General features: G+C 70.3%; 58 protein-coding genes and 4 tRNA genes (1 of these 62 running past the window's edge). 19 read left to right on the plus strand and 43 right to left on the minus strand.

The annotated features are described in order from the left end of the window. The 4 genes in view from mshD to CF8_RS16280 are tightly spaced (each overlapping or abutting the next) and all read right to left on the minus strand, a layout consistent with a single transcriptional unit that may run on beyond the window. Positions 1-424 carry the 5' portion of a mycothiol synthase gene (mshD, locus tag CF8_RS16265; RefSeq protein ID WP_010834197.1) on the minus strand. It extends 374 nt beyond the left edge of the window, so 424 of the gene's 798 nt are visible here — the first part of the coding sequence; its start codon is at positions 422-424; the stop codon falls past the left edge of the window. Continuing rightward, the gene (ygfZ, locus tag CF8_RS16270; protein WP_010834198.1) at positions 421-1,365 is read right to left on the minus strand and encodes a CAF17-like 4Fe-4S cluster assembly/insertion protein YgfZ; all 945 of its coding nucleotides are present in this window, start codon (positions 1,363-1,365) and stop codon (positions 421-423) included. The genes mshD and ygfZ overlap by 4 nt, the downstream gene beginning before the upstream one ends. Further along, positions 1,362-1,790, minus strand: coding sequence for a Fur family transcriptional regulator (locus tag CF8_RS16275; RefSeq protein WP_010834199.1), 429 nt, complete (start codon positions 1,788-1,790; stop codon positions 1,362-1,364). The genes ygfZ and CF8_RS16275 overlap by 4 nt, the downstream gene beginning before the upstream one ends. Beyond that, entirely contained in the window at positions 1,787-2,281 is a 495-nt protein-coding gene (locus tag CF8_RS16280) for an FABP family protein (RefSeq protein ID WP_010834200.1), read from the minus strand. The genes CF8_RS16275 and CF8_RS16280 overlap by 4 nt, the downstream gene beginning before the upstream one ends. A 24-nt stretch (positions 2,282-2,305) precedes the next feature. Between CF8_RS16280 and CF8_RS16285 the strand changes: the two genes are divergently transcribed. Then, positions 2,306-2,668, plus strand: a complete 363-nt coding sequence (locus tag CF8_RS16285; RefSeq protein ID WP_010834201.1) for a DsrE family protein — start codon at positions 2,306-2,308, stop codon at positions 2,666-2,668. Positions 2,669-2,680: 12 nt separating this feature from the next. Here CF8_RS16285 and CF8_RS16290 read toward each other — a convergent pair whose 3' ends face one another. Next, positions 2,681-3,697, minus strand: coding sequence for an alpha/beta hydrolase (locus CF8_RS16290; protein WP_036493405.1), 1,017 nt, complete (start codon positions 3,695-3,697; stop codon positions 2,681-2,683). 77 nt (positions 3,698-3,774) lie between these two features. Between CF8_RS16290 and CF8_RS16295 the strand changes: the two genes are divergently transcribed. The 4 genes from CF8_RS16295 (at position 3,775) to CF8_RS16310 (ending at position 8,939) form a co-directional block, all read left to right on the plus strand. Then, a complete protein-coding gene (locus CF8_RS16295) occupies positions 3,775-5,964 on the plus strand; it encodes an RNA degradosome polyphosphate kinase (protein WP_010834203.1) in 2,190 nt (729 codons plus the stop codon). Between the two features lie 99 nt (positions 5,965-6,063). Beyond that, a complete protein-coding gene (locus CF8_RS16300) occupies positions 6,064-6,681 on the plus strand; it encodes a DUF47 domain-containing protein (protein ID WP_036491277.1) in 618 nt (205 codons plus the stop codon). 6 nt (positions 6,682-6,687) lie between these two features. Next, positions 6,688-7,683: an inorganic phosphate transporter gene (locus CF8_RS16305; protein WP_010834205.1), complete on the plus strand. Its 996-nt coding sequence runs from the start codon at positions 6,688-6,690 to the stop codon at positions 7,681-7,683. Between the two features lie 167 nt (positions 7,684-7,850). Continuing rightward, positions 7,851-8,939 carry a hypothetical protein gene (locus CF8_RS16310; protein WP_051204245.1) on the plus strand — a complete coding sequence of 363 codons (1,089 nt, stop codon included), beginning with the start codon at positions 7,851-7,853 and terminating at the stop codon, positions 8,937-8,939. 214 nt (positions 8,940-9,153) lie between these two features. Here CF8_RS16310 and pstB read toward each other — a convergent pair whose 3' ends face one another. From pstB to CF8_RS16335, 5 genes are all read right to left on the minus strand, one after another. Continuing rightward, complete coding sequence (pstB, locus tag CF8_RS16315) at positions 9,154-9,924, minus strand: phosphate ABC transporter ATP-binding protein PstB (RefSeq protein WP_010834207.1); 771 nt, start codon at positions 9,922-9,924, stop codon at positions 9,154-9,156. Between the two features lie 140 nt (positions 9,925-10,064). After that, complete coding sequence (gene pstA, locus CF8_RS16320) at positions 10,065-10,973, minus strand: phosphate ABC transporter permease PstA (RefSeq protein WP_010834208.1); 909 nt, start codon at positions 10,971-10,973, stop codon at positions 10,065-10,067. Continuing rightward, positions 10,973-11,911, minus strand: a complete 939-nt coding sequence (gene pstC / locus CF8_RS16325; RefSeq protein WP_010834209.1) for a phosphate ABC transporter permease subunit PstC — start codon at positions 11,909-11,911, stop codon at positions 10,973-10,975. Before pstC ends, pstA begins: the two co-directional genes overlap by 1 nt. A gap of 22 nt (positions 11,912-11,933) precedes the next feature. Continuing rightward, positions 11,934-12,899 carry a PstS family phosphate ABC transporter substrate-binding protein gene (locus CF8_RS16330; protein WP_010834210.1) on the minus strand — a complete coding sequence of 322 codons (966 nt, stop codon included), beginning with the start codon at positions 12,897-12,899 and terminating at the stop codon, positions 11,934-11,936. A gap of 202 nt (positions 12,900-13,101) precedes the next feature. Beyond that, positions 13,102-13,959: an NUDIX hydrolase gene (locus tag CF8_RS16335; RefSeq protein WP_036491279.1), complete on the minus strand. Its 858-nt coding sequence runs from the start codon at positions 13,957-13,959 to the stop codon at positions 13,102-13,104. A 44-nt stretch (positions 13,960-14,003) separates the two neighbouring features. Between CF8_RS16335 and CF8_RS16340 the strand changes: the two genes are divergently transcribed. Continuing rightward, on the plus strand, positions 14,004-15,077 hold the full coding sequence (locus tag CF8_RS16340; RefSeq protein WP_156887256.1) for a hypothetical protein: 1,074 nt from the start codon (positions 14,004-14,006) through the stop codon (positions 15,075-15,077). Between the two features lie 4 nt (positions 15,078-15,081). Here CF8_RS16340 and CF8_RS16345 read toward each other — a convergent pair whose 3' ends face one another. The 3 genes from CF8_RS16345 to CF8_RS16355 form a co-directional block, all read right to left on the minus strand. After that, the gene (locus CF8_RS16345) at positions 15,082-15,273 is read right to left on the minus strand and encodes a hypothetical protein (protein ID WP_036491280.1); all 192 of its coding nucleotides are present in this window, start codon (positions 15,271-15,273) and stop codon (positions 15,082-15,084) included. A gap of 192 nt (positions 15,274-15,465) precedes the next feature. Further along, positions 15,466-15,669, minus strand: a complete 204-nt coding sequence (gene cspE / locus CF8_RS16350) for a transcription antiterminator/RNA stability regulator CspE (RefSeq protein ID WP_036491281.1) — start codon at positions 15,667-15,669, stop codon at positions 15,466-15,468. A gap of 318 nt (positions 15,670-15,987) precedes the next feature. After that, positions 15,988-16,060, minus strand: a tRNA-Lys gene (locus CF8_RS16355). A 59-nt stretch (positions 16,061-16,119) separates the two neighbouring features. On the opposite strand from CF8_RS16355, the gene CF8_RS16360 reads away from it, so the two are divergent. Next, positions 16,120-16,767, plus strand: a complete 648-nt coding sequence (locus tag CF8_RS16360; RefSeq protein ID WP_010834213.1) for a PaaI family thioesterase — start codon at positions 16,120-16,122, stop codon at positions 16,765-16,767. Positions 16,768-16,770: 3 nt separating this feature from the next. Here CF8_RS16360 and CF8_RS16365 read toward each other — a convergent pair whose 3' ends face one another. Then, positions 16,771-18,234, minus strand: coding sequence for an NAD(P)/FAD-dependent oxidoreductase (locus CF8_RS16365; RefSeq protein WP_036491282.1), 1,464 nt, complete (start codon positions 18,232-18,234; stop codon positions 16,771-16,773). A gap of 267 nt (positions 18,235-18,501) precedes the next feature. Between CF8_RS16365 and CF8_RS22615 the strand changes: the two genes are divergently transcribed. From CF8_RS22615 to CF8_RS16380, 3 genes are read left to right on the plus strand one after another with little or no spacing between them, the layout of a single operon-like run. Continuing rightward, positions 18,502-19,410, plus strand: coding sequence for an ATP-binding protein (locus CF8_RS22615; protein ID WP_198016868.1), 909 nt, complete (start codon positions 18,502-18,504; stop codon positions 19,408-19,410). After that, complete coding sequence (locus CF8_RS16375) at positions 19,407-19,829, plus strand: fluoride efflux transporter FluC (protein WP_010834216.1); 423 nt, start codon at positions 19,407-19,409, stop codon at positions 19,827-19,829. Before CF8_RS22615 ends, CF8_RS16375 begins: the two co-directional genes overlap by 4 nt. Continuing rightward, positions 19,826-20,158, plus strand: coding sequence for a fluoride efflux transporter FluC (locus CF8_RS16380; RefSeq protein WP_036493414.1), 333 nt, complete (start codon positions 19,826-19,828; stop codon positions 20,156-20,158). Before CF8_RS16375 ends, CF8_RS16380 begins: the two co-directional genes overlap by 4 nt. Positions 20,159-20,168: 10 nt before the next feature. Here the strand turns inward: CF8_RS16380 and CF8_RS16385 are convergent, their stop codons facing one another. From CF8_RS16385 to CF8_RS16395, 3 genes are all read right to left on the minus strand, one after another. Further along, on the minus strand, positions 20,169-20,522 hold the full coding sequence (locus CF8_RS16385; RefSeq protein ID WP_010834218.1) for a metallopeptidase family protein: 354 nt from the start codon (positions 20,520-20,522) through the stop codon (positions 20,169-20,171). Positions 20,523-20,584: 62 nt separating this feature from the next. After that, positions 20,585-20,661, minus strand: a tRNA-Asp gene (locus tag CF8_RS16390). A gap of 103 nt (positions 20,662-20,764) precedes the next feature. After that, positions 20,765-20,837: transfer RNA gene (locus tag CF8_RS16395), tRNA-Glu, on the minus strand. 126 nt (positions 20,838-20,963) lie between these two features. On the opposite strand from CF8_RS16395, the gene CF8_RS16400 reads away from it, so the two are divergent. From CF8_RS16400 to CF8_RS16425, 6 genes are all read left to right on the plus strand, one after another. Next, a complete protein-coding gene (locus CF8_RS16400; RefSeq protein ID WP_010834219.1) occupies positions 20,964-21,356 on the plus strand; it encodes a response regulator in 393 nt (130 codons plus the stop codon). Between the two features lie 370 nt (positions 21,357-21,726). Then, positions 21,727-22,701, plus strand: a complete 975-nt coding sequence (locus CF8_RS16405) for a cytochrome P450 (RefSeq protein ID WP_010834220.1) — start codon at positions 21,727-21,729, stop codon at positions 22,699-22,701. 4 nt (positions 22,702-22,705) lie between these two features. Next, positions 22,706-24,037 (plus strand): sensor histidine kinase, encoded by a 1,332-nt coding sequence (locus tag CF8_RS21135; RefSeq protein WP_010834221.1) that lies wholly within the window; start codon positions 22,706-22,708, stop codon positions 24,035-24,037. 69 nt (positions 24,038-24,106) lie between these two features. Further along, positions 24,107-24,180, plus strand: a tRNA-Phe gene (locus CF8_RS16415). A gap of 76 nt (positions 24,181-24,256) precedes the next feature. After that, a complete protein-coding gene (locus tag CF8_RS16420) occupies positions 24,257-25,573 on the plus strand; it encodes a hypothetical protein (protein ID WP_010834222.1) in 1,317 nt (438 codons plus the stop codon). A 91-nt stretch (positions 25,574-25,664) separates the two neighbouring features. Beyond that, complete coding sequence (locus tag CF8_RS16425; RefSeq protein ID WP_036491284.1) at positions 25,665-26,738, plus strand: Glu/Leu/Phe/Val family dehydrogenase; 1,074 nt, start codon at positions 25,665-25,667, stop codon at positions 26,736-26,738. Between the two features lie 88 nt (positions 26,739-26,826). On the opposite strand, the gene CF8_RS16430 is transcribed toward CF8_RS16425, so the two are convergent. The 10 genes from CF8_RS16430 to CF8_RS16475 form a co-directional block, all read right to left on the minus strand. Continuing rightward, positions 26,827-27,012 carry a DUF3073 domain-containing protein gene (locus tag CF8_RS16430; protein ID WP_036491285.1) on the minus strand — a complete coding sequence of 62 codons (186 nt, stop codon included), beginning with the start codon at positions 27,010-27,012 and terminating at the stop codon, positions 26,827-26,829. A 145-nt stretch (positions 27,013-27,157) separates the two neighbouring features. Further along, complete coding sequence (purM, locus tag CF8_RS16435) at positions 27,158-28,219, minus strand: phosphoribosylformylglycinamidine cyclo-ligase (protein ID WP_010834224.1); 1,062 nt, start codon at positions 28,217-28,219, stop codon at positions 27,158-27,160. Between the two features lie 28 nt (positions 28,220-28,247). Next, complete coding sequence (gene purF, locus CF8_RS16440) at positions 28,248-29,777, minus strand: amidophosphoribosyltransferase (protein ID WP_010834225.1); 1,530 nt, start codon at positions 29,775-29,777, stop codon at positions 28,248-28,250. A 72-nt stretch (positions 29,778-29,849) separates the two neighbouring features. Then, positions 29,850-30,344, minus strand: a complete 495-nt coding sequence (locus CF8_RS16445; RefSeq protein WP_010834226.1) for a (2Fe-2S)-binding protein — start codon at positions 30,342-30,344, stop codon at positions 29,850-29,852. Between the two features lie 12 nt (positions 30,345-30,356). Next, entirely contained in the window at positions 30,357-32,678 is a 2,322-nt protein-coding gene (locus CF8_RS16450) for a molybdopterin cofactor-binding domain-containing protein (protein ID WP_010834227.1), read from the minus strand. Between the two features lie 133 nt (positions 32,679-32,811). Beyond that, entirely contained in the window at positions 32,812-33,870 is a 1,059-nt protein-coding gene (locus tag CF8_RS16455; protein WP_010834228.1) for a PucR family transcriptional regulator, read from the minus strand. Between the two features lie 163 nt (positions 33,871-34,033). After that, a complete protein-coding gene (locus CF8_RS16460; RefSeq protein ID WP_036491286.1) occupies positions 34,034-35,371 on the minus strand; it encodes a dipeptidase in 1,338 nt (445 codons plus the stop codon). Positions 35,372-35,405: 34 nt separating this feature from the next. Beyond that, positions 35,406-36,206, minus strand: a complete 801-nt coding sequence (locus CF8_RS16465) for a GNAT family N-acetyltransferase (RefSeq protein ID WP_010834230.1) — start codon at positions 36,204-36,206, stop codon at positions 35,406-35,408. Beyond that, positions 36,207-36,566 carry a sterol carrier family protein gene (locus tag CF8_RS16470; RefSeq protein ID WP_010834231.1) on the minus strand — a complete coding sequence of 120 codons (360 nt, stop codon included), beginning with the start codon at positions 36,564-36,566 and terminating at the stop codon, positions 36,207-36,209. It lies immediately after the preceding gene. 37 nt (positions 36,567-36,603) lie between these two features. Beyond that, positions 36,604-37,338 carry an alpha/beta hydrolase gene (locus CF8_RS16475; RefSeq protein ID WP_010834232.1) on the minus strand — a complete coding sequence of 245 codons (735 nt, stop codon included), beginning with the start codon at positions 37,336-37,338 and terminating at the stop codon, positions 36,604-36,606. A 218-nt stretch (positions 37,339-37,556) separates the two neighbouring features. Here CF8_RS16475 and CF8_RS23500 point away from each other — a divergent pair, with 218 nt between their 5' ends. Further along, on the plus strand, positions 37,557-39,137 hold the full coding sequence (locus tag CF8_RS23500) for a M28 family peptidase (protein WP_036491287.1): 1,581 nt from the start codon (positions 37,557-37,559) through the stop codon (positions 39,135-39,137). 226 nt (positions 39,138-39,363) lie between these two features. On the opposite strand, the gene purL is transcribed toward CF8_RS23500, so the two are convergent. After that, positions 39,364-41,646: a phosphoribosylformylglycinamidine synthase subunit PurL gene (purL, locus tag CF8_RS16485; protein WP_010834234.1), complete on the minus strand. Its 2,283-nt coding sequence runs from the start codon at positions 41,644-41,646 to the stop codon at positions 39,364-39,366. Between the two features lie 161 nt (positions 41,647-41,807). Here purL and CF8_RS16490 point away from each other — a divergent pair, with 161 nt between their 5' ends. Continuing rightward, positions 41,808-43,214, plus strand: a complete 1,407-nt coding sequence (locus CF8_RS16490; RefSeq protein ID WP_010834235.1) for a glycoside hydrolase domain-containing protein — start codon at positions 41,808-41,810, stop codon at positions 43,212-43,214. Positions 43,215-43,273: 59 nt separating this feature from the next. On the opposite strand, the gene CF8_RS16495 is transcribed toward CF8_RS16490, so the two are convergent. From CF8_RS16495 to CF8_RS16520, 6 genes are all read right to left on the minus strand, one after another. Continuing rightward, the gene (locus CF8_RS16495; protein ID WP_010834236.1) at positions 43,274-43,723 is read right to left on the minus strand and encodes a DUF3817 domain-containing protein; all 450 of its coding nucleotides are present in this window, start codon (positions 43,721-43,723) and stop codon (positions 43,274-43,276) included. Continuing rightward, a complete protein-coding gene (gene purQ / locus CF8_RS16500) occupies positions 43,720-44,388 on the minus strand; it encodes a phosphoribosylformylglycinamidine synthase subunit PurQ (protein ID WP_010834237.1) in 669 nt (222 codons plus the stop codon). Before purQ ends, CF8_RS16495 begins: the two co-directional genes overlap by 4 nt. Next, entirely contained in the window at positions 44,385-44,627 is a 243-nt protein-coding gene (purS, locus tag CF8_RS16505) for a phosphoribosylformylglycinamidine synthase subunit PurS (protein ID WP_036491288.1), read from the minus strand. The genes purQ and purS overlap by 4 nt, the downstream gene beginning before the upstream one ends. 83 nt (positions 44,628-44,710) lie before the next feature. Further along, a complete protein-coding gene (locus CF8_RS16510) occupies positions 44,711-44,896 on the minus strand; it encodes a hypothetical protein (protein ID WP_036491289.1) in 186 nt (61 codons plus the stop codon). Beyond that, positions 44,893-46,449 (minus strand): long-chain-fatty-acid--CoA ligase, encoded by a 1,557-nt coding sequence (locus CF8_RS16515; protein WP_010834239.1) that lies wholly within the window; start codon positions 46,447-46,449, stop codon positions 44,893-44,895. Before CF8_RS16515 ends, CF8_RS16510 begins: the two co-directional genes overlap by 4 nt. A 33-nt stretch (positions 46,450-46,482) precedes the next feature. Next, entirely contained in the window at positions 46,483-47,109 is a 627-nt protein-coding gene (locus tag CF8_RS16520) for a TetR/AcrR family transcriptional regulator (RefSeq protein ID WP_010834240.1), read from the minus strand. Positions 47,110-47,208: 99 nt separating this feature from the next. Between CF8_RS16520 and CF8_RS16525 the strand changes: the two genes are divergently transcribed. Then, positions 47,209-47,838 (plus strand): hypothetical protein, encoded by a 630-nt coding sequence (locus tag CF8_RS16525; RefSeq protein WP_010834241.1) that lies wholly within the window; start codon positions 47,209-47,211, stop codon positions 47,836-47,838. A 27-nt stretch (positions 47,839-47,865) separates the two neighbouring features. Here the strand turns inward: CF8_RS16525 and CF8_RS16530 are convergent, their stop codons facing one another. From CF8_RS16530 to CF8_RS23270, 9 genes are all read right to left on the minus strand, one after another. Further along, positions 47,866-48,303 carry an SRPBCC family protein gene (locus tag CF8_RS16530; RefSeq protein WP_084622910.1) on the minus strand — a complete coding sequence of 146 codons (438 nt, stop codon included), beginning with the start codon at positions 48,301-48,303 and terminating at the stop codon, positions 47,866-47,868. Continuing rightward, positions 48,300-49,196, minus strand: a complete 897-nt coding sequence (locus tag CF8_RS16535; protein WP_010834243.1) for a phosphoribosylaminoimidazolesuccinocarboxamide synthase — start codon at positions 49,194-49,196, stop codon at positions 48,300-48,302. Before CF8_RS16535 ends, CF8_RS16530 begins: the two co-directional genes overlap by 4 nt. Before the next feature lie 10 nt (positions 49,197-49,206). Further along, on the minus strand, positions 49,207-49,755 hold the full coding sequence (locus CF8_RS16540) for an antibiotic biosynthesis monooxygenase (protein WP_051204553.1): 549 nt from the start codon (positions 49,753-49,755) through the stop codon (positions 49,207-49,209). 97 nt (positions 49,756-49,852) lie between these two features. Beyond that, the gene (locus CF8_RS16545) at positions 49,853-50,884 is read right to left on the minus strand and encodes a hypothetical protein (protein WP_010834245.1); all 1,032 of its coding nucleotides are present in this window, start codon (positions 50,882-50,884) and stop codon (positions 49,853-49,855) included. Next, positions 50,881-51,450 carry an RNA polymerase sigma factor gene (locus CF8_RS16550; protein WP_010834246.1) on the minus strand — a complete coding sequence of 190 codons (570 nt, stop codon included), beginning with the start codon at positions 51,448-51,450 and terminating at the stop codon, positions 50,881-50,883. The genes CF8_RS16545 and CF8_RS16550 overlap by 4 nt, the downstream gene beginning before the upstream one ends. A 139-nt stretch (positions 51,451-51,589) precedes the next feature. Then, entirely contained in the window at positions 51,590-51,859 is a 270-nt protein-coding gene (locus CF8_RS16555) for an acylphosphatase (protein WP_036491290.1), read from the minus strand. Between the two features lie 82 nt (positions 51,860-51,941). Further along, entirely contained in the window at positions 51,942-53,360 is a 1,419-nt protein-coding gene (gene purB, locus CF8_RS16560; RefSeq protein ID WP_010834248.1) for an adenylosuccinate lyase, read from the minus strand. Continuing rightward, a complete protein-coding gene (gene purD, locus CF8_RS16565; RefSeq protein WP_010834249.1) occupies positions 53,357-54,649 on the minus strand; it encodes a phosphoribosylamine--glycine ligase in 1,293 nt (430 codons plus the stop codon). Before purD ends, purB begins: the two co-directional genes overlap by 4 nt. 43 nt (positions 54,650-54,692) lie before the next feature. After that, positions 54,693-55,036, minus strand: a 344-nt coding sequence (locus CF8_RS23270; RefSeq protein ID WP_036491291.1) for an adenylosuccinate synthetase, incomplete at its 5' end; no start/stop codon positions are given.

The following is a 55,036-nucleotide window of genomic DNA, read 5'->3' on the forward strand; positions in this document are numbered from 1 at the left end:
CCTCGGCATTGACGCGGAGGAGCTCCGCGGTGTCGCCGGGGGTCCACGCGCGGATCTCGACGTCGGACGGCGGCGGCAACGGCTCACCCATCGGGCGGCGCATCACCCACAGGTCGCGCGCCCGCTCGAAGCCGAAGCGGCTGGCGAGGGTGGCAGCGGCCGGATGACCGCCGTGCGACCACGCCTGGGCCGGACCCTGGATGCCCTCGAGCCAGGAGGTGGCCAGCCCCCGCCTGCGTGCGGTCGGGTGGACCACGAGGTGGAGGTCCTCGCCGTGCGTCAGCGCGAAGCCCTCATCGGTGACGACTCCGAGCCAGTCGGCGTCGCCGGACCGCAGCGAGAGCCAGGTCCCCTCATCGAGCGGCTCGGCGCCGTCCACGTCCGTGGCGGCGGCGGCAATGCTGCGGACGAGCTCGAGGTTCACCGGCGGGGCCGGACGTGCAGGCCCACCTCGGGATCCACGATGACCTCTTGCGCAGCGGGCATCGCGTCCACGGTCAGGTCGGTGTCCACGGCGACGTTGCGCTTGATCAGCGCCAGCGCGATCGGACCGAGCTCGTGGTGACGGGCGGAGGTGCCGACGAAGCCGACGACCTTCTCCCCCAGCGTCACGTCCGAGCCCCGGACGGGCAGCCGGTTCTCCGAGCCGTCGAGGTGCAGCAGCGTGAGCCGCCGCGGCGGACGGCCGAGCGTGTGCACCCGGGCCACCGTCTCCTGGCCGCGGTAGCAACCCTTGTCGAGGTGGACGGCCGGACCGATCCAGCCGAGCTCGTTGGGGATCGAGCGGTGGTCGGTGTCGAGGCCGAGCCGCGGCTCGCCGCGCGCGATCCGCAGCGCCTCGAAGGCCCACAGCCCGGCAGCGGGACCAGCGGCCTCCGCGTAGGACTCGAGGCGCTCGCGCGGGACGAAGTCGTACGTCGCTGCGCGCTCGCTCGTCGCCGGTCGCCAGGCAACGGCGGTCTGCGGGGTGTCGAGGGTGACCTCGACGCGCATCATGAACCGCATCCGCTCCAGGAAGTCGACGAGCGCCTGGCCGGCGCCCGGCTCGGTGTGGGCCACGAAGGCCTCGCCGTCGTCGACGCCGGCGAAGGCGTGCTCGACGTGGCCGTTCGGGCTGAGGATCAGCGACTGGGTCCACACGCCCGTGGCGAGGCCCTCGAAGTACTGGGTGGTCAGGCTGTGCAGCCAGGTCAGCCGGTCGGGGCCGGCGACCTTGACGACGTCACGGTGGGAGAGGTCGACGAAGCCCTGGCCTGTCTCGAGGACGCGCTGCTCGCCGTTGAACGAGCCGTAGTGCGCGGCGACCGGGGCGTCGATACCGTCGCCACCGACCGCACCGGGGAGGTGGAGCAGGGGGCTGGTCATGAGGACTCCAGTTCACAGTTGACACACGTACCGAAGATCGCGAGGTGGCCCAGATCGACCGCGAAGCCGTGCTCGGCGTGCAGCGTCTCCACCAGGGCGGTGGCCACATCTGGTTCAACCGAGCGGACCTGCTGACAATTCCGGCAGACGAGGTGGAAGTGCTCCGGCTCGCGTGCGGAGTGGTAGGTCGGAGCGCGGTCGCTCAGGTGCGTGTGCCGCACGAGCCCGAGCTCCTCGAGGACCTCGAGGGTGCGATAGACGGTCGAGGCGTTGACGGCGCTGGCCTGGGTGCGCACCTTCGCCAGCACCTCGTCGACGGTCGCGTGACCGAGGTCCTCGACGGCCCTGAGGATGAGCTGGCGCTGCGGTGTCAGGCGGTAGCCGCTGCCCCGCAGTCGATCGGCGAGCTCGTCAGGCACGGTCACGCCCGCTTCAGTCGCGCCCAGGTGTGGGGCTGGAGCTCCTGGCCCATGGCTGCCATGTCGTAGGCGTACATCAGGTCGCCCTCGACGTTGCCGTAGATGCGCGTCCCCGAGCCGACCTCCTTGGCGGTCTCGGTGAAGCTCACCCCGGCGGTGTGCACCTCGAGCTTGCCGCCTTCCGCGGCGCCGTACCAGACCTCGGCGAAGCCGGTGTTGTGCGCCAGCAGCAGCTCGACCTTGCCGGGCTCGGGACAGCGCAGGAAGCCCGACTCCATGGCGGCGTCGCGGACGAACTCACCCTCGGCGTCGATGATCCACGCGCGGGCCATGTAGTGGAAGAACGGTCGGCCGTCGTGGGTGAAGATCAGCTCCTGGCCGAACTCGAAGCCCTCGATGGTCGGGTAGTCACCGTGGCCGTTGCCGCGCCACGTGCCGAGCAGCCACGCGACGGGGCCGCAGTTGGGGTGCAGGTTGTCGGGGATCTCGAACGGCATGAAGCCGAGTCTAGGGTGGGTGGCATGCCTCGCTCACTCGTCGTCAAGGTCACCTGCGGTTCCGAGGATGCCGAGCGCTGCAACCAGGCGTTCACCGTCGCCGCCGCAGCGGTCGCCAGTGGCGCCCAGGTCTCGCTGTGGCTGACCGGGGAAGCGTCGTGGTTCGGCGTCCCGGGCCGCGCCGAGGAGTTCAGCCTCGACCTGGCCACCCCGCTGGCCGACCTGCTGTCCGTCGTCGTCGCCGGAGGCAGGGTCACCGTCTGCACCCAGTGCGCCGCCCGTCGCGGCATCGTCGAGGGCGACCTGCGCGAGGGGCTCACGATCGCGGGCGCAGCCGTGTTCACGGAGGAGATCCTCGACGAGGGCGTGCAGGCGCTCGTCTACTGACCCTTCGTGCGGTCAGGCTGTCAACGCAGCTCGCAACGCGTCGGCGATCTCGTCGACTGCTGACCGCGCGGTCCGACCGACGCCCACCATGTTGAAGAAGCCGTGGATCATGCCCGGGAACCGGATGAGCCGCGCCTGCACACCGCCGGCCTGCAGCTTCTCGACGTAGGCCTCGCCCTCGTCGCGCAGCGGGTCGAAGCCGGCCGTGACGACCAGGGCCGGGGCGAGACCGGCCGGCAGGTCGGCGTACAGCGGACTCACCCGCGGGTCCGTCCACGTCTGCGCATCCGGGGAGTAGGTGTCGCGGGCGAGGGCGATGAACTCGTCGGTGAGGTAGAAGCCGCGGGCGAAGGTCTGCCGGCTCTTCGCAGCGCCGGTCGCGTCGGTCAGCGGGTAGACGAGCAGCTGGAAGGCGCACGGCCACCCCTGCCGCGCGGCCTCGATCGCGACCACGGTCGCCAGGTTGCCGCCGGCGCTGTCCCCGCCGACGGCGAGGCGATCGCGATCGGCGCCCCAGTCGCCCGCGCGCTCGACGATCTCGGCATAGGCCCGGAGGCACTCGTCGTACGCCGCTGGGAAGACCACCTCCGGAGAGAGGGTGTAGTCCAGGGCGAGCACCCGCACGCCGGCCCGCTCGGCGAGCACACGGCACACGGCGTCGTGCGAGTCGAGGTCGCCGTAGATCCAGCCGCCGCCGTGGAAGAACACCAGCATCGGCCCGACGTCCTGGGCGCCCGTGGGCTCGTAGAAGCGCGCTGGGAGACCCGCGACCGTCTCGTCCCGGACCTTCCCGACCGGCTGCTTGCCGCCGACGAGGACGGACTGCTTGAGCAGGGCCCGGCGTCCCTCGGGGATCGGCAGCGACTCGACCGCAGGCTCGCGCGCGACGCGCTGGAGCCGCAGCAGGAGCTGGGTCTCGGTGGCCAGGGGCTGCCCGTCCAGCACCACCGGCCGACCAGCGAGCCTGCGCTGGATCCGCTCGGGAAGCGCAAGCAACGACTTCGCGGTCAGGGCCTCGACTGTGTCCATGATCTTCACGCACGCAACCTAGACGGCCCGTGGCATCGAGACACCTGCCGTTCACGATGCGGTGCCAGACTGGACGCATGTCCGAAGCAACCGTCGCCAGCACCTCCCTGCCCAGCACCGTCGGGGCCTCCGTCGAGGACGGTCCCACCGCCGAGCCGTTCGGACACCCCAGCGACACCTTCGATGTCGAGCCGCCCTACGTCCCGGATGCCGCCGAGATCGCGGCCGTGGAGAAGTTCGACGACCGCTTCCTCGACCGTGAGCTGTCGTGGCTGCGCTTCAACCAGCGGGTCCTCGAGCTGGCCGAGGACCCGGCCCTGCCGCTGCTCGAGCGCACCCGGTTCCTGGCGATCTTCGCGAGCAACCTCGACGAGTTCTTCATGGTCCGCGTGGCCGGGCTCAAGCGCCGGATCGCGGCGGGCGTCGCCGTACGCGCCGCCAGCGGACTGCTCCCGCGCGACCAGCTGGAACAGCTGTGGGCCGGCAGCCGTGGGCTGATGGAGCGACACGCGCGGGTCTTCAGCGAGCAGGTGATCCCCGAGCTGCGCGACCAGGGCATCGAGATCGTCCGCTGGGCCGAGCTCGACCGCGACGAGCAGAAGATCTGCAAGAAGCTCTTCAAGGAGCGCATCTTCCCCGTCCTGACGCCGCTCGCCGTCGACCCGGCCCACCCGTTCCCCTACATCTCCGGGCTCTCGCTCAACCTCGCCGTCGTGGTGCGCCACCCCAAGACCGGCACCGAGCACTTCGCGCGGGTCAAGGTGCCCCAGACGTTCGGCCGCTTCGTGCCGGTCGGCAACCAGCGCTTCGTGCCGCTGGAGGACGTCATCGGCGAGCACCTCAAGAAGCTCTTCCCGGGCATGGAGGTGCTGAAGGCCCACACCTTCCGGGTGACCCGCAACGAGGACCTCGAGGTCGAGGAGGACGACGCCGAGAACCTCCTCAAGGCGCTCGAGAAGGAGCTGCTGCGGCGCAAGTTCGGCCCGCCGGTGCGACTCGAGGTGGAGAAGTCGATCGATCCCAAGGTGCTCGACCTGCTCGTCTCCGAGCTGGGCGTCACCCGCCAGGAGGTGTCGATGCTGCCCGGGCCGCTCGACCTGCGCGGACTGCACTCGATCGCCGACCTGCCGCGCGAGGACCTGAAGTACCCCACCTTCGTGCCCACCACCCACGCCCAGCTGGCCGAGGTCGAGTCGTCCAAGCCGGTCGACGTCTTCGAGTCCGTACGCCGCAACGACGTGCTGCTCCACCACCCCTACGACTCGTTCGCGACCTCGGTCCAGCGCTTCGTCGAGCAGGCCGCGGCCGACCCGCACGTGCTGGCCATCAAGCAGACGCTCTACCGCACTTCGGGCGACAGCCCGATCATCGACGCCCTGATCGACGCCGCCGAGGCCGGCAAGCAGGTGCTGGTCATCGTCGAGATCAAGGCCCGCTTCGACGAGCAGGCCAACATCCGCTGGGCCCGCAAGCTCGAGCACGCCGGCTGTCACGTGGTCTACGGCCTGGTGGGGCTCAAGACCCACTGCAAGCTCTCCATGGTGGTGCGCGACGAGCCCGACGGGATCCGCCGCTACACCCACATCGGCACCGGCAACTACAACCCCAAGACCGCGCGCCTCTACGAGGACCTCGGGCTCCTCACCGCCGACCCGCTCGTGGGTGAGGACGTCGCCCACCTGTTCAACAACCTCTCGGGCATCAGTCGCAACACGACGTACGACGGCCTGCTGGTCGCGCCCGACAGCGTGCGCGACGGCCTGATCACCCAGATCCACGCCGAGGTCGCCAACCACCAGGCCGGGCGCCCGGCCGGGATCCGGATCAAGGCCAACTCGATCGTCGACGAGGCGATCATCGACGCGCTCTACCTCGCCTCGCAGGCGGGTGTGCCGGTCGACCTGCTGGTGCGCGGGATCTGCGCCCTCCGGCCGGGGGTGCCGGGCCTGTCGGAGACGATCCACGTCCGCTCGGTCCTGGGGCGCTTCCTCGAGCACAGCCGCGTCTTCTGGTTCGTCAACGACGACGAGCCGCTGGCCTGGATCGGCTCGGCCGACATGATGCACCGCAACCTCGACCGCCGCGTCGAGGTCCTCGTCCGGTTGCCGCAGGGCCCCAACGTGCGCGCCGTCGGCGACCTGCTCGACCTCGCGTTCAGCACCGAGATCAGCGCCTGGGAGCTCGACAGCGCCGGCGAGTGGCACCAGAACGAGGGTGATGTGCATCTCCAGGAGAGGCTGATCGAGCTCCAGCGCAAGCGTCGGTAGCGGTTCGCCGTACCCCACACCTGCTCGCTGGGTTGCGGCTGGAGGTCGTCGACCCCCTAGCATGTGGATCGTTCACGCCCCCCTCATTCGGAGTTCTCCGTGCGTTTGAAGTTCCGCCCCGTTGACGCGTCCTTCTACGACCTGTTCAGTGAGTCCGCCGCGCACCTCGTGGTGGGCGCCGAACTTCTTGCCGAGATGCTCGGCGAAGGCGGTGACCGCGAAGGCATCGCACAGCGCATGCGCGAAGCCGAGCACGCCGCTGACGAGACGACCCACGCCATCGTCAAGCGCGTCAACAGCACCTTCGTGACGCCGTTCGACCGCGAGGACATCTATGCCCTCGCCTCGGCCCTCGACGACGTGATGGACGAGATGGACGAGGCCGTCGACCTCGTGCTGCTCTATGGCGTGACCACGCTGCCCACCGAGACCTCCGAGCAGGTCGAGGTGCTCCAGCGCTGTGCCGAGCTCACCGTCGCCGCGATGCCCAGCCTCGCGACCATGAGCGCGCTCGACGAGTACTGGATCGAGATCAACCGCCTCGAGAACGCCGGCGACCGCAGCTACCGCCGCATCCTGGCCAACCTCTTCAACGGCGACTACGAAGCCATGGAAGTCATCAAGCTCAAGGACATCGTGGAGTCTCTCGAGGGCGCCATCGACGCCTTCGAGAAGGTCGCGAACATCCTGGAGCAGATCGCCGTCAAGGAGTCCTGACCGCAGATGGAAATCGCGATCATCATCGCGGTCGTCGTCGTGGCCCTGGTGTTCGACTACACCAACGGGTTCCATGACGCGGCCAACGCGATCGCCACCTCGGTCTCCACCGGCGCACTGACCCCCAAGGTCGCGCTCGCCATGGCCGCGGTGATGAACTTCGTCGGCGCCTTCCTCGGCCAGAAGGTCGCCACCACCGTCTCCGACACCATCGATCCCGGGACGGGCACCCACGGCCTGGTGATCGTGATGGCCGGGCTCGTCGGCGCCATCGCGTGGAACCTCACGACCTGGTACTACGGCCTGCCGTCGTCCTCCTCGCACGCCCTCATCGGCGGCCTCGTGGGTGCCGCAGTGGCCGCGGGCGCGAGCGCCAACTGGGGCCTCGTGCTGGAGAAGGTCGTCATCCCGATGCTGCTCTCGCCCCTCGTGGCCTTCGGCCTCGGCTTCGCGGTGATGCTCGCCATCATGTGGGCCTTCCGCAACGCCCACCCGGCCCGGGCCAACCGAGGCTTCAAGATCGCCCAGACCATCTCCGCCGGCGCCATGGCACTCGGTCACGGCCTCCAGGACGCCCAGAAGACGATGGGGGTCATCTTCCTGGCCCTGCTGACCGGTGGCTACGTCGCCGAGTCGGACGGCCTCCCCCTCTGGGTGATCATCGCGGCGGCCACGGCCATCTCGCTCGGCACCTGGTCCGGCGGCTGGCGCATCATGCGCACCCTCGGCCGGCGGATCATCCACCTCGACCCGCCCCGCGGCTTCGCCGCCGAGTCGGTCGCTGCCTCCGTGCTCTACACGACGGCGTACGTCTTCGAGGCGCCCATCTCCACGACCCACACCATCACGTCGGCCGTCATGGGTGTCGGTGCCACCAAGCGCCTCTCCGCCGTCCGCTGGGGCGTCGCGAAGTCGATCCTGACCGCGTGGGTGCTCACCTTCCCGGCCGCCGCCCTCGCCGCTGCCGTGACGTACTGGATCGCTGCCCTCTTTCTCCCCTGATCCCCCTCTTCCGGGGCAGCCGCCTCTCTCGCTCCCGCCTGGTAGTTAAGTGAGAGCTTGTCGTCGATCGGCGAGATTCCTACCAACTCTCACTTAACTACGGAGCGGCTCCCGGCCCCTGTGGATGACGAGATGCGGGAGTACGCCGACGCCGACACGATGAGGTCATGTCGGAATTCATGCCGCTCGCGGCCGGCGCTCCGCCTGCCCGAGGCATCGGCCCCCGTGAGGGGATCGAGGCGGGGTTGGTCTGGCCGCTGCGCGTCGGCGACCACGAGGGTCCGACGCCATGGCAGGCGAGGGCCGGACAGTGGCGCAAGACCGGCTGGGGGCTCCACGTTCCCCCCGACACCCCTGTGACCGCTCGGCAGCGCGTCGTCGAGGCGGCAGCCCTCTGGCCGGACGGCGTGGTGACCGGGTGGGGTGCGTTGGCCTGGCGCGGGGCACGTTGGTTCGAGGGTACGGCGCCGAACGGATCTTCCTTGCCCGTGAACATCAACATCGGGATCGGCAAGGGACCCAGACGACAGGGCGAGCTGGCCACGGCCACCCAGGAGAGCGTGCCTCCGTGGGCGATCGAGCGGCAGAGCAGCATCCGCGTAGCCCTCAGCATCTGGGCGGTGGCGTTCGCCATGCGCTACGCCACCTCGGTCGTCGAGGCAGTGAAGGCGTTCGACATGGCGGCGTACGACGATCTCGTGACCATCGAGGAACTGCGCCGCTGCACTGAAGCCGTACTGGGCACCAAGACCGGCGTGCCCCAGCTTCGCGAGGCGCTGGAGCTGGTGTCGGAGAACAGCTGGTCACCGCAGGAGCCGCTCATGCGATGCGTCTGGTGCCTCGAGGGCCACAGACCGATGCCCCTCGCCAACCGGCCCGTGTTCGACCTGACCGGGCGGCATGTGGGAACACCGGACGTGATCGACATCGAGGCCGGAGTCTTCGGGCAGTACGAGGGGGCGAAGGTGCACCTGGTCGGCGCCCAGCGCAGCACCGACATCCGACAGGACGCCGTCTATCGAGACCTCGGACTGGAAGGCGTCACCATGGTCGCCGACGACTGTTCGGACACGAGGTCCTTCATCGGTCGCCTCCATGCGGCCTATGCCAGAGCCAGTCGTCGACCCTTCGAGGAGCGCCGGTGGCTGCTCGAACCTCCGGCCTGGTGGGTGCCGACAGTCACCGTCGAGCAGCGGCGGGCGCTCGAGGGGACGCAGCGAGATCGGCTGCTCGCCTATCGACGTCCAGCCGCCTGACGGTGCTGGCGGCGCGCGGGGACTTGGGTTGTTAAGTGCGGGTTTGTCGTGATCTCGACGGATCGATGCAAACTCTCACTTAACTAGGGGAGCCGGAGCCGGAGGCCGCGACCAAGAGCAGCGGGCGGGATGGACCGAGACAAACGGACCCACGGAACCCCCGAACCGGGGTCCGCTTGTCACGGGCCATCCACGCCGACGACGCCGGGGCGACTCAGCCGAAGCGACCGGAGATGTAGTCCTCGGTGCGCTGGTCGCCGGGGTTGGAGAAGATCTTGGACGTCAGGTCGAACTCCACCAGCAGCCCGGTGCGGTTGCCGGTGGTCTCGTCGGGACGCGCGGTGAAGAACGCCGTCCGGTCGGAGACGCGGGCCGCCTGCTGCATGTTGTGCGTGACGACGACGATCGTGTAGTCCTCGCGCAGCTCGACCATCAGGTCCTCGACGCGGGCGGTGGCGATCGGGTCGAGCGACGCGCACGGCTCGTCCATCAAGATCACGTCGGGACGGGTGGCGATCGTGCGGGCGATGCACAGGCGCTGCTGCTGGCCGCCGGAGAGACCGAAGGCGGACTGCTTGAGCTTGTCCTTCACCTCGTCCCACAGGGCTGCGTCGCGCAGTGACTTCTCGACCAGCTCGTCCATGTTGTCGACCTTCATGCCGGTCACCCGGGGGCCGTAGGCGATGTTGTCGTAGATCGACTTCGGGAACGGGTTGGGCTTCTGGAAGACCATGCCGATGTGGGTGCGTACGGCGATCGGGTCGACGCCCTTCGCGTAGATGTCGGTGTCGTGGTAGAGCACCTTGCCCTCGACGCGGGCACCGGCGACGAGGTCGTTCATGCGGTTCAGGCACCGGAGCACCGTCGACTTGCCGCACCCCGAGGGGCCGATCATCGCGGTGATCTCGTTGCGCCCGTAGGACAGGTTGACGTCGTGCACCGCGTGGAAGTCGCCGTAGAAGACGTTGAGGTCGCGCGCCTCCATCACCGGTGACTGAGGGACGACCGGCAACTGTCGGTCGCCGGCCGCGTGGACGTCAGCAAGGGATCCCATGTGGGCATTGTTCACGGGCGCGGCACCGGTTGTCGCGGTGGCAGGGGGGTTGGCCATGGAGGTTCTCTTCCTCACCAGGATCGCTGGAACTTGTTGCGGATGTAGATGGCAAGTGCATTGAGTCCGAGAATCATCACGAGCAGGACGATGATGGCGGCCGACGCGGCGTCCTTGTAGGCATCCTGCGAGCTGGAGCTCAGGCCGTAGATCTGGATCGGCAACGCCGTGATCGGGCTCATCAGGCCCTCGGGATCGAAGCGCAGCGAGCTCGCAAGACCGAGCATCACCAGCGGCGCGGCCTCCCCGATCGCCCGCGACAGGCCCAGGATGGTGCCGGTCGCGATGCCCGGTACGGCGGAGGGGAGCGTCTGGCGCCAGGTGGTCTGCCAGGTGGTGGCCCCGAGCGCGAGCGACCCATCACGGATGTCGCGCGGGACCGCACGAACAGCCTCGCGCGTGGTGATGATAATGACTGGGAGGATCAGCAGGGCCAACGCGATCGCTCCGCCGAGCACGATCCCCTTGCGCTGGATCCCCATGGTCGCCATGACGGCGACGGCCAGCAGGCCGTAGACGATGGCCGGGACGGCCGCGAGGTTCTGCAGGTTGACCTCGATGAGCCGGTTGTACCAACGTCGACCGTCGGCGAACTCCTCGAGGTAGACCGCGGCAGCGATGCCCAGCGGAACCGCCATCACGGCGGTGAACAGCATCAGCCACAAGCTGCCCAGGATGCCCGCACGGAAGCCCGTGCGCTCCGGGAACAGCGTGGAGTCGTAGCTCGTCAGCAGGTCGGCGTCGAAGCGGTGTGCGCCGGCGATGGCGGTGTCGAGGATCAGCACGACCAGCACCATCACCCCGAAGAAGAGGGAGAACCAGAGGGCGCCCAGGAACACCATCGAACCGAGATTGCGGTCGCGGCTCTTGCCGGTTGCGATCTGCACGGTGGTGTCCCGCGCCGTGGTGCTTGCGACGCTCATCAGTAGGCCTGCCTGTAGCGACGAACCAGCGCGATGCTGATGATGTTGATGACCAGGGTGATGACGAACAACGTCAGCCCTACGGCGAACAGCGTGTTGTAGGACGTCGAGCCGACCGGGTTCTCACCACCGGCAGTGCTCGCCATGAAGCCGGTCATGGTCTGCATCCCCTCGCGCGGGTCGAGGGACAGGTTCTTCTGCGACCCCGCGGCGATCGTGACGATCATGGTCTCGCCGATGGCACGGGACAGGCCCAGGACGATCGCGGCCGCGACACCGGACAGCGCCGCCGGCAGCACGACGCGCAGCGTCGTCTGCATCCGGTTGGCACCCATGGCCAGCGAAGCCTGGCGCAACGCCTGGGGCACCGCGCTGAGCGCGTCCTCGGCCAGCGAGGCGATCGTCGGGATGATCATCACGCCGAGCACGAGCCCCGCCGACAGGGCATTGAGGAAGCTGACCTTGAGGCCGAACAGATCCTGCAGCAGCGTCGGAGTCACGAACATGACGGCGAAGAAGCCGTAGACGACCGACGGCACCCCGGCGAGGAGCTCCACGGTCGGCTTGAGGTACTTGCGTGCCCGTGCCGAGGCGTACTCCGAGAGATACATCGCAGCGCCGAGCCCGAGGGGTACGGCGACGAGCAGCGCGATCACGGTGGTCATCAGCGTCGCCGAGATGAGCGGCAGCACCGCGAAGCGCGAGCCCTCGTCGAACGAGAAGAACTCCGAGAAGGCCACCTCTGCGAAGAAGTCGAGGACCGGCTGGATGAGGGCGGCGATGATCCCGAACGTGATCACGACCGAGAGCATCGCCGAGACGAAGAGGACCGCCTTGATGACGGTCTCGCCGGGACGTCTACGTCCCCTCAGGTTGGGGGCGCCGGGCAGGCCCGCCCCGAAGGGCGAGCCTGCACCGGTGCTGATGTTGCTGCTCATGCGAGGAAGGTACTCCCGGCGATCAGGAGGACAAGCCCTCGAGGGCCGACTGCGTCTCGCCGTACAGCTCCTCGCTGAGCGGGATGTACTTGGCGGCCGTGGCGATGGTCTCGAGGTTCTCGACGTAGAAGTCGACGTACGACGCGACGGCAGCGTTGTCGGTGTACGAGGCGTTGCTCACGTAGATGAACAGCGGGCGTGCCAGCGGGGTGTACTCGCCAGCCTGGGCGGTCTCGACCGACGGCTCGACACAGCCGTTGCCGTCGTCGATCGCGAGCGCCTTGAGCGAGTCGGCGTTCTCCTCGTAGTACGTGAAGCCGAAGTAACCGGTCGCACCCTCGGTGCCGGAGACGCCCTGGACCAGGACGTTGTCGTCCTCGGAGGCCTCGTAGTCGGAGCGCGTGGTCTCGGACTCGTCGCCGATCACGTCAGCAGCCATGTAGTCGTAGGTCCCCGAGTCGGTGCCGGGACCGAAGAGCGCGATCTCCTGGTCGGGGAAGCTCGGGTCGAGCTGCTTCCAGTTCGTGATCTTCGAGTCGGGCGCCCACAGCTCGACAAGCTGCTCAGTGGTGAGGCAGTCGACCGCCAGGTCGGGGTGCACGACGACCGTGAGGGCGTCGGTCGCGACCTGGAGCTCGGTGTACTCGACACCGTTCTCCTCGCAGACCGGCACCTCCTCGTCGTCCTTGATCGGACGGGAGGCGTCGGAGATGTCGGTCTCGCCGGCGCAGAACTTCTCGAAGCCACCGCCGGTGCCGGACGCGGCAACGGTCACGCGCACATCGGGGTTCTCCTCCGAGAGGAGCTCGGAGGCGGCCTTGCTCATCGGCTCGACGGTGGACGAACCGTCGACGGCCACGGAGCCGCTGGCACCCTCAGCGCCGGAGCCGGACGCGGAGCCGGCGTCGCCGCCACCGCAGGCGGCGAGCGAGAGGACGAGGGCAGCAACGCCGGGAACGAGCGCGCGGCGGAAGGAAGTGCGGTTCACTGCGGAACTCCTGATGTCTGTGGGTGAAGCTGACGAGCGTGAACGTAAGCAGCCGAAGTGACCGTCGACGTCGGCCTCGATGAACGGCGGGTGAACGACGCCGGGCCGCTCGGCCACGTGCGTCGGAGGTGGAGACGTACGTCACATGAACAGGGCCGGCCAGCCTTGACTCGGCGCAGCACGAAGGCGTGACGGCGGTTGGTCACACCCGCACCCTGTCAGCCGCGACCACAGCGCCCTTGCGGTGGTGCACGACGAGCATCTCGGCCGGCTCCAGCTTCTCCTCGTCCATGCCCAGGGCCTCGAACACCGCCGGCAGCACGGGACGGTGGGTGCACACGACCGCGCCGGCGTCGACCTCGAGCAGGTTGGCCACCAGCGAGGCGACGACTGGCACCGACAACCCCTCCTCGCTGAGCTCGTCGTAGGAGCGCAACGGCCAGCCGGTGGTGTGGACGTACGGCGTCACCGTGGCCACGCAGCGCACGCTGGACGACGAGTGGATCTCGGTCGCGTCGAACGCCGCGAGCACCGGCACGAGCCGCTGGGCCTCGCTCTCACCCGAGAGCAGCAGCGGGCGGCGCCGGTCGTCGCCCTTGAAGGCGGTGCGGGAACGGGCGTGACCGTGCCGGAGCACGACGATGGCCCGGGTCCTGCGTCGCAACGGCCTCGCCTGCGCGAGGGTCTCCCGGTCGTAGTCGTAGGTCAACCGCTCGGCCGCCTCGGCCCACGGCACCCACTCAACGGCGTCGATCTCGTCGTTGACGCGATAGCCGCTCACGTCGTCGTCGCCCTGCACCCGACCGACCCAGTAGTTCACCGACTTCATCCGCCCGCGGCCGGTGTCGTAGCGCTGGGTGTCGAGCGCGGGGCCGAGCCGGATGTCGAGCCCGGTCTCCTCGGCCACCTCGCGCACGGCGGCGGTGGTGACATGTTCGTCGGGATCGAGCTTGCCCTTGGGGAAGGACCAGTCGTCGTAGCGGGGGCGGTGCACGAGCAGGACATCACCGCCCTTGCGGGTGACGACCGCTCCGGCAGCACGCACGTCCGGGGCTGGCATGGGCGTTAGTCTCACACCACCAACCGCCTCATGAGGAGTCCCCCTTGCTTCGTCGTCTCCCCCGGGGTGTCGTGTTCGCGCTCGCGGTCGGTCTGGCCCTGCTCCTGGTCGCCGTCGTGGTGCTCGGAGTGCGCTGGTGGCGCGACGAGAACCGCCCGGAGCTCGCGCGTGCGGCGTCCCTCGCCCCCGCCTCGACCGAGCGGCTCTCCTGGACCGATTGGCAGGCCGTACGCCGCAGTGTCGGCGCCGACCTCGACGCCCGGCCGAGCACGGACGAGGTGACGGCGTTCCTCGACGAGGCCTTCGGCCGCGACCTGTCGACGTCGTCGGCCCTCGTCGAGTCGGCCGCGACCTTGAACCGGGAGTTCCGCTTCTCCCCCGCCACCCTCGACTGGGAGCTGCTCGCGCAGGGGCCTGACGGCGCCGTCGACATCCTCGGCTTCCCCGACGACACCGACTTCGAAGCGCTGGGCGACACCTTGGAGTCACTCGGTTTCGAGCGACCCGACGACGAGGACGGAGTGTGGGCGGGCGGCGCCGACCTGCTCCCGCGAATCGGTCCGGGGTTGACCCCCGAGCTGCAGTTCATCGCCCTGCTGCCCGACGAGGGCGTCGTCATCACGTCGGACACAGCGGGATACCTCGAGGCCGCGGTCGAGGCCGCGACCGGCGAGTCCGCGCACCTGACCTCGGTCGACGACGTGGTCGAGGCGGCCGGGTCGCCGCTGGTGGCCGCGATCTTCACCGGGGCCTACGCGTGCGAGAACCTCGCGATGGCGGCGGCGGACGACACCGACCAGGCCCAGGCGGAGGAGCTCGTGCGGCTCGCGGGTGGCGTGCACCCGATGACGGGCTTCGCGATGGCCACCCGGGCCAGTGGCGACATCTCGGTCAGCATGTCCTTCGAGTCCCAGGACTCCGCCCAGCAGGATGCCGAGTCGCGAGCAGACCTGGCGAGCGGTCCGGCACCGGGGCAGGGCGGCGAGTTCACCGACCGCTTCGAGTTGACGTCGGCGACCGCCGACGACCGGGTGGTGCAGCTCGTGCTCGACCCCGTCGAGGGTCAGTACGTGCTGTCGGACCTGACCAGCGGGCCCGTGCTGTTCGCGACCTGCTGAGCGGTCACTTCTCGCGCGGACGCGGCAGCGGGACCTCGGACGAGGGCGGCACCGGGGTCACACCGAGGAGACGATCGATCTCCTCCTGGGTGAGGTGGTCATCGGACTCGCTGGCGGCGATGATCAGCGTCGTGGTGAGCTCCACCTCGCCGAGCAGGTCGTCGTCCTCGAGGGTCACGTCGAACTGATCGTGCACAGCGCACCTCCGATCGACAGACGTTGAAGAGTCACCATGCCCAATGCCACGGCTTCCAAACCAATTAGAACCCACAAATCGTCTGACCAGGCCGAAGATGACCCGAACGGCAGCGAGGCCCCACCCAGATGGGTGGGGCCTCGCCGTACTTTGAAGTCCGGGACAGGTGCTGTCCAGCTTCGCAGGGTCAGATCAGACCGCGCGAACGTTCTCCGCCTGGGGACCCTTGGGACCCTGGGTGACGTCGAACTCGACCTTCTGGTTCTCATCCAGCGACTTGTAGCCGTTGGACTGGATGGCGCTGTAGTGCACGAAGACGTCGTCGCCGCCGTCCTCCTGCGCAATGAAGCCGAAACCCTTCTCGGCGTTGAACCACTTCACGGTGCCTTGAGCCATTGCTCTGTTACTCCTGTTATCGGGCGAAAGATCGTCACTTCGACGATCCCGCATCAAGTGCGGTGACACGTCGCTCCGACTCGCGGACTGGCAGGGCCCGAAGAAGAAACGCCGTTGGATCACAAACTCCGCTGGCGTCTACCTGCTGGAACTTGCACCTGTTGCATGACACACACTATCAACTCGGTCCCGGATGGAAACCTTCCCGCGGCACCAATTCCGTCGCAACGGGTGAACACTCGGCAGCGCCCGGACCACGCGAACGTGACGTGGAACGGCCCCTGCGTGCCACGGAGCGGGAGACGCACGACGGAGAAGTAGGCCCTGTCGGGCTCGAACCGACGACCAGCGGATTAAAAGTCCGACGCTCTACCAACTGAGCTAAGGGCCCTCGAGCGCACCCTATCGAGCCGTCCGCGCGCACGGACCAGGTGTCCGTAGGCTGCGCCCATGAGTGGCTACCTGGTCGACGACGCGACGCCGGACGAGATCGAGGCCGAGCGGGCGACCTACGCCCCACTGGCGGAGGCGACCCGACTGCTGGCCGACCTCAGCATCCGCACCCGGGTCCCACCCGCCGACGCGGCGCTGGCCAGGGAACACCTCGACGCCGCCATCGCGCTGCTGGGCAAGGACGTCGACGACGAGTCGTACGGCGTGCGCCACTCGCGCGCCGGCATCACCCGGGCCTGGGGCAACGCCGTGGTCGGGATCCGCAACCCGGTCGCACCGCCGCTCGCGATCGTGCACCACGACGACCGGGTCTCGGCGGAGTTCGAGCTGTCGGCGGCGTACGAAGGACCGCCGAGCCTCGTGCACGGCGGCGTCTCCGCCCTGATCCTCGACCAGCTCCTCGGCGAGGCTGCCGCGGCCGCCGGCAAGCCCGGGATGACCGGCACGCTCACGGTGCGCTACCGCCGGGCCACCCCGCTGGGCGCCCTGCGCGGCGAGGCGCGCGTCGACCGCGTCGACGGCATCAAGACCTACGCCGTGGGGCACATCGCCGACGCCGAGGGCGTCTGCGTCGAGGCGGAGGGCGTGTTCATCCTGCCGCGGTGGGCGCGCAGCGAACAGGCCGCTCCGACGAAGTTCGAGTAGCGCTCAGCGCTCGGACGGCACACCGCGCGCGCCGCTGTCGGTGAGGCGCGCTTCCTGCTCGGCCAGTGCCTCGAGCTCCTGGCGACGAGCGGCCTCGCGAGCAGCGTCGTAGGCCCCGGGAGCGGAGACGAGATCGCTGGCACCTCGGCGCAGGCGTGCCAGCGCCGCCCGGGCGAAGATCTGCTGCTCGGTGGTGGTGCGCTCGGAGCGACCGCGGCCGAGGAACGAGATGGCCCAGTGCAGGACTGCGGTGACGCGGTTCTTGAAGCCGGTGATGTAGACGAGGTGCACGGCGAGCCACATCAGCCACGCGATCAGGCCGGTGAGGCGGAGCTTGCCGACCATCGCCACCGCGTTGAAGCGACTGATGATGGCCATCGAGCCCTTGTCGAAGTACTTGAACGGCTCCTGCGGGGCCTTGTCCTCGAGCCGGTTGCGGATCTCCTTGGCGGCATACTTCGCGCCCTGGATCGCCACCTGCGCGACGCCCGGCAGGTTGTCGAGGGCGATCATGTCGCCGACGACGAAGACCTCGGGGTGGCCCGGCAGCGTGAGGTCGGGGTTGACGCCGATCCGGCCCGCACGGTCGAGAGGGGCGCCCGTCTGCTCGGCGAGGGTCTTGCCCAGCGAGCTCGCCTGGACGCCGGCGGCCCAGATCTTCGTGACGGTGTTGATGCGCTCGACGCGACCGTCCTTGAACTTCATCTCGATGCCGCGCTCGTCGACGTCGGTCACCATCGCACCGAGGATGACCTCGACGCCGAGCTGCTCGAGCTCCTTCTTGGCCTTCGCGCCGAGCTTCTGGCCGAAGGGCGGCAGCACCTGCGGGGCGGCGTCGAGCAGGATCACGCGAGCCGAACGGGTGTTGATCGAGCGGAAGTCGCGCTTGAGGGTGCGGTGGGCCAGCTCGGCGATCTGGCCGGCCATCTCGACGCCGGTGGGACCGGCGCCGACGACCACGAAGGTCAGCAGGTGGTCGACGTTGTCACCGCGGTTGGCACCGAGCTCGGCCATCTCGAAGGCGCCGAAGATCCGGCCACGCAGCTCGAGGGCGTCGTCGATGCTCTTCATGCCCGGGGCGTGCTCGGAGAACTGGTCGTTGCCGAAGTAGGACTGGGTGGCGCCGGCCGCGACGATCAGCGAGTCGTAGGGCGTGACGGTCTCGCGACCGAGGACGTGGCTGGTGACCGTGCGGGACTCGAGGTCGATGTCGGTGACCTCGCCGAGCAGCACCTGCGCGTTGTCCTGGCCGCTGAGCACCTCGCGGGTGGGGGGCGCGATCTCGCCCTCGCTGAGGATGCCGGTGGCGACCTGGTAGAGCAGCGGCTGAAAGAGGTGGTGGGTCGTCTTCGCGAGCATCGTCACCTCGACGGGCGCACGGCGCAGCGCCTTGGTGCCGAAGAGGCCACCGAAGCCGGAACCGATCACGACCACCTTGTGGCGAGGGGGTGCCTGCACGCTCGACATGTCAATCCTCTCGAAACCGCTCCAACACGAAGTGTTCCATTCCACGAGCCTCCGTCGCGGCTGACCGGGGATCGTCCCCCTCAGTCTCGCGCCTCGGGGTGCCACGCGCGAACTCGGGTACGGGTCTGGTTGATCACAGTGTGAACACGAAAAAGAAAAATGTGTGCGACACGTTTGATTGGTCCCACACCTGGGTATCCGAGCGGCGCTGGACTATCCACGATCAGTCCACCCCGAAAGAACACCTTGCCACTGAGCCACGAACCGTTGTCACTGTCGCAAACCCCGCGTGCGGCCGCCGACGCGAGGCGCTGGGTCGCGCACATTTGTCGCGAGCTGGGCCGCGACGACCTGGTGGAGTGCGCCGAGGTGGGCACCGCTGAGCTCGTGGCCAACGCGATCCTGCACGGCGCGGCTCCGATCTCGGTGCGGGTGCGTGGCACCGCCACCCACCCACGGATCGAGGTCCTCGACGGCTCGCCCGTGGCGCCCGTCCCCGCCGCCACGACCATCGACTCCGACGACTTCCTCGCGACCTTCGGTCGCGGCCTCTCGATGGTCGCCATGTCCGCCGTCGCGTGGGGTGCCTCGATGGAGGACGACGGCAAGGTCGTCTGGTTCGAGCCCGCGGCGGGCGTCGGCGACACCGCAGCGGCCGACCCCGTCTTCGACAGCCACGCCGAGCCCGATGTGGAGTCGCACAGCGACCAGGCCGTCGCCGTACGCCTCCTCGGGGTGGACGTGGCCCTGGCGACGGCGCTCGGTCGCCAGTACGCCGACCTGCGCCGTGAGCTGCGGCTGCTGGCCGTCGCCCACCAGGACGCCTACCCGCTGGCAGCCAACCTGTCGGCGATGTTCGCCAGCTACGAGCGCCAGATCCCGCGCGAAGTGCACTTCGCCGTCAAGCGCGCCCGTCGGGCGGGCAAGGCACGGATCGACCTCGACGTCACGATCGAGCCGGAGGCCGCGCCGATCCTCCGGACCATGCTCGAGATGTTCGACCTCGCCGACGCCTTCTGCAAGGCCGAGCGACTGCTCTCGATCCAGCGCACGCCCGAGCAGCGCGCGTTCCACGTCTGGCACCTCACCGAGTACATCCGCCAGATCGACGGGGAGCCGCCGATCAGCTTCCGCCCCGACCAGACCCGGACATCCGGCGACCAGCGGGTCTCGTGACCACACCCGCCGCGCCCGCCCGCTCGGGCGCGATCGAGGGCGTCCTGCCGCTGGTCGTCGTGGCGGTGGGCGGCGCCGTCGGCGCCCTGCTCCGGTGGGGCCTGGGCGAGGTCGCCAACCCGGCCGCGACGTTCCCGTGGGTGACCTTGGCCATCAACGTCGCGGGCTGCTTCGTGCTCGCGGCTGCACCGGCCGTCAGCGCCGTACACCGATCGCCGGGCTGGATGCTGTTCCTGGGTCCCGGTGTGCTCGGAGGGTTCACGACCGTGTCGTCGTGGGCCTTCGAGACACGTGGGCTCGCCGCCGACGGCCAGCTCGCGTGGGCAGGGGCGTACGTCGCCGGCACGCTGCTCGCCTGCCTGGCGGCCGCCTCCTTCGGCCGGTTCGTCGTGCGCCGGGCACTCGGTGACGCATGGTGACGGCCCTGCTCGTCGCGCTCGGAGCGGCGATCGGAGCACCGTTGCGCTACCTGTGGTCACAGGCCCTCGACGACCGCTGGCCCCTCGGCACGCTGCTGGTCAACATCATCGGGTCCGGGCTGGCGGGGGTGTTCGCCGCGCTCGCCATGAGCGACCACGGGTGGGCGCTGGCCGTGACGGGCTTCTGCGGTGCCCTGACGTCCTACTCCGCCTTCGCCGTCCAGGCCGTCGACCGCGGCCCCCGCCTCGGTGGTGCGTACGCCGCCGCGACGGCCGTCTCCTCGATCGCGGCGTGCGCTGTCGGCTTCGCGCTCGTCGGCGCCCTGTGACCCGTTCCGATCAGGCGTAGCCGAGCTCGTCGAGTCGCGCGTCGTCGATGCCGAAGTGGTGGGCGATCTCGTGCACGACGGTGATGCGCACCTCGTCGGCGAGCTCCTCCGGGGTCGCGCACATCTCGAGGAGGTTGGCGCGGAACAGCAGGATCCGGTCGGGCAGGTCCCCGGCGTGGTTGGCGCCGCGCTCCGTCAGTGCGACCCCGTCGTAGATGCCCAGGATGTCGGGGTCCTCCGGCGGCGCCTGCTCCTCGACGAGGACGACGACGTTGTCGACCCGCGTGGCGATCTCGACGGGCAGGGCGTCGAGCGCTTCGTCGACGAGCCGGTCGAACTCGGCGTGGGACATCTGCAGGGGCATGGCGCCAGCCTAGGGAGTGGGAAATGACGAACGCCCCGGATCAGTGATCCGGGGCGTTTCGTTGGCGACCCTGACGAGACTCGAACTCGCGACCTCCGCCGTGACAGGGCGGCGCGCTAACCAACTGCGCTACAGGGCCATGGTGAAGATTTGTGGTGCTGCCGCACACGAGGTGAAGCGGTGGAACTCTAACCCATCCTCTGCCGCGCCTCACAATCGAGGCGATTCACTGCGATGAGCCGCACCCCCAACGGGATTCGAACCCGTGCTACCGCCGTGAAAGGGCGACGTCCTAGGCCGCTAGACGATGGGGGCCTGCCTGGCAGGACGTGGTCCGTGAGGCGTCGTACAGCATAGGGCCAGGGCGGGGAGCCACCCAAAACAGAGGGTCGCTGGACAACTCGGTCGCGATGGCGTCTCTCTCGCGGATAGCCTCGTTCGGTGAGCACCCAGGTGAAGCCGTTGCGGTTCCTCGTCGTGGACGACACCGACGACCTGCGGGACCTGATGGCGCGCATGGTCGTCCGGCTGGGCCACCTCGCCGACGAGGCTGTCGACGGCGTCGAGGCACTCGAGGCGCTCCAGCGGCAGTCCTACGACTTCCTGCTCCTCGACCTGTCCATGCCGCGGATGGGCGGCGAGGACGTCGTCCGCTGGCTCAACGAGCACACCGAGCACGCCACCGGCCTGCGCGTGGTCGTCATCACTGCCTGGGCCGGTGAACGCCGGGCCGTCCTGCAGGAGCTCGGCGTCACGACCATGTTGCAGAAGCCGCTGCGCACCCAGCAGCTGCGAGACCTCATCGCCGAGGCCGCGGGAGAGACTCGCAGCTAGCCGCAAAGAGCCGTAAAGTTCGCGTAGGGCCTTTCCGGGGGGTCCGGACCACGCGTCGGCCTCGGCCCCGAGCCCGGCGTAACTCCAGGAGAGGGACGACCATCATGAGCAAGTTCATGCAGCGCCGGACGGCCAAGCGCATCGCCAACCAGATGAACGCCATCTACGCCTGGCGGGCAGCGGGCGACCGCCCCTGACCTCTTCCCACGGCGAGCGGCGCCCCTGCCCGGTCGCACGGATCCAGAGCGCCGAGGCGGCCGGTGGCCGCCTCGGTGCGGTTCTCGGCGCCCCGAGGGCGCGGGGGACGACACGACTCGGCCCGGGTGGGCCCTGGCTGGCCACGTCGCCCGAGCAGGCCAAGCGGGTGCTCATGGACACCGCAGTGTTCGACTTCGCGACCAACGTCTCGCGCGGCACGGACCTGTCGGCGAGCAGCGCCGACACCAGGAGCGGTCACCACGTCCACCAAACCCTGACCCCGGCGCAGGTCGAGCGGGGCCGGGCCGTCTTCGTCCGCGAGTGGGGTGCGGCCCTGACGGCGCTGCCGACCCACGAGGCGCGAGCCGGCTTCGAGGCGATGGAGCTGTTGCGTCGCCCGGTGGCACGCGCGACGTGCGCGGCCGTGCTCGAGGACCTGGATGCCGCTGTCCGCGACGAGGTCGCGGACCTCGTCCTGGGCTGGATCGATGCCCTGGCTCCGGTGATCTCGGGTCGCCGCGCCCCGGGCCGCTGGAGCCGTCGGCGGCGCGTGGAGCAGCGGGCACGCCTGGCCCTGAACGAGAGGCTGTCCGCCGTACTCGCCGCTCGGGGTGCCCACGACACACCGCCGGTGGTCGCGACCATGCTGGCGGCCGGCATCCAGGTGCCCATCGCCGCCGGCGCCTGGCTGCTGGTGCACCTGGCTGCCCGGCCCGACGAGGCCTGCGACCCCGACCACGCCGTCTGGGAGGCCCTGCGCCTGGCCCCGCCGACCTGGATCACCGCGCGGGTCACGACGGCCCGTGTCGAGCTGGGCGGCGAGGTGTTGTCGGCCGGTGAGCTGGTGCTGGTCAGTCCCCTGCTCCTCGGGCGACTTCCGCACCTGGCTCCCGAGGAACCTGCCGACCTCGCGACCTTCTGTCCCGAGCGCTGGCGCCGCGACGACATCAGGCCCGGGGCGTGGCTGCCCTTCGGCGCCGGACCCCACGCCTGCCCGGGCCGCACCCTCGGCCTGGGCCTGCTCCGCGACCTGGCCGCTTGGGCGCAGGAACAGGGGCTGGCCCTGGCAGCGCCCGTCACCATCGACCAGAGCAGGGGCATCCTGCCCAGTCCCGCCCACATCACGTGCGCGGCTCCGACACAATGAGGACATGACCGGCTCCCCCGCACTGCAGGACGTGCCGATGGGTGCAGCGGTCTCGCCCTCGGCGGCTCGGCTGGTGACGATGATCGTCGACACCGGCACCTCGCTCGACCTGGTCTTCACGCTGGTCGCCCACCACCTGCTCACCGAGCCGAGGGTCGACGTCGTCACCATCGCGCTGACGACCTTCGCCCCCGATGACGAGACGGGGTGGACCCACCTGGGCGAGCGTGCGTGGGTGAACGAGTGGTTGAGCCCGACCGCGACGTGCTCCATCCTGCCGCCGCCCGGCGCCGGTCCCGAGGCCGCACTGTCGATGCCCTGGGTGTCGCAGCGAGCTCGTCGGGGCGTGCTCACCATCGCCGACGTCGACGGCCTGCCGCCCGAGGCCGACGAGGACCGCCGGGAGATCGCCGGCTTCGGCATCAGCAGCATGGTGGTCGGCACCCAGATCCAGGACGGCGTGATGTTCGGCAGCCTGGCCGTGGGCAGCACGGGCGCCGGTCTGTGGCCCTCGGAGCTGGTGGCGGACTTCCGGTTGCTCAACGCCGCACTCACCTCGCGGATAGCGCTCGAGCAGGCACGCCACTCCCTCGCCGAGGCGGTCGCGGTCGGCGCCCAGAGCAGGGAGGGCCAGCAGCACTTCCTCGCCTCGATCGGCCACGAGCTGCGCACCCCGCTGACGGCCATCATCGGCTACACCGAGATGTTGGTGGAAGAGGCCGAGGATCTCGACGACGTGCCCTTCGCCGCTGCTGTCACCCGCGACGGAGGCGTGATCCTGCGGGCGTGCGACCAGCTGATGGCGGTCCTCGAGGACCTGCTGACCGCCGGACGTGCGGTGGGCGATGCCGACCTCCGGACCACGGTGGACGTCCGGTCCGCGGTCGCCGACGTCCTGCACTGGCACCGCACTGCCGCGCGCACCGCCGGCGTCCACCTCACGAGCACCGTGACGGACGGGCAGACGGTGTGGGCGCACCCCTCGGGCCTGCGGCAGGTGCTGGCCAACCTCGTGGGCAACGCCGTGGTGCACAACGGCCCACAGGGGGAGGTCGTGGTCTCCACCGAGAGCCTGCGCGGGGAGTCCGGCGAGGCCCGGCTGCGGGTGATCGTGCGCGACACCGGTCCCGGGATGACGTCGGAGCAGCTCGCGCAGGCCTTCGAGCCGTTCGTCCGCTTCGCCAGGCCCGCCGTCAAGGGCACCGGCCTGGGCCTGTCGCTCTCCCGCTCGATCGCGGAGCGCGACGGCGGGACGATCGGTGCCGAATCGAGGATCGGCAGCGGCTCCGCCTTCTGGGTCGAGCTGCCGGTGGATCCGGGCAGGCAGCACCCCTAGCGCCCGCCGCGTCCGCTGCCCGACCGATTCCGCAGGGGGCATGGCGCTCATGTAACATTCCACCCGCTTGGCCAGGTAGCTCAGTTGGTACGAGCGACCGACTGAAAATCGGTAGGTCGGCGGTTCGACCCCGCCCCTGGCCACACGCAGGACGAAGCGCCCGATCGCGTCCCGATCGGGCGCTTCGTTGCGTTGCGCCGCTGCTGGCAGACTCTGCGGGTGCTCCCCCGCTTCGAGATCGTGCGCCGGTTGCGGCCGGTGTCGCTGATCGTCCCGGGAGCCGAGGTGGACATCGCGCCGGGCGAGATCGTCCTGCTCCCGCAGCCCTCTCCCAGCGTCGCGATCGTCGTCGAGCCCGACCACCGTGCCGCGGCGGCCTTCCACCTCGGTGGCATGCGGCTCGGCATCGACCTCGTCGGGGGCCGCGTCGTGCTGGCGCTCACCCGGGGCCACGACACCCGCCAGCTGCGCAGCCGCCGGCACGGCACGGTCTCGTCGCCCGCGACACGGCTGGCCCTCACGCTGACCGGTACGCACCTGACGGCGCTGACCGAGGAGGCCGGCCAGTGGGTGGCCCGCGCCCGGATCGACCTCACCGACCGGGTCGACCTACGCGATCCCGACGTGCTCGCGCACCTCCGGGTCGAGGGCCACGGCGCGCGGGTCCAGGCCGGCCCCTTCGGGCAGCTCGGCCTGCGCGACCTCCGACTCGTGACCGAGCGCGACGGAACGCCGGTGCGCGACGCCGACCGCCTGCTGCTGAGCGCGACGTCCGCGGGGCCCGGCTTCTTCGACACCGCGCACACCTCGGTCTGGAGCCTCGATCCCGACTCGTTGGACCTCCGGCACCGCAGCGACCTGTTCTTCCGGCGTCCCGACAAGCCCGGGGTGTACGGCGACCACGCCACCCACGTCGTCCGCGACGGCGACACCTGGCTGGTCGCGACCAGCACGTGGGGGGACTTCCGCCAGGACGACCCGACGAGGTCGGTGCGTGCGACCCTCGCGCGGACCACGGCCGACGTGCTCAGCGGAGCACACGTGCTGGACACCGAGGAGCTGGCGCTGCCCACCGACGGCTTCACCTCCGTCGGCGTCTGGGATCCGCACCTCGTGCACACCGGCGAGGAGTGGTTGGTCGGCTTCGCGAGCGCGCGGAAGTTCTTCAGGTTCCACCCGGCGCTCGCGAGCGGACCAGCGCTCGACCGGTTGACGCTGCGCGGGGCAGCCGCCGACCGTCGCGCCACCGAGGGCACCACGATCCTGCGCGTCGGGGACGAGTGGCGGGTGCTGGCCAGCGACGGGCGTGACGGGCGGCGCGGCCAGCGGGCCCGCTACCCGGTGTTCGACCTGTCGATGACCGAGGTGGGCGAGCTGGCGGCGCCGTACCCCACGAACCTGCCGTGGCCGACGCTGGCGCACACCGACCGCGGCTGGCTGATGATCACCTTCAACGGCGTCCCGGCGACGGGACCGCTCGTCGGCTACGGCACGCACGGAGACCTCGTCGTGCAACGGGAGGTCCGACCGGATTAACCTTGGTGTGACGGCGGACACCACCCATGTGATCGCCGACCAGGTCGCACACCCCGCGACCGCACTCACCCACACCAAAAGGACAGCACCCATGTCTGTAGACGTATTCGAGGTCGGCCACGAGCACGAGCAGGTGGTCTTCGCCAACGACGCGGCCACCGGGCTCAAGGCGATCATCGCGATCCACTCCACCGCTCTCGGTCCGGCGCTCGGCGGCACCCGCTTCTATCCCTATGCGTCCACGGACGCCGCGATCGAGGACGTCCTCAACCTCTCGCGCGGGATGTCCTACAAGGCCGCGCTCGCCGGGCTCGACCTGGGCGGCGGCAAGGCGGTCATCATCGGCGACCCGGCCACGCTGAAGTCCGAGGGGCTGCTGCGCGCCTACGGCCGCTTCGTGCAGTCACTGAACGGTCGCTACTACACCGCCTGCGACGTGGGCACGTTCTCGGAAGACATGGACGACATCGCGCGCGAGTGCTCCTACGTCACGGGTCGGACCGTGGCGCACGGTGGCGCCGGGGACAGCTCGGTGCTGACGGCGTACGGCGTGTTCCAGGGCATGCGTGCGGCCGCAGAGCAGGTCTGGGGCGAGCCCACGCTGGCCGGTCGCACCGTCGGCGTGGCCGGGGTCGGCAAGGTCGGGCGCCACCTCGTGCGGCACCTCGTCGAGGACGGCGCCAGCGTCGTCATCACCGACGTCCACCAGCCCTCGGTCGACGCGGTGCGCGCGGACCTCCCGCAGGTGCAGGCGGTCGCCGACACGGCGGCGCTCGTGGCGTCGCCGCTCGACGTCTACGCGCCCTGTGCCCTCGGCGGCGCACTCACCGACGAGGTGGTCGACGTGCTGAGCGCGAAGATCGTCTGCGGCGCGGCCAACAACCAGCTCGCGCACCCCGGCGTGGAGAAGCAGCTCGAGGACCGCGGGATCCTCTACGCCCCCGACTACTGCGTGAACTCGGGTGGTCTGATCCAGGTCGCCGACGAGCTCGAGGGCTTCTCCTTCGAGCGCGCGCAGCAGCGTGCGAGCGGCATCTTCGACACCACCCGGGCGGTCTTCGAACTGGCGCGCGCCGACGGCGTGCCGCCCGCGATCGCCGCGGACCGGCTGGCCGAACGCCGCATGCGCGACGTGGGTCGCCTGCGCGGTGTCTGGCTGCCCTGACGAGAGCGCGACACAAGCGTCAACCGGACGGAGCGACGACTCGCTTCGTCCGGTTGCCGCGTGCGGTGTCAGGCCTCGGTGAGCGAGGTCAGTCGCGCGAGGGCTCGATGACGTCGGACCACTTCTCGAGCACCTCAGGATCGACCTGCTCGTCCTTCTTGCCACTGTCGCCGTGCAACTCACTGGCGAGCGCCCCGAAGTCCGTCTCGTGAGTGCGGTACTTCAGGTCGCGTGCGACCTTCGTCTGCTTGGCTTTAGCTCGGCCGCGCCCCATAGGGTCAGCCCCCTCGCAAATCGGCCGGGGCAACGATGGCTCCCGGGCTGTCCATAAGAATTTCTCGTAGGCACAACGCTACCTGCTCCCTGGGTGTTCCCGCACGCCAGGGGCTGTGAAACGCCGATAAAGCCCGTGATTGGGCTCAGTGGTGGTCGCCGGTGAGCGTGACCCGGCCTTCGCCGCCCTCACTGACCTCGCCGGCGACCCAGGTCGGGATGCCGTGACCGGCGAGCAGCTCGACCGCTGCGTCGACCGAATCGGGCGTCATCATCGCGACCATGCCGACGCCACAGTTGAGGGTGGCCTCCAGGTCCTCACGGGAGACGTTGCCGACCTCGCCGACCAGTGAGAACACGGGCGGGAGGCTCCAGGTGGTGCGGTCGATGGTCGCGCCGAGCTCGACCGGCATGACCCGCTCGAGGTTGGCGGCCAGGCCACCACCGGTGACGTGGGACATCGCGTGCACGCCGCCGGCGGCCGCGAGGTCCAGGCAGGCCTTGGCATAGATGCGGGTGGGCTCGAGGAGCTCCTCGCCGAGGGTGCGACCGAGGACGTCGACGTCCTTGTCCAGCGCCCAGCCGGCCGTGTTGAGCAGCACGTGGCGCACGAGGGAGTAGCCGTTGGAGTGCAGGCCGCTCGAGCCCATGGCGAGCACCACGTCGCCGGGGCGGACGCGACCGGGGCCCAGCAGGTTGTCGGCCTCCACGACGCCTGTGGCGGCCCCCGCGACGTCGTACTCGTCGGGGTCGAGGAGGCCGGGGTGCTCGGCCGTCTCGCCGCCGATGAGGGCACACCCGGCGACGACACAGGCCTCCGCGATGCCCTTGACGATCGCGGCGATGCGCTCGGGCACGACCCGGCCGGTGGCGATGTAGTCGGTCATGAACAGCGGTTCGGCGCCGCACACGACGAGGTCGTCGACGACCATGCCGACGAGGTCGAAGCCGATGGTGTCGTGGACGTCCATCTGCTGCGCGATCGCGACCTTGGTGCCGACGCCGTCGGTCGAGGTGGCGAGGAGCGGGTGGGCGTACTTCGTCAGCGCGCTCGCGTCGAAGAGACCGGCGAACCCACCGAGGCCGCCGATCATCTCGGGGCGACGGGCCTTCTCGACCCAGCCCTTCATCAGGTCGATGGCTCGATCTGCCGCCTCGATGGAGACACCGGCAGCCGCGTAGGCGTTCTCGGACTGGGGCTCGGTCACGTCAGTTCTCCACTCACTGTGTTGCGGCTCAGGGGTTGTTGAGGACCGGCAGCGCCGTCGCGTTGACCGGCGTCTCGAGGAGGTGCTTGCCCAGCCGATCGGCGTCCGGGAGCTCGATCGGGTAGACGCCGTCGAAGCAGGCGCGGCACAGGTCGGGCTTGGGCACCGACGTCGCCTCGATGAGGTCGTCGAGGTCGATGTAGCCCAGCGAGTCGGCGTCGATCGAGCGACAGATCTCGTCGTTGCTCAGCCCGTTGGCGATCAGCTCTGCGCGGGTCGCGAAGTCGATGCCGTAGAAGCACGGCCACTTGACGGGCGGCGACGCGATCCGGACGTGCACCTCGGCCGCGCCGGCCTCCCGCAGCATCCGCACCAGCGAGCGCTGGGTGTTGCCGCGCACGATCGAGTCGTCGACGACGACCAGGCGCTTGCCCTCGATCACGTCGCGCAGCGGGTTGAGCTTGAGCCGGATGCCGAGCTGGCGGATCGTCTGGCTCGGCTGGATGAAGGTGCGCCCGACGTAGGAGTTCTTCACGAGCCCCATGCCGTAGGGGATGCCCGAGGCCTCGGCGTAGCCGATCGCGCTCGGCGTCCCGGACTCCGGGACGGGGATCACCAGGTCGGCGTCGGCCGGGAAGGCCTTGGCGAGACGGCGACCGATCTCGACGCGCACGCTGTGCATGCGCTGACCGGTCATGATCGTGTCCGGCCGCGCGAGGTAGACGAACTCGAACAGGCAGTGCTTCGGAGCGGCCTCGGCGAAGCGCTGCGTGCGCAGGCCCTCCTCGTCGACCGCGATCAGCTCGCCCGGCTCGATCTCGCGGATGAAGGAGGCACCGACGATGTCGAGGGCGGCGGTCTCCGAGGCGACGACCCAGCCCCGCTCCAGCCGGCCCAGGACGAGCGGTCGGATGCCTTGCGGGTCGCGAGCGGCGTACAACGTGTGCTCGTCCATCCACACGAAGGAGAAGGCGCCCTGGATCTGGGGCAGCAGGTCGACGGCCCGCTCCTCGACGGTCTGGCCGGGGTGGTGGGCCAGCAGCTGGGTGACGACGGAGGTGTCGTTGGTGCTCGCCGGCGGCATCCGCATCTGCAGGTCGAGGTGGCCCTCGACCTCGTCGTCGATCACCATCTGCGCGAGGTCGGCGGTGTTGATGAGGTTGCCGTTGTGGGCCAGCGCGATGGAGCCGGTCGCCGTCGGGTGGAAGGTCGGCTGGGCGTTGTGCCAGGTCGAGGCGCCGGTGGTGGAGTAGCGCGCGTGGCCGACCGCGAGGTGGCCCTTGAGCGACTCCAGCGTCGACTCGTCGAAGACCTGGGACACGAGGCCCATGTCCTTGTAGACGAGGATCTGGCGACCGTTGCTGACCGCGATGCCGGCCGACTCCTGACCGCGGTGCTGGAGCGCGTAGAGGCCGAAGTAGCTGAGCTTGGCGACGTCCTCACCGGGCGCCCAGACTCCGAAGACTCCGCAGGCGTCCTGCGGGCCCTGGTCATGGGGATCGAGGGCCGCGGTCAAACGGCCGTCGCCGCCCTTGCGGTGCGAGGAGGCGTAGGGCACGGACGTCAGTCTACGGGCCCGTGCCGGGTGTCCCGAATCGACCGGGCGGGGTGGACGGTCACCGCGCCTGCGTCACATCTTCGTCGCGCCGTCGCGGACCGCAGACCGGATGCGGGTGTAGGTGCCGCAGCGGCAGATGTTGCGGATCGTGTCGAGGTCGGCGTCGGTGATGGTCCTGCCCTCGCGCTTGGTCTTGTTGACCAGCGCGACGGCCGCCATGATCTGGCCGGGCTGGCAGTAGCCGCACTGCGGGACGTCGCGGGCCAGCCACGCCTCCTGCATCGGGTGCAGGCCGTTCTGGCCGCGCTTGACGGCCGGGACCGCCTCGGGGAGGCCCTCGATCGTGGTCACCTTGTCGCCGGGCTGGAGGTCTCCGACTGGTACGGCGCAGGGGTTGAACGCACGGCCGTTGATGTGCGAGGTGCAGGCCTTGCACACGTTGATGCCGCAGCCGTACTTGGGACCGGTGACGCCCAGGACGTCACGCAGCACCCACAGCAGGCGCACGTCGTCCTCGACGTCGACGGTCACGGACTCCCCGTTGAGGATGAAGGTCTGTTCAGGCATGGGTGGGTCTCCTCACCAGGTGAGCTGGAGGCCGTTGGTCGGCGACTGCGGGATCGGGGGGATGAACGGCTTGGGCGTGAACGAGAGCGTGTCGTGGTTGATCGGGAAGTGCGTCGGCACCGTGCCGGTGGCCCGGGCATAGGCGCAGGCCACGGCCGCGAACGTCGCCGCCACCCCGGCCTCCCCAGCCCCGCCCGGCTGCTCGGAGTCGGAGGGCATCACGATCACGTCGACACGCGGCGGGGTGTTCCACTGCCGGGTGTAGAAGTAGTTGTCCCAGCTCCCCTCGAGGAAGTGGCCGTCGCGCAGGTGCAGGCTCGAGGTCAGCGCCAGGGCGATGCCGTCGTTGATGCCGCCCTGCATCTGGGCCTCCAGGCCGCGTGGGTTGACCACGCGGCCGGCGTCGATCGCGTAGGTCACGCGGGTCACGCGCGGGCCGGTCACGGCGTTGGGGATGGAGCGGTCGACGGTCACGGGCCGGGCGTCGATCTCGACCACGCAGGCCGAGACGCCCTTGTACTCCTTGTGGATGGCGATGCCCTGCGCCGTACCGGGAGCCATCGGGCGGCCCCACTCGCCGGCTGCGGCGACCTTCTGCAGCACGGCACGCAGGCGGTCGTTGCGCTCGAACTTGAGCCGGAACGCGAGCGGGTCCATCTTCATCCGCGCCGCGAGCTGGTCGACGACGAGCTCGGCAGCCACCCGCACGTCGGGTGAGTAGATGTTGCGCATGGAGCCGGTGTTGAAGCGCTCGTCGACCTCGAGAACGGTCTGGGTGACCTCCCCGAAGTTGTAGGGGATCTCCTGGGTCAGGGCGAAGATCGTCTGCGCGAAGCCCTGGTTGCCGAGGCCGCCGGGGAGGTCGGAGCCGCGCGCGGTGAGCAGCTCACCGAGGCCGTGGCGGTAGTCGGTCTCCACGCAGGTCAGCGACTGGTTGAAGGACAGCACCTCGCCACCGAGGTAGGTCGCCTGCACCCGGCAGGTGCCGAGCGGGTGGGCGCGACCGGCGCGGGCGTCGTCGGCGCGGTGCCACATCAGCTTGACCGGCTGGCCCATCGCCTGCGAGATCCGGGCCGCCTCGAGCGCCCCGTCGAAGAAGAGCCGGCGGCCGAACGAGCCACCGGCGGTGACGACGTTGACCTTGACCTGGTCCTCGGCCATGCCGAGGGCCTCGGCGATGCGCTGCTGGGCCACGATCGGCGACTTGAGGCCGGCCCAGATGGTCGCACTGTCGGCGCGCACGTCGGCGATCGCGCTGTTGGTGTCCATCGGGGAGTTGCTGCGGAAGTAGAAGACGAAGTCACCGGTGACGGTCTGCACCAGCGGGTTGGCGGGCAGCGCCGGCATCGGCAGCTGCGCAGCCCGGACCTGCTTCACGATCGTCGCGTCGCTCTCGCCCGCCACCGGGCCCTCGGCCCACACGACGTCGAGCGCCCGGACCGCGTCGATGCACTGCCCGAACGTCCGGGCGCGTACGGCGACGCCGAAGTCGAGCAGCGCCACGTGCGTGACACCGGGCATGGCCGTCACGGCCGCCTCGTTGTTGATGCTCTTCGCGGTGCCGTTGAGCGTGGGGGCCCGGCAGATCATCGTGGGGAGCGCGTTGTCGACCTGCAGGTCGGTGGTGAAGTCCTTCGTGCCGGTGACGGCCGCGAGCGCGTCCACCCGGTTCTGCGGGGTGCCGATGACGGTGAAGTCGGAGGACGCCTTGAGCTCGACCTCGATCGAACGCGTGGTGGGGCTGGCGGCCCGGACGGCGAGCTCGCCGTAGGTCACGGACGCGCCGTTGGGCGCGGAGATCACGCCGCCCTTGGCCACGAGGGCGCCGACGGTGTCGCCGAGCACGATCGCGGCGGCCTCGAGGAGCGCGGCCTTCGCGACGGCGGCGGCCACCCGGATCGGGGTGTAGGTGGCGATCGTGGTGTTGGAGCCGCCGGTGAGCTGGTTGAAGAGGAGCTCGGGGCGAGCGGGGGCGAGCGTGACGACCACCTTGTCCAGGGGCAGGTCGAGCTCCTCGGCGATCAGCATCGCGCTCGAGGTGGTGATCCCCTGTCCCACCTCGGCACGCGGCAGCGAGAAGGAGGCGGTGCCGTCCTCGTGGATCTCGACGGTGATCAGGTTGGCCGTCGGCCGCGCGGCGTCGGTGAGCGCGTCGTTGAGGTCATAGAGCTCGGCCGGCTGCGGCACGGTCGGGATCACGGCCGAGGCCCTCTCGGCGAGCAGGCCGAGGTCAGCGGCGGCGACCAGGGTCGCACCGCCGATGACGTAGCCGAGGAAGCGACGCCGGGGCACGGCGTGGTTGAGCGGGACGAGCCGGTCGGACTGCTCGGGCATGGGGGGACGTCCTTTCCGCGGACCTATGTATCTCCCCCCGGACCTGATGAGTGTGGCACCCGTCACGCTCCACCACCATGCGCGTACCGCCCCGTATTGGTGGGTCCCTGATGTGCAGAGTGCACAAGACATCTCACTCGGAGTGGGTGAGCCGCCAGGCGCGCAGGGCCAGCGCCAGCTCCATCGGCGGTGGTGCGTCGCCGAGCGGGAGGCCGGTGAGGTCGGCGACCCGACGCACCCTGTTGAGGACGGTGTTGCGGTGGCACGGCACGCGCTCCGCCGTACGCGACGCGGACCCGGCACACTCGACCCACGTCTCCAGCGTCTCCAGCAGTGCGGTGTGCTCGGGGGTCGGCAGCGCGAGCACGGCGCCGAGCCAGACGCGCACGAGCCGCTCGGCGACCTCGGGCGAGCCGAGGAGCAGCGCGTCCGGCAGCCGCTCGTCGTAGGACACCACGCACGCGGCGTCCGGCTCGATCGTGCGCAGGGTGGTGAGCGCCTCGCGGAAGGCGACGTCGGTGCGCGCGAGACCGCGCACGACCGAGGAGACACCGATGGCGACGTCGGGCGTCGCCCGCAGCACCTCGAGGGTGCGGTCCAGGTCGGTGGAGGCGAGCTGGAGGAACCCGACGTGGCACTCCGCGCGACGCTGCCACGTGGAGGCGACGCCGACGACTCGCAACCGGTCGGCCAGTCCGTCGACGACTGCGCCGAGCGGGTCCTGGTGGTCGACCGCCACGACGACCAGTGGGCCGTCCATGCGGATGTCGAGGATGCGCGAGGCCTCCAGCGCGAACGCCGGCTCGACCCCGCGCCCCGAGAGCAGCCCCTCCCACAGGGAGGCACGCCTCTGCTCGTCCGCGCGGACGATGCGCAGCTCGGTCGCGTGATAGGCGCGCGCGACCTGCGAGGACGTCTCGTCGATGACCTGCCACAGGCGGGTGCCGATGACCCGGAGGTCGTCGGCGTCCAGCGCGTCGGAGGCCCGCGCCTCACCGAGGAGGTCCTCCCAGATGAGCCGCCCGCCCATGCGGTAGGAGCGCAGCAGCTCGTCGAGGGGCAGTCCCTGGTCCGCCCGCCGGTGCCCGGTGTCGCGCGCGGCGTCGTACAGGACACTCTCCGGGGCGGCGGCTCGTCGGCGCCGACGGCCACGGCGAGCAGCTCGAGGGCACTGACGATGTTGGCGTGGCACGAGCGCTGCAGGTCGTCGAGCGGGATGGTGGCGCCGTGGTAGCCGGGGTGCTCGGCCACGATCGTGCGCACCAGCTGCTCGGTGACCTCCGAGACGCGCGTGCGCCGGTGGTGGTCCAGGAACGCGCTCGCGTCCGGCACGCGTCAGCCCACCCTCATGGCCATCAGCCGCCGAGGTTGCGGAGCAGGAACGCCTCGGCGAGGACGACCTTCTCGAACTCGGCGAGGTGCAGGCCCTCGTTGGCGCCGTGGGCACGGGTGTCGGGGTCCTCCACACCGGTCACCAGCACGCTGGCCTGCGGGAACGCCTCGAGGAACTCGGCGATGAAGGGGATGGAGCCGCCGACGCCCATGTCGACCGGCTCGGTGCCGTCCCAGGCCTCCGCGAAGGCGGCGCGCGCAGCGTCGTAGGCCGGACCGGTCGCGTCGATCTGGGTCGCCTCACCGGTGTCCACGACGACGGTGTTGAGCGTCGCGCCCCAGGCGACGTGCTTCTCGAGGTGGGCCTGGAGTCGCTCGACGGCGTTCTTCGTCGTGTCGCCGGGGGCGATACGCAGGCTGATCCGGCAGCGCGCTGCGGGAACGAGGGTGTTGGACGCGCCGTCGACCTTGGGGGCGTCGAAGCCGGTGATGCTGAGCGCGGGCTGGGTCCAGAGGCGCTCGACGGCGGAGCCGGTGCCGATCCACTCGATGCCCTCAGCCGCGCCCGACTCCGCGCGCAGGCGCGCCTCGGGGTAGTCGACGTCAGCAGCCGGCCCACTGTGCAGGCCCTCGATCACCAGGTTGCCGGCGTCGTCGTGGAGGCTGGCGATGAGGCGGCTCAGGGTCATGATGGAGTCCGGCACGAGGCCGCCCCACATGCCGGAGTGCACGGCGTGGGTGAGCGTGCGCACCTCGACGTCCATCCGGACCAGGCCGCGCAGGCTGGTGGTGAGCGCGGGCTCGCCGATGTCCCAGTTGCCGGAGTCGGCGATGACGATGACGTCGGCCGCCAGGCGCTCCTTGTACATCGTGAGCAGCTCGACGAGGGTGTCGGAGCCGACCTCCTCCTCGCCCTCGATGAACATCACGAGGTTGACGGGCAGCTCGTCGCCGAAGATCCGGACGGCGCCGAGGTGGGCGGCGATGCCGGCCTTGTCGTCGGCCGCACCCCGGCCGTAGAGCCGGTCGCCGCGTTCGGTGGGCTCCCACGGCGGCGAGTCCCAGTCGGCGTGGTCGTTCTCGGGCTGGACGTCGTGGTGGGCGTAGAGCAGCACGGTCGGCGCGCCCTCGGGCCCGGCCTTCTTCGCGATGACCGCCGGCGGGGCGCCCTCGAAGGCACGCACGATCTCGGTCTCGAAGCCCTCGGCGGCGAACAGCGCCTCGGTCGCCTGCGCGCTCCGCTCGACCTCGCCGGCACGCGCCGGGTCGGCGCTGACGGACTGGATGCGGACCAGGTCTTCGAGGTCCTGGCGGATCCCCGGGAGGACTTCGGCGAGGCGGGCACGGATGTCGATCGTCATGTCCCGCACCCTAGTCGGGGCACTGAGGCGCGCGTCACGCCCACCTGTCGGGACGACGCTCGAGTGTCATGTGCCGTTCGGCGTCGACGAACCCGAGGGAGCGGTAGATCCGCAGCGCGTCGCCGTCGTGGTCGGCTGCGATCACCAGCTTCTCGAGCTCGTACGTCGACAGCGCGTGCTCGCCGGCAGCGTGCACGACCGCCGCGGCCAGCCCCTGGCGGCGGTGGTCGGGGTGCGTCTCGACGGTCTGGTAGCGCGCGATCCCGGCGTGGGTGACGAAGACGGCCGCCGTGCTGACGAGGGTGCCGTCGACGAAGGCGCCGAAGCGCTGGCCCAGCCCGCGCGCGACCAGTGCCCGCTCCTGCGCGTTCTTGCCTCGGGCGAAGGCCATGAACACGTCTTCGTCCGTCTTGGCCCAGAGGTAGTGCGCCAGTCGAGCTCGCCCCTCCCAGTCGTCGTCGCTCTCCAGCGCTCGGATGACCACGCCGTCGGCGACCGGCCGCGGGGCGACCAGAGCACCGGCCGTCAGGACGACTCCGCTGTCGACCGCCAGGCCCGCCTCGGCGAAGGCCTGCAGCTCGGCGGTCTGGTCCTCGGTGCCGTCGACGCCGATGGCGACGTGCTCGGCCTCGGGGAACTCCGTGTGGAAGGCGCCGATCACCTCGCGCTCGCCGCCGGGGAACGGCCGCTGCTTGAGCAGCAGGAAGTTGCCCCAGAAGTAGGTCGGGTTGTCGGGCGTGCGGATCACCAGGTGGGTGCCGCGGTCCTCGATGAGGCTGCCGGAGAGCTCGAGCAGGCGCAGGTCGGTGCGGAAGCCGAGCGAGCGGATGTCCATTCAGTCCTTCTTCATGTCTGTCAGGGGCAGGTGGGCCGTCAGGTCGGTGCGCTCGCCGCTGGCGATGATCCGGCCGCTCGCGATCGCGTCGCCCCACTCGATCTCGCCGGTGGCGAGGGCGATCCAGGTGGCTGGGTCCGTCTCGATCACCGCGGGCGGTGTGCCGCGGGTGTGCCGCACTCCGGGGATGACCTGCGCAGCGGCGTACGGCGGGATGCGGACCTCGACGGAGTTGCCCGGCGCACGCTCGGCGAGCACGGCCAGGAAGTGCTTGGTGAGCAGCTTGTCGTCGGCCGTCGTGCGCGACTCGAGTGCGGCCGCGACCTCGTCGGGGGCGGCAGGACGGAGACGGACGGGCACGGGTGAACCCTAGTCGGGGGCCGGCGGCCCCCTCGCCTCACGCGTCGATCGTGTCCAGCAGGTCAACGACCTGCTGCCAGGCCTTGGTGCGTGTGTCGATGAGGTCGAAGTGACCACCCGTCACCTCGATGAGCTCCGCGGTCGCGCCGGCCTCGGTGGCCGCCTGCACGTAGTCGCTCGACTGGCTGATCGGCACCGAGGTGTCGTCGGGGGCGTGCAGGCACCACACGGGGACGTCGAGGGGGACGTGGCGCATGGGGTCGGCGAGGTCGAAGGCGGGGTCGTCGGGCCCGACCCCCATCAGGCTCTGCACCGCTCCCCCGCCGAGGTTCTCGTCGTACGCCGACGTCAGGTCGAGCACCCCGGCCTGTGAGAGCACGTGCGTGACCTCGACGCCGCCCGACCACTCGTCGAAGCGCTGGCGAGCGGCCGCCCAGGTCGCGAGGTGCCCGCCGGCGGAGTGACCCAGCGTGACCACCGGGCCCTCCCCGTCGACCAGGTTGATCGCGGCGTGGATGTCGTCGAAGGTCGCCGGGAAGCCGCCACCGTTGCCGACCCTGCGGTACTCCACGTTCAGCGCCGTCCAGCCGCGCGCCGCCAGGTCGGCAGCGAGCCGGGAGCCGAGATCGGCGGCATACATCGCCTGCCAGAAGCCGCCGTGGATGACGACGACCGTGCCTCGGCTCTCGCCCGTGGGGTCGTAGCGGTCGACCCACTGGGACGGGTCCTCACCGTAGGTCAGGCGCGTGGGCTCCTGGGCGTCGTTCGACATCGGGTCGCCTCCAGATGAATCGCTCGGGTCCGTCCCGCCGTCGCTCGCGCAGGCCGCAGCCAGCGGGAGGATTGCAGCCGCCGCCAAGGCGGCCCGTCGCGTCAGGGCAGGCATCGCGGTCGACCCTACCCATGCTCGCCCTTGCCAGTGACGCGAGTCACATCTAGGTTGCGCAGGTGCCCGGGACCACCCGGGACGTCCCCTCGGAGAGGATCCACATGTTGCACGCCCCATCCAGGCCGTCGCGGGCCACCCGCACCGCGTTCCTGGCCTTCGCCTCGACGGCCGCGCTCGCCACAGCAGCGCTCACCGCCCCGGCCGCCACCGGTGAAGTCGCCGACCCCAGCTCGGCGACCGCCGCGCTGCGCGCAGCCGTCACGCCCGCCAACGTGATGGCCCACCTCGATGAGCTCCAGGCCATCGCCGACGCCAACAACGACACCCGCGCCTCGGGCACCCCCGGCTACGCCGCCTCCCGTGACTACGTGGTCGGCCAGCTCAAGGCCGCCGGCTACAGCCCGACGGTCCAGGCGTTCGACTTCCCGTTCTACCGCCAGCTGGCCCCGGCCACGTTCGACGTCTCCGCGCCGAGCCAGGCCTCCTACGTCGACGGCGAGGACTTCGCCCTGATGACCTACTCCGGCTCGGGCGACGCCTCGGGCACGGTGCAGGCCGTCGACCTCAACCTCGGCAACCTGACCGGCTCGACCAGCGGTTGCGAGGCAGCGGACTTCGCCGGCTTCGTCGCCGGCAACATCGCCCTGGTCCGTCGGGGCAGCTGCGCCTTCGCGGTCAAGGTCGTCAATGCCCAGGACGCCGGCGCGTCCGCCGTCATCGTGATGAACACCGGCACTCCCGGCTCCACCGGCGCCTTCGCCGGCACGCTCGGCTCCCCGGTCGGGACGGTTCCGTCGCTGGGCACCAGCTTCGCCATCGGGTCCTCGCTGGCCGACGGAGGCACGGCCCACATCGTCGCCAGCACCGAGTCCGAGATCCGCAAGACCTGGAACGTCCACGCCGACACCAAGACCGGCGACTGGGAGAACACGGTCCACGCCGGCGCCCACCTCGACAGCGTGGTGGCCGGCCCCGGCATCAACGACAACGGCTCCGGCTCCGCCGCGCTCCTCGAGGTCGCCGAGCAGGTTGCCACGACCAAGACGACCAACCGGATGCGCTTCTCCTGGTGGGGTGCCGAGGAGCTCGGCCTGCTGGGCTCGAACCACTACATCAACGACCTGGCAGCCAACAAGCCGTCCATGCTCGAGAAGACCGCCCTCTACCTGAACTTCGACATGGTGGGCTCGCCCAACTACGCGCTGTTCGTCTACGACGGCGACAACTCCGCCTTCCCGGTCGGCCCGGGCGCGGCCAAGGGTCCTGATGGATCGGGTGCCATCGAGAAGCTGTTCCACGACTACTTTGGCTCCCAGGACCTGCCGTCCGCCGAGACCCCGTTCAGCGGTCGCAGCGACTACGGCCCGTTCATCGCCAAGGGCATCCCGGCCGGTGGCCTGTTCACCGGCGCCGAGGGTGTCAAGACCGAGTCCCAGGCGGCACTGTTCGGTGGTGAGCCCGGCGTCTCCTACGACTCCTGCTACCACGCGCCCTGCGACTCGATCGAGAACGTCAACGTCGACGCGATCAACTTCAACTCCGACGCGATGGCGCACGCGGTGCTGACCTACGCCAACTCGATCAGCTCGCTCAGCGAGCCGGTCGTCGGTGACGTCCACGGCGACGGCACCCCGAGCGGTGGCGGTCTGCACGACCACGAGCACGAGCTGCCGACCAGCTGACGCTCTGTTCCTGTGTACGGCGAAGGGCCCCCGCCTCGGCGGGGGCCCTTCCTCGTGGTCGGGTGCCTGGCTTGGCCGGCGGCCGGATGCGGACCGGCGGCGTACCGGCGTACCGGCGTAGTTAAGTGAGAGTTTGTGGTGATTTCGTCGGTGGACGACAAACCCTCACTCAACTACCCCACCGACGCGCGGGACGGAGTGACCAACGCGTCGATTTGATCGGACGTCAGCGACCCAGGGCGTCGGGCAGGGTGGCGCTCCACGCAGCGCGCAGCTCGGCGACGGGGACCTCGAACTGGCCCTCGACGCTGATGGTGTCGCCGCCGGTCTGGCCCAGCGGGGTGATCGCGACGCCGTGCTTCTCGGCCAGCGCGACGAGCCGGTCGGCGTTGTCGGTGGTCACGGTCACGATGGCTCGAGCAGCGGACTCCGAGAAGAGGGCGACGAAGGGGTCGCCCTCGAGGGCCACCGACACCCCGATCCCGTTGCGGAAGGAGGACTCCGCCAGGGCGTGGGCCAGTCCGCCGTCGGACAGGTCGTGGGCACTGGTGACAACTGAATCGCTCGACGCCTCGACGAGCAGCGTCGAGAGCGCGCGCTCGGCGGCGAGGTCGATCCGCGGGGGCAGTCCACCGAGGTGCTGGTGGATGACGTGCGCCCACTCCGACCCGGAGAGCTCCTCGCGGGTCTCACCCAGGAGGAAGACGCGCTCACCGCCAGCCTGGAAGCCACTCGGCGTACGGCGCGTGACGTCCTGGATGACGCCCAGGATCGCGACGACGGGCGTCGGCAGGATCGCCGTCTCGCCGGTCTGGTTGTAGAGGCTGACGTTGCCGCCGGTGACGGGGATGCCGAGCTCGAGGCACGCGTCCTTGAGACCGCGGCAGGCCTCGGCGAACTGCCACATCACGTCGGGGTCCTCGGGGGAGCCGAAGTTGAGGCAGTCGCTCATGGCCATCGGGGTGGCACCCACGGTCGAGACGTTGCGGTAGGACTCGACGAAGGCGAGCTGGGCGCCGACATAGGGGTCGAGCTTGGCAAAGCGGCCGTTGCAGTCGGTCGAGAGCGCGACGCCGAGGTTGGTCTCGTCGTCGATCCGGATCATCCCGCCGTCCTCGGGCTGCGAGAGCACGGTGTTGCCGCGGACATAGCGGTCGTACTGGTCGGTGACCCACGACTTGTCGCACAGGTTGGGGCTGGCGACGAGGGTCCGCAGCGTCGCGGCGAGCTCCTCGCCGGTCGTCGGCCGCGGCAGCGCCTCGGCGGTGTCGGCCTGCAGGGCGTCCTGCCAGGCGGGCCGGGCGTAGGGACGGTGGTAGGTCGGACCGTCGTGCGCGACGGACGCGGGCGGCACGTCGACGATGCGCTCGCCGTGCCAGTCGATCTCGAGCCGGCCGGTGGTGGTGACCTCGCCGATGACGGCCGCCTCCACCTCCCACTTGGCGCAGATCGCGAGGAACTCCTCGACGTGGTCGGGCTCGACGACCGCCATCATGCGTTCTTGCGACTCGCTCATCAAGATCTCTTCGGGAGCGAGCGTGGAGTCACGCAGCGGCACCTGGTCGAGGTTGCAGTGCATGCCGCCGTCGCCGGCCGAGGCCAGCTCGGAGGTGGCGCAGGACAGGCCCGCGCCGCCGAGGTCCTGGATGCCGTTGACGACACCTGCGGCGAAGAGCTCGAGGGTGCACTCGATCAGCAGCTTCTCCATGAAGGGGTCGCCGACCTGCACGCTGGGTCGCTTCGCGGGACCGGTCGACTCGAACGTCTCGGAAGCCAGGATGGACACCCCGCCGATGCCGTCGCCGCCGGTGCGGGCGCCGTACAGGATGACGAGGTTGCCCTCGCCGGCTGCCTTCGCGAGGTGCAGGTCCTCGTGGCGCAGGACCCCGAGGCCGAGGGCGTTGACGAGCGGGTTGCCGGCATAGGTCTCGTCGAAGACGACCTCGCCGCCGATGTTGGCCAGGCCGAGGCAGTTGCCGTAGCCGCCGACGCCGGCCACGATCCCCGGCAGCACGCGGTGGGTGTCGGGGGCGTCGAGCGGGCCGAAGCGCAGCGGGTCCATCACCGCGACCGGGCGGGCGCCCATCGCGAGGATGTCGCGGACGATGCCGCCGACGCCGGTGGCCGCACCCTGGTAGGGCTCGACGTAGGACGGGTGGTTGTGCGACTCGACCTTGAACGAGACGGCATAACCCTGGCCGATGTCGATGACGCCGGCGTTCTCGCCGATGCCCGCGAGCATCTTGCCGATCGGGGTCTCCTGCGGCACCTCGCCGAACTGCTTGAGGTGCACCTTGCTCGACTTGTAGGAGCAGTGCTCGGACCACATGACGCTGTACATCGCCAGCTCGCTGCTGGTCGGGCGGCGGCCGAGGATCGTGCGGATGGTGGCGTACTCGTCGGCCTTCAGGCCCAGGTCGGCCCAGGGCTGGTCGCGCTCAGGGTCACCGGACGCCACGGCGACGGTGTCGAGGGTGCTCGTGCGGGGGGCCTGCTGGGTCTCGGACACGGGCGTCAATCTACTAAGCCCCGCGCCACTCCACGTGGCCGCGTCCGCCCGGCGGCCCACGGCCCGGGGCGAACACGCCAAACCTGTGACGAAAGTGACTGGTGGGAACGTAGGGTGGCCCTTTCGCGACCCGCCCTTCCCCAGCTCCTGGAGTCACGACCATGCGCCGAACTGTCATTGCCGCGAGCGCGGCCCTGCTCACGGTCGCGCTGGCCGTCACCACCGTGCAGACCGCCGATCCGACCGGGTCGCCGACCGCTGCCGCCGAGCTGGCCGGTGCGAGCTCGAGCGCCAGCGCGGCCCAGGTCGTCGCCTCGACCCCGGGTGACTTCACCGGTCTCGGCTTCGACCAGTGCGTCGCCCCGACCCAGGCCGCCATGGATGCGTGGATCAAGTCGTCGCCGTACCGCGCGGTCGGGATCTACATCTCCGGGGACTCCCGCGCCTGTCGGGTCCAGCCCAACCTGTCACCCACCTGGGTCACGACGCAGGTGTCGCGTGGCTGGCGGCTCCTCCCGATCGCGCTCGGCCCGCAGGCCTCCTGCCTCGCGCGCTTCCCGCGCTACGACGACGACTTCAAGATCGACCCGAAGCCGGACGGCAGCTATGCGGCAGCCCGCGCGCAGGGCGTCGTCGAGGCCGACAAGAACGCCGCGGACGCGGCTGCGCTGGGCATCGGCCCGGGCAGCACGCTGTGGTACGACCTCGAGGCGTTCGACCTGGCCAACACCCACTGCCGGGAGTCCGCGCTGGCCTTCATCAGCTCGTGGGTCACCCGGACCAAGGAGCGCGGCTACGTCGCCGGGTTCTACTCCAGCGCGAGCTCGGGCATCAAGATGCTCGATGAGGCACGTCTGAAGCGACCCGGGGTCTTCGCGCTCCCGGACCGCATCTGGATCGCGCGCTGGGACGGCGTCGCCAACACCTCGACGAGCTACATCGCCGAGGACGGGTGGCGGCCCGGCAACCGGATGAAGCAGTTCAAGGGCGGGCACAACGAGACGTGGGGTGGTGTCACGATCAACATCGACACCAACTACCTCGACCTCAGCGGCCCCGGCACGACCACCCCGCCCCCGCCGGCGCCCGTCCCGACCGCCGCGCCCGAGACGCACTGCGGCGGCACCCGCATCGACTTCCCGACCTACTACACCCTGAAGCCGAAGGCAGCCAGCAAGACCCGCACCCTCGCGCTGCAGTGCCTGCTCAAGGAGAAGAGGCGGTACGCCGGACGGCTGGACGGCGACTACGACCGCGCGACCCGCAAGGCCGCTGGCGCATGGATGAAGTCGCGCGACTTCACTCCGACCCGCATCTGGCGCCGCAAGAACTGGGTCGCGCTGCTCGCCGGTCAGGAACGCCCGGTGCTGGGCGTCGGCGCCACGGGCCCCGTGGTCTCGCGGCTCCAGCGCGCCCTGAGCGCCGCGCGGCAGCGGGTCGAGGTGACCGGGACCTTCGACGAGGCCACCCGATCAGCTCTGGTCGCCTACCAGACCCGGGTCGGCGCGACCGCGACCGGCACGACCGATGCGGCGACCTGGGCGAAGCTGGCCAAGGGTCGGTTCTGACCCGAGCAACCGGGGTCTCGTGACGGGCCTTCGGCCCTCCTCAACCGCCGGCGAGACGGTCAGACGGGCGGGCCGACGGCCAGCGCAGCTGCAGTGAGTACGGCGACGGCCCCGACGAGCAGGGCAACGGCCAGGCGGTAGTGGCGCAGCAGCCAGCAGACGGCCCGTTGCAGGACGGTCGGGCTGTCCGGCCGCGAGAGCCAGTCGGTCCCGAGCAGGCCCCGGCGATCGGCGTACACCTCGAAGGGAAGGGTGGCGAACGGCGGGACGGCCGCGGCGAGGCCGAGCACGGAGCGCGGCAGCGACCAGCGCTGGTCGATCGCGACGATCACGGTCACCAGGCAGTAGGCGATGAACACGACGCCGTGGACCATGCCGAAGATGCGGACACCCAGCTCAGTGGTCTCGGTGACGTACTTCAGGAACATGCCCGAGAGCAGCCCCGCCCACGTGATCGCCTCGGCGACCGCGAGCGTGCGGAACAGGCTGCGCGGAGTCAGGCCCTTCACGCGAACGTGGCGGCAGCGAGGGAGGTGAAGAACCCCAGCCCGTCGGTGCCGGGACCGCACAGGGCCTCGACGGCGTGCTCGGGGTGCGGCATCAGGCCGACGACGTTGCCGCGCTCGTTGGAGATGCCCGCGATGTCACGCAGCGAGCCGTTGGGGTTGTCGTCGAGGTAGCGCGCGACGACGCGGCCCTCGCCCTCGAGCATGTCGAGGGTGGCCTCGTCGGCGACATAGCCGCCCTCACCGTTCTTGAGCACGATGGTGACCTCCTGGCCGGCGGTGTAGGCCGAGGTCCAGGGGGTGTCGACCCGCTCGATCCGCAGTCGCTGGTCGACGCAGTTGAACTTGCGGTGGTCGTTGCGGATCAGCGCGCCGGGCAACAGGTGGGACTCGCAGAGGATCTGGAAGCCGTTGCAGATGCCGAGCACGGGCATGCCCTTGGCTGCCGCCTCGATCACCTCGGTCATCACCGGGGCGAAGCGCGAGATGGCGCCGCAGCGGAGGTAGTCGCCGTACGAGAAACCGCCGGGCAGCACGACCGCGTCGACGCCCTTCAGGTCGTGGTCGCCGTGCCACAGGGCGACGGCCTCGTTGCCGCCGAACGTGACGGCGCGGCGCGCGTCGACGTCGTCGAGCGAGCCGGGGAAGGTGACGACGCCGATCTTCATGCGGTCCGGACCTCGAAGTCCTCGATCACGGGGTTGGACAGCAGGGTCTCGGCCATCTGCTGGACCTCGGCGAGCGACTCGGGGGTCGCGTCTCCCTCGATCTCGACCTCGAACCGCTTGCCCTGGCGGACCTCCACGACGCCGGCGAAGCCGAGGCGCGGCAGCGCACCGAGCACAGCCTTGCCCTGGGGGTCGAGGATCTCGGGCTTGGGCATGACATCGACCACGTAACGGGCCACGGGCGCTCCTGGGCTTCGGGGGATTGCAGGGGCGATCCTATCGGCGTCCCCGAGGCACCCGAGACCTGACCTCTCCCCTGGGCTCAGGCCCGGGGCCGCGCCGCCACGATCAGCAGCGCCACGCCGAGCCCGGCCACGACCGGGCCGACCATCGCCCAGGTGTCGACGCCGGTCATCGGGCTGCCCTTGAGGTAGCCGAGGCCCTGGAAGGTCCAGACGGCACCGACGATCGTGAGCAGGCCGCCGAGGACGAACAGGAGGGGCTTCACGAGAGCTCGCGCTTGAGGATCTTGCCGGTCGCGGTCATCGGCAGCTCGTCGACGAACTCCACGATGCGGGGGTACTTGTAGCCCGCCATCTGCTCCTTGGCCCAGGCGACGAGCTCGTCCTCGGTCAGCTCGACCTCCTTGTTGCGGATGACGACGGCCTTGATCTCCTCGCCGTGGCTGTCGTGCGGGACCCCGATCACGGCGGCCAGGCTGACGCCGGGATGGGTCAGCAGCACTTCCTCGATCTCGCGCGGATAGACGTTGAAGCCGCCGCGGATGATCATGTCCTTCGAGCGGTCGACGATGTAGTAGAAGCCGTCGTCGTCCTTGCGCCCCAGGTCGCCGGAGCGGAACCACCCGTCCTGGATCGCGTCCGTCGTCGCGTCGGGGCGGTTGTAGTAGCCCTTCATGATGTTCGGGCCCTTGATCGCGATCTCACCGATCTCGCCCTCGGCGTCGGACCACTCGCCCGGCTCGGGATTGATCAGCTTCATCTCGACTCCCGGGATCGGGGTCCCGATCGAGCCCACGCGCACCGCTTCGCCGTACGGCGAGAAGCTGGCGACCGGGGAGGTCTCGGAGAGGCCGTAGCCCTCGAGGATCGTGACGCCGAAGCGCCGCTCGAAGTCCTTGTGGACCTCCACCGGCAGGGCCGATCCGCCGGCGGCCGCGACGCGGAGGTTGGCCGCGAGCTCGGCGACGTCGACACCGGAGTCGTCGAGCGCCCCGAGCAGGCCCCAGTACATCGTCGGCACCCCCGCGAAGAACGTGACCTTCTCCTTGGCCATCGTCTTCAGGGCCGCGTCGGCCTCGAACCGCGGCAGCATGACGACGGTGCCACCGAAGGCGAAGCCGCCGTTCATGATCACGGTCTGGCCGAAGGAGTGGAACAGCGGCAGCACGCAGAGGTAGGTGTCGGGGCGGTCGGCGGAGGCGCCGAAGAGCGCGTCCCCGGCGAGCGCGTTGGAGACCATGTTGCGGTGGCGCAGCTCGGCGCCCTTGGGCTGACCCGTGGTGCCGGAGGTGTAGAGGATGACGGCGGTGTCGTCGTCGCTGACCTCGACCGTCTCGAACGTCGGCGGCTGGGCGCCCATGCCCTGGCCGAGCGTCTCGGTGCCCTCGATCGGCGAGGCGGCCGCCGGGTCGACGGTGATCATGAAGAAGTGCTCGCAGGAGTCGGTCTGCTCGAAGCCAGCGTGTCCCTCCGCGCCGATCGCCAGCTCCGGGGTGCCCTGGAAGCAGAAGTAGGCCTTCGCGTCGGAGTCGGCGAGGTGGTAGGCCACCTCGCGCCCCTTGAGCAGCACGTTGAGGGGCACCACGGTCGCCCCGGCCTTGAGGATGCCGTAGTAGACGATCGGGAAGAACGGCAGGTTGGGACAGCTGATCGCGACCTTGTCCCCCGGCTCGATGCCGCGTGAGACGAGCAGGTTGGCGACCTGGTTGGCGGCGCCGTTGACCTGCGCGTAGGTCAGGCGGACATCACCCAGCACGACCGCTTCCCGGTCGGCGTAGGTGGTCGCAGAGTTCTCGAGCAGCGAGGCGAGGGATGGCATGGGCGCAAACCTACCCAGTCCTCGTGACCCCCGTCACCCGGCCAGGAGCAGGTTGGGCAGGGTGTCGGTCCACCAGTCGACGACCTGGTCGTGCGACCAGCCACGCTCGGTGGTCAACAGGTGGTAGGTGCTGTCGCCGAGCACGGTGAGGAGCACGTCGGTGGCGGCCCTCGGCGTCAGCCCGTCGCGCAGGGCGCCCTTGCCCGCGAGCATGTCGACCACCTGACGGAAGCCGTCCTCCCGCAGCTGCTCGTGGGACAGGTGCGTACGGCGCACTTCCTCATCCGTCAGGGCAGCGGCCCGCAGCACCTCGGCCAGACCGGCCGCCCTGACGAAGATGTCGGCGGACCCACGCACGAAGATCCGCAGGCTCTCGGCGGCGTCGGGCTCGGCCAGCATGGCCGCGAACCACGGCATCAGCTGCGGCTCGGTCGGCGCCTCCTCGCCCATCACGGCGGTGTCGATGGCCGCGCTGATCAGCGCCGACTTGTTGCTGAAGACGAAGTAGACGGTCTGCGGCGCGACACCGGCACGCTTGGCGATCGCCGTCACGGTCGCGCCGTGGAACCCCTGCTCGACGAACTCGGCATGCGCGGCGCGGACGATCGCGCGTCGCGTCGCTGCTGCCTTCTCCCGGCGGGAGCTCTTGATCTGGCTCATGTGGGGAGCCACCCTAATAAAGCCGTTGACTAGAGTGGCACTCTAGCGTAGAACTCAAGTCATCTGGTCCACGCTCAAGGAGCACTCAAGGAGATCGAGATGACAACCACCGAACTGGCACCGACCGGCACCAACTCACGCACCCGCATGGCCGGGCTGGCCTGCCTCCTCGCGGGCCTCCTCGGCGCGGCCGGTGGGCTCTACCTCGCGCTCCGCACGCCGCTCGTCGCCGAGGACATGTGGACCTACCCGCAGCGCGCGGGTGGAGAGTTCGCAACCACCCAGACGATGTTCGCGCTCACCCACGTCGGCATGTTCCTGGGCCTGCTCGCCCTCGGGTGGTGCGGCGCCGTCCCACCCAGCCGCTGGGCACGGATCGCCCGTGCCGCCGTGCTGGCGGGCATGGCGCTGCTGGCGGTCAACGAGCTTGTGGCGATCACCGTGGCCGGCGAGCCCTCCGACTCGGCCAGCGCGGGCAACGTCGGCGCCGTCTACGGCGTCGCGACCCTCATGATCGCGCTCGGCATGATCGTCGCGGGCGCGGCGGCGATCCGCGGCGGCGCCTGGAGCGGCTGGCAGCAGTGGCTTCCCCTCGTTGTGGGGGCCTGGCTGATCGTCCCGACGATGCCGGCACTGTTCCTCGAGGGTGACGCCGCACGGCTCGCGCTCGGTGGGTGGTCCCTGCTCTTCGCCCTCCTCGGGTGGGTGCTGTGGCGAGACGAGGCCTGAGGTCGGCCGCCACGGCTCCGGCCTGACTCAGCTTCGGCGCTCCAGGATGCGTGCGGCCTTGCGCAGGTCGGCGCCGATCGCGAGCCCGGCCAGCCGTCCGGCGAGCGCCGCGGGCACGGCGTACGCGTGTCGACCCGAGATCTCGCCCTCGGCGACCACGCGGCAGCCCGCCGCGCGCTCCTCGAAGGTCAGCACCAGGGTCGCGGCGATGCCGAGCCAGGTGCCGACCTCGGCCCAGACCTCCGGTCGCTCGAAGCGGGTGATCTCCATCCGCGGGCACACCCCGACCATCGTGGTCTCGCGCCAGGCCATCCCGAGCTGTGGTTCGGCGTCGCGGTCGGCCAGGGTCACCGAGAGCAGGGAGGACTGCCACTCCGGCCGGTTGCGCGGGTCTCCGAGATAGTCGAAGACGACCTCGCGCGGTACGGCGAAGTCGACTGTCGCGCGGAAGCGGCGTGGCCTCAGAACGTCTCACCCGTGAGCAGCTCGTAGGCCTCGACGTACCTCGCGCGGGTGCGCTCGACGACCTCGCTGGGCAGCTCCGGCGGGGCCTCGCCGCTGGTGCGGTCCCAGCCGGACGCGTCGCTGGTGAGCCAGTCGCGCACGATCTGCTTGTCGTAGGACTCCTGCGCGCGACCGGGCTGCCAGTCGGCGGCCGGCCAGAAGCGGCTGGAGTCGGGGGTCAGCACCTCGTCGGCGAGCACCGTGGTGCCGTCGGGGCGCGACCCGAACTCGAGCTTGGTGTCGGCCAGGATGATGCCGCGGGTGCGGGCCAGCTCGTGGGCGTGGCCGTAGACGGCCATCGTCAGCGTGCGCAGCTCGGCGGCCTCGTCGTCGCCGACAGCCTCGACGACCGCTTCGTAGGAGACGTTCTCGTCGTGGTCCCCGACGGCGGCCTTCGTCGCGGGGGTGAAGATCGGCTCCGGGAGACGGGACCCGTCCTGCAGGCCGGCGGGCAGGGTGATGCCGCAGACCTCGCCGGTGCGGCGGTAGTCGAGCAGGCCCGAGCCGGTGAGGTAGCCACGGGCCACGCACTCGACGGGGAACATGTCGAGGGACTCGCAGATCACGGCGCGACCGGCGACCTCGGCGGGCACGTCGGTGGAGACGACGTGGTGGGGGATCAGGTCCTTGAGCTGGTCGAACCACCACAGCGACATCCGGGTCAGGATCTCGCCCTTGTCGGGGATCGTGGTGTCGAGGACGAAGTCGTAGGCCGACATCCGGTCGCTCGCGACCATCAAGAGGCGACCGGCGTGCTCCCCGCCGTCGACGCGGTAGAGGTCGCGGACCTTGCCGGAGTGCAGGTGGGTGGTGCCTGCGATGGCGGGTGCGTCAGGGATGTTGAAGTCGGCCACGGGGGCGAGCCTATCGGTGCAGCCACCACGACATCTTGCGAGTGATCCACGGCAGGAAGAGGTAGGTCATCAGCGGCGTCATCACCAGCACCGAGATCAGCACCCGCAACGGCAGGGCGAGGTCGGCGATGGTCTGCGACACCACGTAGTTCGACGCCAGGCTCAGCGGGAAGAACACCAGGAAGATGACGACCATCTGCTTCCACCGCGGCGGCGCCGACGGTGCCGCGCTCAGCGCCTCGACCGCGGCAGGCTCGTCGAACCAGCCCTCGATGCCCGTACGTCGCTCGACCCGCGTCGCCTCGATCCGACCCTGGGCGGCCTCCAGCCACCACGCGCGCTGCGGGCTGGCTTCCCACACGGCCAGCGCCTCGGAGCTGGCGAAGCGGTAGAGCATGTGCCACTCCGAGGAGTCCTCCGACGGCCGGACCCAGCCGCTGCCGAGGAAGCCGTCGAAGCGCTCGGCCAGCGACGTACCGGCCTGGACCCACGCGAGCATCTCGCTCGACTGGGACGGGTCGACGTGGCGCGTGACGGACGTGGTGACGGGGGCGGACATGCTCGCCATTGTCCGTCGCGCGGGCCGTCGGCGCCGAACCGAGGACGACGAGATGAGGGCCACGTCCCCCGTGGACGTGGCCCTCATCCGCGTCTGCTCAGGGGCAGCCGAGTCCTTGGCGGTAGCCCTCCGGGACCTCGCCGCGCTGCACCCGCTCGGCGTAGTCCCAGACCACCTCGGGGTAGTCGCCCTCGGCATTCATCTCGTTCAGGATGGCCCACTCACGGCTAGTGCCGAGAGCTTCCACCGCTCGCTGGGCACGGGCCGGCTTGCCCTTCGCCGTGGCGTCGGTCCACTCGTCCAGCCACGCACAAGCGACGGAGCCCGCTGCGCTCACGCCGAGCTGATAGCGACTCGGACCGTCCGGGCGGACGTACTCCCAGGTCGGCGGGAGGGGCATGTCGGCCATCATCTCGAGGACGATCTCCTGCTGGCCCTCGGTCACGAACTCAGTGGGAAGCGCCGCCTTGAAGTCGGCGTCCGAGACGTAGGCGAGCTGCTCGAGGAGCGCCAGGAAAGCCGTCTTGTCCATGCCACTGCCGCGCACCTCCACGTGCCACGGACCCTCGACCTCGGCCATGGCGGTGTGGTCGTCAGCGGAGTAGGCCCACAGCTGGGCGTCCTTGCCCAGCACGGAGACGGGCTCGCCGTCGGTGGGCGGGGTGGTGATGTGGCGCCGGTCCTCGAGGTAGTCCGCGTAGTACTTCGCGGCGCGCTGGTGGACCGACACCGACTGCGCGCCCTTGACGAACTCGGTCTCGCGCTCGGCGTCGGTCTCGGAGGTGTAGCCGACGGACCAGCCCGGCAACACGATCCGGTCACCCGTCGCGGCTGCGGGCGACTGCTCCGCGGTCGTGTCGGATTTCTCGCCCGTCTGCTGGCCGGCGACGCTGCTCGAGTCCTTGGCGGGCTCGTCCGCCGAGTCCAGCAGGGCGGGTACGGCGAAGAGTGCCGCGACCGTCGCGGCGGCGGTGCCGACGGCGATCAGCGTGCCGCGCCGGCGAGGTCGGCGTACGGGCGAACTGCTCTCGACAGGTGTCGTGGCCATGATGTCCTCCAGGAGCTCTGCCCGGGCGCGGGAGAGCGGCAGGCGGCCCACGGCCTCGTCGGTCAGCTTCGGGTTGGTCATCGCTCCTCCTCACGGACCGGGATCGGTTGCTTTCCTGGGATGTGTCCGGCCGGCTCGGGATCGTTGCCGGGAGGACCGAAGTCCCCCAGCACTGCGCGCAGCCGGGACCGCGCCCGCGACAGCCGTGGGCGCACGATCGCCGGCGACAGGCCGAGCACGTCGGAGATCTCGCGCGGCTCGAGGCCCTCCCACAGGTGCAGCTGGAGGATCTCCTCGTCGCGGGCGCTCAGCCGCGCCATCGCGGCATTGACCTCCGCGCGCTGCACGACGTCGTCGCTGAGGTCGGGCACGACGACCGCGAGGTCGGTGCGCAGGCGCTCGCCGAGCCGTCGCCTCCTCAGCTCACCGCGACGCTGGTTGGCGAGGAGCCGGCGCGCGACGCCGTACAACCACGGCAGGGCGGCATCGGAGGGCACGTGGCCGATGCGGCGCCAGGCGACCACGAACGTCTCGGCGACGACGTCGGCCGCGTCCTCGGGCCGGTCGGTGCGCCGCAGCGAGTAGCCGAGGACGGCGTCGAAGTGCGCGGCATAGAGCCGGCGGAACGTCTCCTCGTGTGCCTCCATGACTCCCCCATGTCCGGCTGGTCACCCATCGTTGCAGGTACGCGCGGAAAATTTTTGCCGAGACTGCCCGACGCGCACGACCCGGCCGGGTCGCCGACGCGCTCTACGCCTCCGCGGCGATCATCAGCAGCACGAGCTGTCAGTGGGTCACGTCAAAGGTGGTCGCGCCGATCGGCGCCGCCGCCCGTGTCGCCACGTTGCGCACGCGCGCGAGCGGCGGGCCGGTGCGGCACCACTCGACGAGGGCGTCGACGGCCTCGTCCGCGCCCTCCGCGTGCAGTGCGACCGAGCCGTCGGGCTCGTTGCGGACCCACCCGGTGACGCCGAGCCCACTCGCCCGCTCGGCCGTGTAGTAGCGGAACGAGACGCCCTGCACCCGCCCCGTCACGGTGGCCTGGACTGCCTTCATGGCCTCAATCATGGGGCGGGATCGAGTTACCGAACAGTCAGGGGGTCGCCCACGCTGGAGAGCCCCCGACTGTTCGGTAGCGTCAGAGGATCGCGCCCGGGGCGTACGCCGCTGCGCCGGGGTGGCGAGCGACGACGGCCTCCACCAGGGCGACCACGGACTGCGTCTGCGACACGGCAGCGCCGGTGAACTCGATCGGGTCGGCGACGAGCGCGTCGATCTGGTCGCGGGTCAGGCCCAGACGGGTGTCGGCGGCCAGCCGGTCGAAGACGTCGTTGACGGCCTGCCCCTTGCGCATGTCGAGGGCGACGCCGACGGCCGCCTCCTTGATCGCCTCGTGGGCGACCTCGCGACCGACGCCGTTGCGCACGGCCGACATCAGGACCTTGGTGGTGGCCAGGAACGGCAGGTAGCGGTCGAGCTCGCGCTGGATGACGGCCGGGAACGCACCGAACTCGTCGAGGACGGTGAGGAACGTCTGGAACAGCCCGTCGGCGGCGAAGAAGGCGTCGGGCAGGGCCACGCGGCGTACGACCGAGCAGGACACGTCGCCCTCGTTCCACTGGTCCCCGGCGAGCTCGCCGACCATGGAGAGGTAGCCGCGGGTGATCACGGCGAGGCCGTTGACCCGCTCGCAGGAGCGGGTGTTCATCTTGTGCGGCATCGCGGACGAGCCGACCTGGCCCTCCTTGAAGCCCTCGGTGACCAGCTCGATGCCGGCCATCAACCGGATCGTGGTCGCGAGGTTGGACGGACCGGCGACGAGCTGGACGACCGCGCTGAGCACGTCGAAGTCGAGCGAGCGCGGGTAGACCTGGCCGACGCTGGTCAGGACGTTGTCGAAGCCGAGGTGGGCGGCGACGCGCGACTCGAGGTCGGCGAGCTTCGAGGCGTCACCGCCGAGCAGGTCGAGCATGTCCTGCGAGGTGCCCATCGGGCCCTTGATGCCGCGCAGGGGGTAGCGCGCGAGCAGCTCCTCGACGCGCTGCACGCCGATCAGCATCTCGTCGGCGATGGTGGCGAAGCGCTTGCCGAGGGTGGTCGCCTGCGCGGCGACGTTGTGGGAGCGACCAGCCATCACGGTGGTCTCGTGCTCGGTGGCGAGCCGCGCGAGGCGGGCCAGCGTCGCGACGGCACGGTCGCGGAGCAGCTCGAGGGACTGCTTGACCTGCAGCTGCTCGACGTTCTCGGTGAGGTCGCGGCTCGTCATGCCCTTGTGGATGTGCTCGTGGCCGGCGAGCGCGGCGAACTCCTCGATCCGCGCCTTCACGTCGTGGCGGGTGATCCGCTCGCGGTCGGCGATGCTCGGCAGGTCGACGTGGTCGACGACCTTCTCGTAGGCCTCGATCACGCCGTCGGGGACGTCGATCCCGAGGTCGCGCTGGGCGCGCAGGACCGCGATCCAGAGCTGGCGCTCGAGCACGATCTTGTGCTCCGGCGACCAGATGGCGGCGAGGTCGGCCGCGGCGTAGCGGGTGGCCAGGACATTGGGAACGGTCACAGGTTTTCCTTCAGTGAGGCGCCCTCGACGACACCGAGCGGCTCGGCCGCGATGTCGCGGCGCCACTGGGCGCCGGGGAACGAGATGGAGGCGATGCCTTCGTAGGCCTTCGCGCGGGCGTCGGCGATGTCGGAGCCGACGGCGCGTACGGCGAGCACCCGGCCGCCGGCGGTGACGAGACGATCCCCGCCGGTTGAGCTCGTCGAAACCAAGGCCGTGCCGGCGTGGATCACGTCCACGTCGGTCTCCTTGTCGAGCGTCTCGGTGCCGACGATGACGTCGCCCTTGGACGACGACTCGGGATAGCCAGCGCTCGCCATCACGACGGTGACCGACGCACCGTCGGCGAAGGTGGGCGGCGCGACGCTGTCGAGGCGACCCGTCGCCGCGGCGTGCAGCAGCACGCCGAGGGGCGACTCCAGGAGCGCCAGCACCGGCTGGATGTCGGGATCGCCGAAGCGGCAGTTGAACTCGATGACGCGCGGGCCCGTCGCGGTGAGCGCGAGGCCGACGTAGAGAGTGCCGACGAACGGGGTGCCACGCCGGTTCATCTCGTCGAGCGTCGGCTGGACCACGGAGGCGAGCACGTCGTCGGCCAGCCCGGGCGGGGCCCAGGGCAGCGGCGAGTAGGACCCCATGCCGCCGGTGTTGGCGCCACGACCGCCGTCGAAGATCCGCTTGAAGTCCTGCGCGGGCTGCAGCGCCCTCGCCGTACGACCGTCGCAGACCGCGAAGAGCGACACCTCGGGACCGTCGAGGAACTCCTCGATCACGACGCGGTCGCAGGTCGCGGCGTGCGCCAGCGCCTCGTCACGGTCGGTGGTGACGACGACGCCCTTGCCGGCGGCGAGCGCGTCGTCCTTCACGACGTACGGCGCACCGAGCTCGTCGAGGGCAGCGGCAGCCTCGGAGGCCGTGGTGCAGACGCGCGAGCCGGCGGTGGGGACCCCCGCGGCCGCCATCACGTCCTTGGCAAAGGCCTTGGAACCTTCGAGCTGGGCGGCCGCGCGAGACGGCCCGAAGACCGCGATGCCCTCTGCCCGGACGACATCGGCGACGCCCGCCACCAGCGGCGCCTCCGGGCCGACGACGACCAGGTCGATGCCGAGCTCGACCGCGAGGGCCGCGACCGCAGCGCCGTCCATCGGGTCGACGTCGTGCAGGGTGGCGACCGCGGCGATGCCGGGGTTGCCGGGCGCCGCGTGGACCTCGCTGACTCCGGGATCGAGGGACAGGGCCAGTGCGAGCGCGTGTTCGCGGCCGCCGGTGCCGATCACGAGAGTCTTCACGGGCGTCGATCCTATCGGCGCCCGCGTCCGACCCGGTGATGCCTCAGTCGGGGTGGACGACGAGCGTCTGCTCGCGGCCCGGACCGACGCCGACGCCCCAGATCTTGGCGCCGGAGATCTTCTCGAGCGCCTCGACGTAGAGCTGGGCGTTCTTCGGCAGGTCCGCGAAGGTGCGGCAGCCGGAGATGTCCTCCTGCCAGCCGTCGAAGAACTCGTAGATCGGCTTCGCGTGGTGGAACTCCGTCTGGGTCATCGGCATCTCCTCGACCCGCTGACCGTCGATCTCGTAGGCGACGCAGACCGGGATCTGCTCCCAGCTGTCGAGGACGTCGAGCTTGGTGAGGAAGAACTCGGTGAGGCCGTTGACGCGGGCGGAGTAGCGCGCGA

The organism is Nocardioides sp. CF8 (genome assembly GCF_000389985.1).
Taxonomy (GTDB): Bacteria; Actinomycetota; Actinomycetes; order Propionibacteriales; family Nocardioidaceae; genus Nocardioides; species Nocardioides allogilvus.

Coding starts and splice junctions, on each gene's coding strand:
- CF8_RS16460 (WP_036491286.1), bottom strand. CDS start 35,371: ATGACGATCGACATCCGTGCCCGCCTCGCCGAAGTCCTCCCGGGGATC.
- ygfZ (WP_010834198.1), bottom strand. CDS start 1,365: ATGACCAGCCCCCTGCTCCACCTCCCCGGTGCGGTCGGTGGCGACGGT.
- CF8_RS16365 (WP_036491282.1), bottom strand. CDS start 18,234: ATGTCGAGCGTGCAGGCACCCCCTCGCCACAAGGTGGTCGTGATCGGT.
- CF8_RS16305 (WP_010834205.1), top strand. CDS start 6,688: ATGGAAATCGCGATCATCATCGCGGTCGTCGTCGTGGCCCTGGTGTTC.
- CF8_RS16450 (WP_010834227.1), bottom strand. CDS start 32,678: ATGCCCGAGCAGTCCGACCGGCTCGTCCCGCTCAACCACGCCGTGCCC.
- pstA (WP_010834208.1), bottom strand. CDS start 10,973: ATGAGCGTCGCAAGCACCACGGCGCGGGACACCACCGTGCAGATCGCA.
- CF8_RS16310 (WP_051204245.1), top strand. CDS start 7,851: ATGTCGGAATTCATGCCGCTCGCGGCCGGCGCTCCGCCTGCCCGAGGC.
- CF8_RS16550 (WP_010834246.1), bottom strand. CDS start 51,450: ATGGAGGCACACGAGGAGACGTTCCGCCGGCTCTATGCCGCGCACTTC.
- CF8_RS16515 (WP_010834239.1), bottom strand. CDS start 46,449: ATGCCATCCCTCGCCTCGCTGCTCGAGAACTCTGCGACCACCTACGCC.
- CF8_RS16335 (WP_036491279.1), bottom strand. CDS start 13,959: ATGCCAGCCCCGGACGTGCGTGCTGCCGGAGCGGTCGTCACCCGCAAG.
- CF8_RS16430 (WP_036491285.1), bottom strand. CDS start 27,012: ATGGGGCGCGGCCGAGCTAAAGCCAAGCAGACGAAGGTCGCACGCGAC.
- CF8_RS16425 (WP_036491284.1), top strand. CDS start 25,665: ATGTCTGTAGACGTATTCGAGGTCGGCCACGAGCACGAGCAGGTGGTC.
- CF8_RS16540 (WP_051204553.1), bottom strand. CDS start 49,755: ATGTCCGCCCCCGTCACCACGTCCGTCACGCGCCACGTCGACCCGTCC.
- CF8_RS16385 (WP_010834218.1), bottom strand. CDS start 20,522: ATGCCCCTGCAGATGTCCCACGCCGAGTTCGACCGGCTCGTCGACGAA.
- CF8_RS16475 (WP_010834232.1), bottom strand. CDS start 37,338: ATGTCGAACGACGCCCAGGAGCCCACGCGCCTGACCTACGGTGAGGAC.
- purQ (WP_010834237.1), bottom strand. CDS start 44,388: ATGAAGATCGGCGTCGTCACCTTCCCCGGCTCGCTCGACGACGTCGAC.
- CF8_RS16520 (WP_010834240.1), bottom strand. CDS start 47,109: ATGAGCCAGATCAAGAGCTCCCGCCGGGAGAAGGCAGCAGCGACGCGA.
- CF8_RS16290 (WP_036493405.1), bottom strand. CDS start 3,697: ATGGACACAGTCGAGGCCCTGACCGCGAAGTCGTTGCTTGCGCTTCCC.
- CF8_RS16555 (WP_036491290.1), bottom strand. CDS start 51,859: ATGAAGGCAGTCCAGGCCACCGTGACGGGGCGGGTGCAGGGCGTCTCG.
- CF8_RS16545 (WP_010834245.1), bottom strand. CDS start 50,884: ATGACCAACCCGAAGCTGACCGACGAGGCCGTGGGCCGCCTGCCGCTC.
- CF8_RS16525 (WP_010834241.1), top strand. CDS start 47,209: ATGACAACCACCGAACTGGCACCGACCGGCACCAACTCACGCACCCGC.
- CF8_RS16465 (WP_010834230.1), bottom strand. CDS start 36,206: ATGGACATCCGCTCGCTCGGCTTCCGCACCGACCTGCGCCTGCTCGAG.
- cspE (WP_036491281.1), bottom strand. CDS start 15,669: ATGGCTCAAGGCACCGTGAAGTGGTTCAACGCCGAGAAGGGTTTCGGC.
- pstB (WP_010834207.1), bottom strand. CDS start 9,924: ATGGAGGCGCGCGACCTCAACGTCTTCTACGGCGACTTCCACGCGGTG.
- CF8_RS23500 (WP_036491287.1), top strand. CDS start 37,557: ATGTTGCACGCCCCATCCAGGCCGTCGCGGGCCACCCGCACCGCGTTC.
- CF8_RS21135 (WP_010834221.1), top strand. CDS start 22,706: ATGACCGGCTCCCCCGCACTGCAGGACGTGCCGATGGGTGCAGCGGTC.
- CF8_RS16295 (WP_010834203.1), top strand. CDS start 3,775: ATGTCCGAAGCAACCGTCGCCAGCACCTCCCTGCCCAGCACCGTCGGG.
- pstC (WP_010834209.1), bottom strand. CDS start 11,911: ATGAGCAGCAACATCAGCACCGGTGCAGGCTCGCCCTTCGGGGCGGGC.
- CF8_RS16360 (WP_010834213.1), top strand. CDS start 16,120: ATGAGTGGCTACCTGGTCGACGACGCGACGCCGGACGAGATCGAGGCC.
- CF8_RS16445 (WP_010834226.1), bottom strand. CDS start 30,344: ATGCCTGAACAGACCTTCATCCTCAACGGGGAGTCCGTGACCGTCGAC.
- CF8_RS16490 (WP_010834235.1), top strand. CDS start 41,808: ATGCGCCGAACTGTCATTGCCGCGAGCGCGGCCCTGCTCACGGTCGCG.
- CF8_RS16405 (WP_010834220.1), top strand. CDS start 21,727: ATGGACACCGCAGTGTTCGACTTCGCGACCAACGTCTCGCGCGGCACG.
- CF8_RS16285 (WP_010834201.1), top strand. CDS start 2,306: ATGCCTCGCTCACTCGTCGTCAAGGTCACCTGCGGTTCCGAGGATGCC.
- CF8_RS16280 (WP_010834200.1), bottom strand. CDS start 2,281: ATGCCGTTCGAGATCCCCGACAACCTGCACCCCAACTGCGGCCCCGTC.